The 57,671-nt window shown below is 38.1% G+C and carries 48 protein-coding genes (2 of these 48 cut by a window edge); 36 read left to right on the top strand and 12 right to left on the bottom strand.

Annotated elements, in window-relative coordinates; genetic code table 11:
- The 8 genes from KSU66_RS00510 to KSU66_RS00475 all read left to right on the top strand — a co-directional run.
- Positions 1–378 carry the final stretch of a glycosyltransferase family 2 protein gene (locus KSU66_RS00510; RefSeq protein WP_269049452.1) on the top strand. It extends 852 nt beyond the left edge of the window, so the window shows 378 of its 1,230 coding nt (coding positions 853–1,230); its start codon lies beyond the left edge, outside the window; the stop codon is at positions 376–378.
- A 53-nt stretch (positions 379–431) separates the two neighbouring features.
- On the top strand, positions 432–1,331 hold the full coding sequence (locus KSU66_RS00505; RefSeq protein ID WP_269049451.1) for a hypothetical protein: 900 nt from the start codon (positions 432–434) through the stop codon (positions 1,329–1,331).
- An 18-nt stretch (positions 1,332–1,349) separates the two neighbouring features.
- A complete protein-coding gene (locus KSU66_RS00500) occupies positions 1,350–2,930 on the top strand; it encodes a polysaccharide deacetylase family protein (RefSeq protein WP_269049450.1) in 1,581 nt (526 codons plus the stop codon).
- Positions 2,931–3,307: 377 nt separating this feature from the next.
- Entirely contained in the window at positions 3,308–3,814 is a 507-nt protein-coding gene (locus KSU66_RS00495) for a helix-turn-helix domain-containing protein (protein ID WP_269049449.1), read from the top strand.
- Between the two features lie 14 nt (positions 3,815–3,828).
- Entirely contained in the window at positions 3,829–4,023 is a 195-nt protein-coding gene (locus KSU66_RS00490; RefSeq protein WP_269049448.1) for a cysteine-rich CWC family protein, read from the top strand.
- A gap of 408 nt (positions 4,024–4,431) precedes the next feature.
- Positions 4,432–5,241 (top strand): Ltp family lipoprotein, encoded by an 810-nt coding sequence (locus tag KSU66_RS00485; RefSeq protein ID WP_269049447.1) that lies wholly within the window; start codon positions 4,432–4,434, stop codon positions 5,239–5,241.
- 231 nt (positions 5,242–5,472) lie between these two features.
- Positions 5,473–5,961 carry a nucleoside deaminase gene (locus KSU66_RS00480; RefSeq protein WP_269049446.1) on the top strand — a complete coding sequence of 163 codons (489 nt, stop codon included), beginning with the start codon at positions 5,473–5,475 and terminating at the stop codon, positions 5,959–5,961.
- Between the two features lie 126 nt (positions 5,962–6,087).
- On the top strand, positions 6,088–6,450 hold the full coding sequence (locus KSU66_RS00475) for a hypothetical protein (protein WP_269049445.1): 363 nt from the start codon (positions 6,088–6,090) through the stop codon (positions 6,448–6,450).
- Between the two features lie 237 nt (positions 6,451–6,687).
- On the opposite strand, the gene KSU66_RS00470 is transcribed toward KSU66_RS00475, so the two are convergent.
- The 3 genes from KSU66_RS00470 to KSU66_RS00460 all read right to left on the bottom strand — a co-directional run bounded on the left by KSU66_RS00470 (position 6,688) and on the right by KSU66_RS00460 (position 8,178).
- Positions 6,688–7,191, bottom strand: coding sequence for a conserved phage C-terminal domain-containing protein (locus KSU66_RS00470; protein ID WP_269049444.1), 504 nt, complete (start codon positions 7,189–7,191; stop codon positions 6,688–6,690).
- Positions 7,192–7,275: 84 nt separating this feature from the next.
- Positions 7,276–7,464, bottom strand: coding sequence for a hypothetical protein (locus tag KSU66_RS00465; RefSeq protein WP_269049443.1), 189 nt, complete (start codon positions 7,462–7,464; stop codon positions 7,276–7,278).
- 522 nt (positions 7,465–7,986) lie between these two features.
- Entirely contained in the window at positions 7,987–8,178 is a 192-nt protein-coding gene (locus KSU66_RS00460) for a hypothetical protein (protein ID WP_269049442.1), read from the bottom strand.
- 277 nt (positions 8,179–8,455) lie between these two features.
- Here KSU66_RS00460 and KSU66_RS00455 point away from each other — a divergent pair, with 277 nt between their 5' ends.
- The 5 genes from KSU66_RS00455 to KSU66_RS00435 all read left to right on the top strand — a co-directional run bounded on the left by KSU66_RS00455 (position 8,456) and on the right by KSU66_RS00435 (position 15,238).
- Positions 8,456–8,947, top strand: a complete 492-nt coding sequence (locus tag KSU66_RS00455) for a hypothetical protein (RefSeq protein ID WP_269049441.1) — start codon at positions 8,456–8,458, stop codon at positions 8,945–8,947.
- Between the two features lie 9 nt (positions 8,948–8,956).
- Complete coding sequence (locus KSU66_RS00450; RefSeq protein WP_269049440.1) at positions 8,957–9,295, top strand: PIN domain-containing protein; 339 nt, start codon at positions 8,957–8,959, stop codon at positions 9,293–9,295.
- 952 nt (positions 9,296–10,247) lie between these two features.
- Positions 10,248–13,862: a S8 family serine peptidase gene (locus KSU66_RS00445; protein ID WP_269049439.1), complete on the top strand. Its 3,615-nt coding sequence runs from the start codon at positions 10,248–10,250 to the stop codon at positions 13,860–13,862.
- Between the two features lie 90 nt (positions 13,863–13,952).
- On the top strand, positions 13,953–14,525 hold the full coding sequence (locus tag KSU66_RS00440; protein ID WP_269049438.1) for a signal peptidase I: 573 nt from the start codon (positions 13,953–13,955) through the stop codon (positions 14,523–14,525).
- A 20-nt stretch (positions 14,526–14,545) separates the two neighbouring features.
- Positions 14,546–15,238, top strand: a complete 693-nt coding sequence (locus tag KSU66_RS00435; RefSeq protein WP_269049437.1) for a hypothetical protein — start codon at positions 14,546–14,548, stop codon at positions 15,236–15,238.
- 276 nt (positions 15,239–15,514) lie between these two features.
- Here the strand turns inward: KSU66_RS00435 and KSU66_RS00430 are convergent, their stop codons facing one another.
- Positions 15,515–15,805, bottom strand: coding sequence for a YxcD family protein (locus KSU66_RS00430; RefSeq protein ID WP_269049436.1), 291 nt, complete (start codon positions 15,803–15,805; stop codon positions 15,515–15,517).
- A complete protein-coding gene (locus KSU66_RS00425; protein ID WP_269049435.1) occupies positions 15,793–16,230 on the bottom strand; it encodes a hypothetical protein in 438 nt (145 codons plus the stop codon). Before KSU66_RS00425 ends, KSU66_RS00430 begins: the two co-directional genes overlap by 13 nt.
- A 468-nt stretch (positions 16,231–16,698) precedes the next feature.
- On the opposite strand from KSU66_RS00425, the gene KSU66_RS00420 reads away from it, so the two are divergent.
- The 4 genes from KSU66_RS00420 to mnmH all read left to right on the top strand — a co-directional run bounded on the left by KSU66_RS00420 (position 16,699) and on the right by mnmH (position 23,194).
- Entirely contained in the window at positions 16,699–17,205 is a 507-nt protein-coding gene (locus tag KSU66_RS00420; RefSeq protein ID WP_269049434.1) for a hypothetical protein, read from the top strand.
- Between the two features lie 650 nt (positions 17,206–17,855).
- A complete protein-coding gene (locus KSU66_RS00415) occupies positions 17,856–20,861 on the top strand; it encodes an efflux RND transporter permease subunit (RefSeq protein ID WP_269049433.1) in 3,006 nt (1,001 codons plus the stop codon).
- Between the two features lie 216 nt (positions 20,862–21,077).
- Positions 21,078–22,127, top strand: coding sequence for a selenide, water dikinase SelD (gene selD / locus KSU66_RS00410; protein WP_269049432.1), 1,050 nt, complete (start codon positions 21,078–21,080; stop codon positions 22,125–22,127).
- Between the two features lie 26 nt (positions 22,128–22,153).
- Positions 22,154–23,194 (top strand): tRNA 2-selenouridine(34) synthase MnmH, encoded by a 1,041-nt coding sequence (gene mnmH / locus KSU66_RS00405; RefSeq protein ID WP_269049431.1) that lies wholly within the window; start codon positions 22,154–22,156, stop codon positions 23,192–23,194.
- Positions 23,195–23,436: 242 nt separating this feature from the next.
- Here the strand turns inward: mnmH and KSU66_RS00400 are convergent, their stop codons facing one another.
- Positions 23,437–23,802 carry a hypothetical protein gene (locus tag KSU66_RS00400; RefSeq protein ID WP_269049430.1) on the bottom strand — a complete coding sequence of 122 codons (366 nt, stop codon included), beginning with the start codon at positions 23,800–23,802 and terminating at the stop codon, positions 23,437–23,439.
- Positions 23,803–24,525: 723 nt separating this feature from the next.
- Here KSU66_RS00400 and KSU66_RS00395 point away from each other — a divergent pair.
- Together KSU66_RS00395 and KSU66_RS00390 are read left to right on the top strand one after the other, a co-directional pair.
- The gene (locus KSU66_RS00395) at positions 24,526–25,158 is read left to right on the top strand and encodes a hypothetical protein (RefSeq protein WP_269049429.1); all 633 of its coding nucleotides are present in this window, start codon (positions 24,526–24,528) and stop codon (positions 25,156–25,158) included.
- Between the two features lie 351 nt (positions 25,159–25,509).
- Positions 25,510–26,343: a restriction endonuclease gene (locus KSU66_RS00390; RefSeq protein ID WP_269049428.1), complete on the top strand. Its 834-nt coding sequence runs from the start codon at positions 25,510–25,512 to the stop codon at positions 26,341–26,343.
- Positions 26,344–26,440: 97 nt separating this feature from the next.
- On the opposite strand, the gene KSU66_RS00385 is transcribed toward KSU66_RS00390, so the two are convergent.
- Positions 26,441–27,133, bottom strand: a complete 693-nt coding sequence (locus tag KSU66_RS00385) for a hypothetical protein (protein WP_269049427.1) — start codon at positions 27,131–27,133, stop codon at positions 26,441–26,443.
- 364 nt (positions 27,134–27,497) lie between these two features.
- Between KSU66_RS00385 and KSU66_RS00380 the strand changes: the two genes are divergently transcribed.
- The gene (locus KSU66_RS00380) at positions 27,498–29,621 is read left to right on the top strand and encodes an ATP-dependent Clp protease ATP-binding subunit (RefSeq protein ID WP_269049426.1); all 2,124 of its coding nucleotides are present in this window, start codon (positions 27,498–27,500) and stop codon (positions 29,619–29,621) included.
- A gap of 191 nt (positions 29,622–29,812) precedes the next feature.
- On the opposite strand, the gene pulA is transcribed toward KSU66_RS00380, so the two are convergent.
- Entirely contained in the window at positions 29,813–31,942 is a 2,130-nt protein-coding gene (gene pulA / locus KSU66_RS00375) for a type I pullulanase (RefSeq protein ID WP_269049425.1), read from the bottom strand.
- 398 nt (positions 31,943–32,340) lie between these two features.
- Here pulA and glgB point away from each other — a divergent pair, with 398 nt between their 5' ends.
- From glgB to KSU66_RS00345, 6 genes are all read left to right on the top strand, one after another.
- On the top strand, positions 32,341–34,296 hold the full coding sequence (gene glgB / locus KSU66_RS00370) for a 1,4-alpha-glucan branching protein GlgB (RefSeq protein WP_269049424.1): 1,956 nt from the start codon (positions 32,341–32,343) through the stop codon (positions 34,294–34,296).
- On the top strand, positions 34,293–35,441 hold the full coding sequence (locus KSU66_RS00365) for a glucose-1-phosphate adenylyltransferase (RefSeq protein ID WP_269049423.1): 1,149 nt from the start codon (positions 34,293–34,295) through the stop codon (positions 35,439–35,441). Before glgB ends, KSU66_RS00365 begins: the two co-directional genes overlap by 4 nt.
- A gap of 12 nt (positions 35,442–35,453) precedes the next feature.
- Complete coding sequence (glgD, locus tag KSU66_RS00360) at positions 35,454–36,560, top strand: glucose-1-phosphate adenylyltransferase subunit GlgD (protein ID WP_269049422.1); 1,107 nt, start codon at positions 35,454–35,456, stop codon at positions 36,558–36,560.
- Positions 36,561–36,596: 36 nt separating this feature from the next.
- Complete coding sequence (glgA, locus tag KSU66_RS00355) at positions 36,597–38,036, top strand: glycogen synthase GlgA (protein WP_269049421.1); 1,440 nt, start codon at positions 36,597–36,599, stop codon at positions 38,034–38,036.
- A 13-nt stretch (positions 38,037–38,049) separates the two neighbouring features.
- Positions 38,050–40,473, top strand: a complete 2,424-nt coding sequence (locus tag KSU66_RS00350) for a glycogen/starch/alpha-glucan phosphorylase (RefSeq protein WP_269049420.1) — start codon at positions 38,050–38,052, stop codon at positions 40,471–40,473.
- A gap of 304 nt (positions 40,474–40,777) precedes the next feature.
- Complete coding sequence (locus KSU66_RS00345) at positions 40,778–41,296, top strand: YcxB family protein (RefSeq protein ID WP_269049419.1); 519 nt, start codon at positions 40,778–40,780, stop codon at positions 41,294–41,296.
- Between the two features lie 131 nt (positions 41,297–41,427).
- On the opposite strand, the gene KSU66_RS00340 is transcribed toward KSU66_RS00345, so the two are convergent.
- Both KSU66_RS00340 and KSU66_RS00335 read right to left on the bottom strand, forming a co-directional pair.
- Complete coding sequence (locus KSU66_RS00340; protein ID WP_269049418.1) at positions 41,428–41,931, bottom strand: ferritin; 504 nt, start codon at positions 41,929–41,931, stop codon at positions 41,428–41,430.
- Positions 41,932–42,558: 627 nt separating this feature from the next.
- A complete protein-coding gene (locus tag KSU66_RS00335) occupies positions 42,559–43,482 on the bottom strand; it encodes a LysR family transcriptional regulator (protein WP_269049417.1) in 924 nt (307 codons plus the stop codon).
- A 297-nt stretch (positions 43,483–43,779) separates the two neighbouring features.
- Here KSU66_RS00335 and KSU66_RS00330 point away from each other — a divergent pair, with 297 nt between their 5' ends.
- The 7 genes from KSU66_RS00330 to KSU66_RS00300 all read left to right on the top strand — a co-directional run bounded on the left by KSU66_RS00330 (position 43,780) and on the right by KSU66_RS00300 (position 53,263).
- Positions 43,780–45,117 carry an ArgE/DapE family deacylase gene (locus tag KSU66_RS00330; RefSeq protein WP_269049416.1) on the top strand — a complete coding sequence of 446 codons (1,338 nt, stop codon included), beginning with the start codon at positions 43,780–43,782 and terminating at the stop codon, positions 45,115–45,117.
- A 360-nt stretch (positions 45,118–45,477) separates the two neighbouring features.
- Positions 45,478–47,613 carry a hydantoinase/oxoprolinase family protein gene (locus KSU66_RS00325; RefSeq protein WP_269049415.1) on the top strand — a complete coding sequence of 712 codons (2,136 nt, stop codon included), beginning with the start codon at positions 45,478–45,480 and terminating at the stop codon, positions 47,611–47,613.
- Positions 47,614–47,630: 17 nt separating this feature from the next.
- Positions 47,631–49,418 carry a hydantoinase B/oxoprolinase family protein gene (locus KSU66_RS00320; protein ID WP_269049414.1) on the top strand — a complete coding sequence of 596 codons (1,788 nt, stop codon included), beginning with the start codon at positions 47,631–47,633 and terminating at the stop codon, positions 49,416–49,418.
- 330 nt (positions 49,419–49,748) lie between these two features.
- Positions 49,749–51,245, top strand: a complete 1,497-nt coding sequence (locus KSU66_RS00315) for an NCS1 family transporter (protein ID WP_269049413.1) — start codon at positions 49,749–49,751, stop codon at positions 51,243–51,245.
- A gap of 257 nt (positions 51,246–51,502) precedes the next feature.
- A complete protein-coding gene (gene corA / locus KSU66_RS00310; protein WP_269049412.1) occupies positions 51,503–52,465 on the top strand; it encodes a magnesium/cobalt transporter CorA in 963 nt (320 codons plus the stop codon).
- A 156-nt stretch (positions 52,466–52,621) separates the two neighbouring features.
- Entirely contained in the window at positions 52,622–52,936 is a 315-nt protein-coding gene (locus tag KSU66_RS00305; protein WP_269049411.1) for a hypothetical protein, read from the top strand.
- A 99-nt stretch (positions 52,937–53,035) separates the two neighbouring features.
- A complete protein-coding gene (locus tag KSU66_RS00300) occupies positions 53,036–53,263 on the top strand; it encodes a hypothetical protein (protein ID WP_269049410.1) in 228 nt (75 codons plus the stop codon).
- A 41-nt stretch (positions 53,264–53,304) separates the two neighbouring features.
- Here KSU66_RS00300 and KSU66_RS00295 read toward each other — a convergent pair whose 3' ends face one another.
- Complete coding sequence (locus KSU66_RS00295) at positions 53,305–53,982, bottom strand: ABC transporter ATP-binding protein (RefSeq protein ID WP_269049409.1); 678 nt, start codon at positions 53,980–53,982, stop codon at positions 53,305–53,307.
- A 1-nt stretch (position 53,983) separates the two neighbouring features.
- Positions 53,984–55,018 (bottom strand): ABC transporter permease, encoded by a 1,035-nt coding sequence (locus tag KSU66_RS00290; protein WP_269049408.1) that lies wholly within the window; start codon positions 55,016–55,018, stop codon positions 53,984–53,986.
- Between the two features lie 214 nt (positions 55,019–55,232).
- Between KSU66_RS00290 and cysK the strand changes: the two genes are divergently transcribed.
- From cysK to KSU66_RS00275, 3 genes are all read left to right on the top strand, one after another.
- The gene (gene cysK, locus KSU66_RS00285) at positions 55,233–56,162 is read left to right on the top strand and encodes a cysteine synthase A (RefSeq protein WP_269049407.1); all 930 of its coding nucleotides are present in this window, start codon (positions 55,233–55,235) and stop codon (positions 56,160–56,162) included.
- 183 nt (positions 56,163–56,345) lie between these two features.
- Positions 56,346–57,188 (top strand): ABC transporter ATP-binding protein, encoded by an 843-nt coding sequence (locus KSU66_RS00280; RefSeq protein ID WP_269049406.1) that lies wholly within the window; start codon positions 56,346–56,348, stop codon positions 57,186–57,188.
- A protein-coding gene (locus tag KSU66_RS00275) for an ABC transporter permease (RefSeq protein WP_269049405.1) crosses the window boundary here: on the top strand, positions 57,121–57,671 show its 5' portion. The gene runs 202 nt beyond the window's last position; the window shows 551 of its 753 coding nt (coding positions 1–551); its start codon is at positions 57,121–57,123; its stop codon lies off the right edge, out of view. The genes KSU66_RS00280 and KSU66_RS00275 overlap by 68 nt, the downstream gene beginning before the upstream one ends.

Below are 57,671 nucleotides of genomic sequence, written 5' to 3'. Positions count from 1 at the left end.
CATTGGAAAGGGAAGACCTTTGTGTTAAGCCTGCAACATGTGCTGACGTATTTATTCTTTGTCATATTGTTATTGTTCTCGGATATATTCTTTGTCATGAGTTTGTCGGGATATGAATTACCCGCTATGGGGGCACCACTACTGATTTTGTGGTTCATGAGTTACATAGTTTATACCGCACAGTTATTGAGTGCGCTTGTCGTAGATCGAAATGTGTCGTTGAAAAACGTCATCTTTGTGCTCATAATGTATTTCACCTACGCCCAATTATTTATCATCTTGTTAGTTCGTAGCTTTTCAATCTATTTGTGGAGCCGCATACGGGGGAAAACAATTGGTTGGGATAAAACACAAAGATTCAAAGGGACAAAACAATGAAAATCAATTATATAATGTTACTGATTTTGCTACTAACTATCGGAGGGTGCGGAGTGAAGACTGTGCAACAAACCGTTGAGGAGAAATACACAAATTCAGATGGTAATCTACATGCTTATCCATTAGATCAGAATTCCCAGTATCTATCAGAAAGTATAGGTTTGTACATGCAATACCTAGTGCTAGTAGAGGACGAAAAAAACTTCGAAATTCAGGTTGACCGATTGGTAAGCGATTATCTCGTTGAACAAAACGAATTGGTATTCGTACGTTGGGTATTGTATGAAGATGCGACAGTGAATGCGCTAATTGATGATGTTCGTATCATTGCATCTCTAAACGAAGCAAGCGAATTGTTTAACCAACCGGCGTATGAAAAATTGTCAAGTCGATTGGAAGAAACAATTTCAAGAGTGCAACAGTCAGATGGAATACATGTAGATTTTTACGATTGGACATTTAGGATGCCAGCGGAAAGAATTACACTGAGCTATCTGATCAATGATTATTCAGCTACGAATAAAACCAAGCAACTTCTAATAAGTCTAGATGATACTGCTGTTTTCTTTCCAGAATACTACGATGTTAAATACCAGAAGTATATTGAAAGCAAAGAGGTTCATCTTATCGATCAACTGTTAATAGCGATTAACAGACAAGACATGGGACATGGCTCAAGCACTTTTGAAAACTGGGTCACCCGCGAATGGAAAAGTAATGGGAAGCTATTAGGTAGGTATGATAGGCAGACACAGGAGGCAACGGTCAATTACGAATCATTAGCTGTCTATTATTATCTTAGTTTGTATTTCAATAAAATTAATGAACCTGCCTTTGCGAAAGAAGTTATGGAACAGGCCGAAAAGATAGCAACTGCAAAGACGTTAGCGGATACACACTTTTTTGATTATATTCAGTATCAAATGTTATTAGAGAAGAATACAAAAAAATAGCAAAGTGGTGAGTTATATATGAAACGAATTATTGTAGCCTTGATAGTGATCATTGTAACGATCGCCTCTTACGCGAATATGTCTTCATCAGCTACTATAAGTAAACAGCCCAAAGCATTAATTATGTATCATAGTGATAGCGATGAACAAATAGAAGAAGTTCGAAAGTTGGATTTACTAATTGGACATTTCACATCGGATATTACGATAACCCAAACAAATGATGTCATTGAAAATCAAAATATAGATGATTATTCTCATGTGTTTTACTTTGGACAACGGAGTGAAGATTTAGGAGAATATGAAATTCCTGAAATAAGCGATTATAATGGCGCATTATTCTATTTAGGGAAAGACATTGAAAGCTTTGAAGTGACTTCATTAGCAGGCAAGGATTACAGAGAAGAGGCCGAGGTTTTATATTCAGATCCGACCGCAGAAAGTCCATATCCATTAATCTATAAAAAAGGGACAACTTATTATTTGAATTCTGAAAATATATATGATCAAATAGGTGAAAACTTAGGGGAAGTACTATTTGACTTCTTTGATGCGGAGCGTGGCACTCCAAAGAAATCGCTACGTTTAGAGGATGTGCACCCAAAAAGTGATCCGGAAAAACTAAATGAAATTGCGGAATATTTAAAGGAAGAAAAGATACCCTATATGATTACGGTAATTCCTGTCTACTACAATCCGCAAACAGGTGAAGAAATACACTTGTCGGATTCAAGAAAATTAGTTAAAGTGTTGCGGAAAATGCAAGATAACGGGGCAAGCATTGTCATGCATGGTTACTATCATCAATACCGTGATGCAGAAACTGGGGAGGGATTTGAATATTGGGATGTAAACAATGATCGCCCGATTTATCAGGCAAAAGATGAAAAGGTGTTATTCAGAAGTGATTTTGAAACGAATGAGGAATACGATGCACATATAAAGAATGGGCTAGAATTTGAAAGTGGTTATATTAAGTCCACTATAACAAAAGGTGTATCTGAATTAGTTGAAGAAAGATTGTACCCACTGGCATTTGAAGCACCTCATTATACAATGTCTCAATCAGGCTATAAAGAGCTGTCTACATATTTTACAACCTATATTGGGCAAATCCAAATTTCAGATCGGACATATAAGACGACTTTTACCCCTTATTATGACAGTAGACCTGCCATGCTGCACGGCATGAAATTATACCCTGAATCTCTGGGGTATATCGAACCGGAAAATAACCAAGCGGTTGATGAGATTCTGGGAGCAGTTAACCATATTTCAGGATTCTCGGACAGTCATTTATCATTTTTCTATCATCCATATTTAGGGCTAGATCGTCTAAAAGAAGTAGTTGAAGAGATGAATAAGTATGAAGACTATGAGTGGTTTAGTTTAAAGGAAGAAAGTAATGAAGTTATTGTGGACGGAATTACGGTAGCTTCATTAAATGGAGAGGTCACAGTGGATCGCTCATTGGTGATGGAGCTTATTGATAAAGCAAAAAAAATGTGGTGGATCGCTTTTCCGTTGGGTATTTACGCGATAATTGTTGGCTACTCATTTAAGAATAGGAAAAATAGTGGAGAAAATAGGGCATCCTGAAAATAGTAAGAGAAGCTATAACGAAGGGTTAGAATGTGGTATAAAAAAATCTTTAGAAACAGTGCGCAGTAGAAGGGTGCAACTAAAATTGATAATCTTCGTTTTGCACGGTATGAACAGAAAGATGTAATCTAATCTTTAAAATATAAACTTCAATCAGAGAAGTTGGCCCAAATAAACAGCAATTCACTTTCGATAAATTCGGAAATGAATTGCTGTTTTTTGTATAATAAGCGCAAAACTGCGGGCGGTAAATGTATAAATTTAACTTCTTGCTGTATCAAAAATAATAACCTTCCTTTAAAGTAATTCATGTTGACTTTAATTACTTATTAGTAAATAATGGGGTTACTAATAAATAAAAAGAGGTGTTGGGTATGGATTGGAATCCTGAGAAGTTTGGGAATAGATTAAGGGCATTGCGTGAAAGGGTCGGTTTTACGATGATGGCATTTGGTAAAGAAATAGGGACATCGGCTAGCCGCATTAAAAACTGGGAAGAGGGCAAGAGTGTGCCTTCAGCAAGTTGGATTGTTGAAATTAGTAATCGATTTGATGTTTCTGTAGAAGAATTATTAAAAGGGAATATCGATAAAACATATCCCTTAGTATCAGAAGATTCCATTTCAACACTGTTTGATCAAATTGCCGAAGAGAAGCCTTACTATAATGTAGGTCATCGTGAAGAAATTGAAGAACTGGTAAAGCGAATTAGTAGTTTAAAGGATCGGAAATATGCGGGACCTGATGGGCGTGAGCAAGTTGTTTCAGAAATCACAACACATCTCGATCAGTTGAAAGACCAAGACCTTCTTGAAATTCGGACGCTTATTCAATTAAAGGTCAATCATAAATCCGGCGGGTCACGCTACAGTTTAACCTGAAAGGGGTGTGGGACATGGAAGCTAAAAAAGAGTACTGTCCACTTTGTAACATGGGTAATAACTGCTGTAACTCAAAAGAAAAAACTTTGGGTGAATGCTGGTGTACGAAAGAAGTATTTCCATCTGAAATTTTTGAGATACTTCCAGCCGAAGAAGTAAGGAAGACTTGTATTTGTAAGAGTTGTTTAGAAGAGTTTAAGGCATACTGACTGCAAATGAAGTAAAGTGCAATCGACTTCCATTAACTTTCAAGACTTTTCAGATAAAGGTCCTATGGATATGGTAGAATGGAAGTATCAATAGAAATTGGAAACATGCATCAACCAAGTGAGAGCTTTCCAAAGGGCGGCTAAAGTAATGGCCAAATCTGAGCGACAACTGGAAAACGAACTCATAAAGCATCTCGCGTGAAATGGGTACGAATGTGTGCTGATATCAAAAAAAAATTAATAAAATTAGTAAGCTCTATTTTTAACGCTTGCAAGAAAAATATGAATATATATTATCAAGAATGATTGAAGTTCAGTTACGGTTTTTCAGTTGAATATAGCTTTACTCCAAAGAAGAAATATTTTATGTATTAGCACTGTGTAACTATAATTAAAGGAGGAGAAGAGATGAACACTTTATTTTTCGTTTTATTATTTATATCTTTTTTTGCATTACTTATAGGTTTAATTAAACCGAATATTGTTTTAAGATGGCTTCCTGTAGTTAAAAAAAATAGGAAGTCAGTGGTGATTTATTTTGGGATAGCTACAGCAGTATTTTTCATTTTATTTGGAGCAACTGTACCTCCTACAAATGAAGGTGTTAATAGTGAGGTTCAAATGGTTCAAGAGCTAGAAGACGAAGAAGAAGCTAAGAAAGAGGAGGAGGCAAAGAAAGAGGAAGAGGCTAAGAAAGTAGAAGAAGCAAAGAAAGAGGAAGAGGCTAAGAAAGTAGAAGAAGCAAAGAAAGAGGAAGAGGCTAAGAAAGTAGAAGAAGCAAAGAAAGAGGAAGAGGCTAAGAAAGTAGAAGAAGCAAAGAAAGAGGAAGAGGCTAAGAAAGCAGAAGAAGCAAAGAAAGTAGAAGTAGCTAAGAAAGAGGAAGAAGCAAAGAAAGCAGAACAAGCTAAGAAAGAGTTAGAAGATGCAGAAACGAAGTCACAACAACAAGCAGTGAAGATGGCTCGAAGCTATTTAGATTATACAGCATTCTCAAAAAGTGGCTTAATAAATCAGTTAAATTTCGAAGGTTTCAATAACGAGGATGCAACCTACGCAGTAGAAAAAATCAATGTCGATTGGAAAGAGCAAGCAGTGAAAATGGCCGAAAACTACCTAGATTATACTGCATTTTCAAAGAGTGGCTTAATAGAGCAGTTAAAATTTGAAGGTTTCAATGATGAAGCTGCTACTTATGCTGTTAACCAAGTAGGCCTATAATAAAAATGACAAGCCAGTAAGCATATCCATAATATCAAAGTGTCATTAATTGAATCCATATGTAAGTATTAATTAACATTTGTCTTGCACAATAATTAAATATGAGTTGTTATATTAGGTCGATGTGCCTATATATAGAACTAACACGATTATTAAAGATACTTGATTGTTTTTTGCATTTCAACTTATGAATGTTAATCTGAAAATAAAAACAGTACGAGGAGAATAATTATGATAACTGATACAGATTTGAAGCATCTCCGACGTTGTATTGAATTAGCGAAGGTCGCACTGGAAAATGGTGACCAACCATTTGGTTCAGTTCTGGTTTCGGCCAAAGGGGACGTACTTGCGGAAGACCATAACCACGTTGCAGGTGGTGATCATACTCAACACCCGGAATTTGCTTTGGCTCGATGGGCAGCCGAGAATATGACGTTGGAAGAAAGAGAGACGGCGACAGTCTATACTTCGGGTGAACATTGCCCTATGTGCGCTGCAGCCCACGGTTGGGTAGGATTGGGTCGAATAGTTTATGTTAGTTCGTCCGAACAACTGGTGCAATGGTTGAGCGAAATCGGGGTTAACGTATCGCAATCACGTGTTCGTAATCTTCCTATCCAAGATGTAATTCGTAATACTATAGTAGACGGCCCTGTTCCTGATCTCGCGGAACAAGTTCGCGAACTCCACCGTCAGTTTTACGCGGGGAAAAGTTAGGCGGTAATAACTTAGATGTATCTATGAACCTATATCAGGCTGTGGTGTTAGGGTAACAGGAATATGTTGTTTCTGATTTTACCGTTGCCTGTACTATTCACTTTCAATATTCTAAAAACTAAACTGGTGATTGAAGACGGTGTATTGCGGTATGTGAAAATAATTGATGGCGAGGAAATTGCTTTGAAAAATGTAGCACAAATTGTAACGCGAGAAATTGAAGTAATTACTACGATTTCTCATGCTGATAACCACAACCACAACCACAACCACAACCACAACCACAACCACAATCAGAGTCAAGGGCTATCTTTTGGGAGTAATCAGCAACCTTTAAACCAGCAGCGTAGTACACAAAAAGGTATTTATGTATTGGATGATACAGGAAGAACCTTCTTTTTGTTTCCAGCCGTTTTTATAACACGAAAAGATCGTCAGCGATTTCAAGACGCAGTCACTGCTGTTAATCCAAATATACAAGTGTTTTGATGATGTTCTTTATCCTTCTTGTATATCGTTAAGAGACGATTGGACTCTAATTCCGCCTGAATTTGGTAGTCGTTTTTGGCATAAAATAAAAGGTGCCTGTGTCTGATGACATTATGACAATTCATGCCTTTTGATATTTAATCGAGAGAGTCGACATAGCGCTGAAATGATGGGGCTTCTTCTTTTGGATTGTGTAATTCTAGCGACACAGGTGCCTAAAATCTGACGCGCAATTATTTATTCCTCTCCTTCGCTGAAGTTTAGTTCGATTGGTTTTGGAGAACTGTTTTCTTGTGAATATCTAGTTCTGGATTCTAACAAATAGTTTTCAAAGTGTGTCGCATTGAACAGTGTTGAAGGTCGTAAGTATTTTTGCCAATGTAGATCATTCAGCCATTCTCTCGCTTTCAAATCAATGATCTTTTTGAAATCCCCAAGCTTGTATCCTTCATGTATACGTCCCTTCACCAATCGCTCAGTCGCTTTCGAAGACGCTTTAAATTGCTTGCTTGTTTTTTCGTTTAAATAATCAACGACAGACACAACGTCGAGATTGTTCTCGACATGTTCTTTTTTATTACTCTTAAGTTCTTTGGTTATTGCTAGGGGCAAATTGCCGTCACTAGAGGCGGCAATTTGCGTATCCTCTACAGCCGAATGTGCTAACGTCGAAGGGGCATTTTGCATTGTCAGCCCGTGAAGCTTCGAATAGTCGATTCGGTACCACTTTGTCTTGTCCATGTTCATGCGATTGTACACGGATGTCGAAATGATATACCCATTGTTTTCTAGCCTACGAATCGTTCTAATAATTGTATCGGTAGACTAGAACGGGAACTCTTGGTATTTCCACTCGTTATAGGTTTTGTAAACCCACTTATGTCCATCCCTCACATCCTTAGAGATAAGTGATCTAAAATGGAGTTGCTGAAGTAATATGGCCTCGTTTAATCCGACTTTCATCGCTAAAGATGGCTGGACCTGAAGCGGTGACTCGTTAATTAATAAATTCATTGTAAAATCCCCTTTTATTAATATAATTGTAAGCACCATAGCTTTTGCATATACCGTGGGCTTTTCATTGTCTACATAGGCATTTAATTCGCGAAAGGATACAAAGGACGTGTAATTATTTTGTTAAGTATTAAAATAGATGGAAAAATAACCACATCCGATTATTCTGCGGATGTGGTTATTTTAATTGCTATCAGTTTTTTTATTGGTGTAGTAGTCGAGAATAATTTATCTAGTCTTGGGGCCTTTGATATACGCTTGTCCGATGTAGAGCTCATGTCAGGCGTAAATTTGCTGAAGCATTGAAAGAAATTACCAGAATTATTGAAGTCAGCCTTGGTTGGGGAAGTGTAGGGAATGGATTACTATAACCAACCCTTTACCATCGATCAAGGTTTATAGGAAGTTGTAAACCGAGAACGTTATGAATCTTAGTTGAAGCGCTGTTAGCAAGTGCTGGATACTTTATTCAAATTGGTTCGACGAATAATCCCTGAAGATCTTTTCAAATCCACTTGGCTATTATATATCATCAATTCGATCAATGCTTTCCAAGAAGTGGTTGATTATTTCAAAAAACGAGTAATTTACATCGTCGATATTGTATTGAATAGATTTAGAATCGATGCTGCTAATTGTTGATACGGGCACAACGTTATTCTTTTGAATTAGTATCTTAGCTAGCTCTAATGCAGTTTCTTTGTTCTTGTCCATTAGAACACCCCCCTCATTATAGTTATTACATCCCGAGCTTTTTTATGAATGAGTATGATTTTCTGTCTAACTTATACTCTACTTTGTCTGTATCCAAGTTAGATAATTTCTACCTAGTGTGTGATCTCTCTACTACTGCTATTCTTGAACTCCGTAATAAGTCCTTATCTCAATGCATATGGTGTAAACAGTCTACTAGAGCTATATTTAGTGATGCTTAAATTCATTAAGTCGTCATAAAAACTACATAATTAAAAAGATATGGAGAAGGAAGAAAATGGGTATAAATTTATTATTAAAAGTAATTAAAGAGGATTTAAGCTTTTTTGGAAATTATGCAGGTACGTGGTTTGCAATGATTAGTCTGCACATATTAGGTATATTATACTTTGGATTTATTCATGGGTTTATTTTTAGAGAAGGTCCAAGAAGAGGGCGCATTGCTGGATTGATGAGCGTGATAGGGGTTGGATTCGGGCAAGCGTATAATCGTCAAGTTAAGAAGGCGATTGTTTATTTAAGTGTTTACCTTTTCGGTATGTTCATTCTTCAGCAGGAACTATTTGATGAAATCCTAATCGGTTTGATAATTTTAGGAATAGTTATTATTAGTATGCTTGATGCTGGATTTTGGGCTGCGAAATTGGAGGAACAAAGGCAAATTAAATCACGCTGGAACGAAATAAAGTCAAATGCTCCGCCAGATTACAGAGGAATCAATTTTGACTTAGCAATAGATACAAATATATTTATGGATGAACCGGACTAATTAGTGTATTTGTTGGAAGAAGAGACGATGGATTTGTATGTGAGTATGGTCGTTTTTAACGAACTAGAGGAGTTAAAGAATAATGAGGATCCTCATACTAGACAAAGGGCCCAAGATGCATTTGCTATCATTGAGGACTATCAGAAAGAAGAGAGTTTACATTTCCTAAAAACGCCAAACACACACGCGATTAGAACATACAAATTGGGCAGATCTGCTGAAGAGGAGAAAATTGGCTCATATATTCAGGAATTAGAAACAGCACGCAATAAATTACTCTTTTTATCAAATGATAAAAGCGCTAGAATTATTGCACGAAGTGTTGACATGCCTACTGCCGAAATGTAATTATCATCATTTCGAAATTCCAATTTGATACATGTAAACAGTTCATTACGTGTTTACTCCCTACTTGAGTAAAGCCTAATTGCATAAACCTAGGAGATATCGTCTGCATAACGCTATGCATGTCGATATCTTTTTCTGTTCTAAGTGGTGATTGTATCGCTCTATCAAACAAAGCCTGTAATTAATGGAACTGTGAAGGACAGTATTCAGACAATGCACTGAAATCGTATAAAAAAGGGATATCGACTTTGTCGGTATCCTTTTTAGTTTTTACTCCTTCGTGATGAATTATCATATCTGCGCCTTGCACAATGTACTTCAAATATTTTGTATTTTAAAGCAGGCCGGAGAAGTCTGCTCTTGTGCTCATATCCTATTCCATTCCTATGTTAATCGTCACTGACTCAATATTCGAAGAGGACATTATGAAGGCTTTTACACTTAAGAGGTATGCTTTCGATTTGGAAAGTACTGGAGTACTCTCGCTTTACTTAACAAATGAAATGCTGAAAGAATATGGGGGATTCTCAATGAAAAAATAATGAGTAGGTACTTAGATACATTTATTGGTAGGTTAATAAAAATGTGGTGTTTCGGTTCTAAAGTCACTCGCCCTAGGAATCGTAATCATGCCGGGGTTGCGTTGAATTTTCCATAAAGTGTCATAAGTCTGAGTGCCTAAATGAATAAGGGGATTTAACGGAACCTTCCTATCAATCTGGCTAATCAGGTTTTGTTTCAACATCATTCGACAACACTCTCATATCTAGTCAGCTACACTTGTACTTGATACAACGTGTGACAGAAGTTTCCATTGTTGCCTAATTATCCACACGGAGGCTTTTAGAAATGGAGGTGTCTTTTAAATATCATTGAAATCCTAAAGGAATATTTAGGATGTGCAGTCAGAAAGCAGGAAGCTGTTCGAAAAACAAGAATGGGGGGATGGAACATGAAACGTTTTAAATTATGGATAGGCGCAGGTATATTTGTCGCAGTTATGGCGCTAATACTGGTGTTAGGCAGTACATTATCCGGTTCAGCGGAATTATCGGATGATGCTAAAAATTCTTCAACTGTACAGGGTGAAACTCAAACGATTACACTGATTACCGGTGATCAATTGACTGTAGAAAAAACCGAAGACGACCGGATGTCCGTAGAAATGAAAACGGCAGATGGAAAAGATGAAAACTATGAAATTATTGAAATGGATGAAGATGTATATGTAATTCCGAGAAGCGTAAAAGAATTTATCCCCGAGAAGATTGATCGGGAGTTATTCAATATCACAACGCTCCTTGATATGGGATATGATGATGCAAATTCGGAAAGCATTCCTATTATCATAATGTTTGAAGAGACAAAATCATCGCTATCTAGCTCAACTGCTACGTTGTCTGAAACAGCATCAGATAGCCATGTGTTTGATAGTATTAACGCAATGGCAGCTGATATCGATAAAAATAACACAGACGATTTTATCAATACTTTGTTTACAAAGAAAAACAATATGTTACAAAGTCGTGCAACCCTAAAGAATACGATTAAACATATCCGACTCGATCGTAAAGTAGCGGTTAATTTGGAAGATAGTATCCCACAAATGGGTGTGCCAGAAGTCTGGGAATCCGGATATGATGGTTCAGGGATAAACATTGCCGTTATAGACACGGGAATCGACAAGGAACATCCTGATTTAAAAGGTAGAGTGGCAAAGGAAAAAAACTTTACAGAGGATGACGGGCCTAATGATTACCTTGGTCACGGCACACATGTTGCCTCGATTATTGGAGGAAGTGGAGAGGCTTCGGATGGCCTACGTAAAGGTGTCGCACCAGGATCTACTTTGATAAACGTCAAAGTGTTGGATGCATATGGATATGGCTACGAATCTGACATTATTAGAGGAATGGAATGGGCTACCGAAGAAGGGGCAGATATCCTAAACATGAGTTTGGGTTCTATCCCGACAGATGGCACCGATCCAATTAGTCAGGTTATTAATAGTCTTACTGATCAATACGGCGTGCTGTTTGTTGTATCGGCAGGTAATGATGGACCTGGTGACAGAACAATAACTGCGCCTGGAACAGCTGATTTAGCACTGACTGTTGGTGCAGTAGATAGGAATGACGAGCTTGCCAATTTTTCGAGTAGAGGACCAAGAGCCGGGGAGTATATGATTAAACCAGAAGTTACTGCTCCAGGTGTTGATATTACTGCTGCTCGGGCAGGTGGAAAGTCTTACACAACAATGTCTGGTACATCGATGGCATCGCCACATGTAGCTGCGGTTGCTGCTCTTCTTATGAATAAGTGGGAAGATGCTGGGAAGGAAAATTCGCCTGAGGATTTAAAGGCTGCTTTGATTTCATCGTCAGTATCAAATGATGCTTTTACGATTTATGAACAAGGTGCTGGACGAGTGGATGCGTTGCGCGCTGTTAATCAAGACGTATACGCAAAACCAGGTGTTCTAAACATGGGATATTTCGAATATCCGCATAACGACGTAGATCCAATTACCAAAACACTCACGTACGAAAATACGTCTGATGAAGATATCGAGCTGAATTTATCATTAGTAATGGAAATGGAAAATGGAGAGTCTGTACCAGCTGGCATGGTGCAATTATCCGAAGAGTATCTGGAAATAGCAGCTGGAGAGACTGGGCAAGTAGATGTTATTCTAGATATTGAAAATGGAAAGAATGATGTGTATGGCGGATATATCAAGGCGGAATTAGTTGACAAAGAGCAGACGATTCAAACCCCAGTAGGTTTTTATAAAGAGCCTGAAATGTACGATCTTACGATAAAGGGGATTACTCGTAATGGTAAACCAGCGAGTTACATGGACGGCGTTGATATCTCAAGTGTGAAAGATCGTTTAGATTATAGCGTAGTAGGTTTAAATAGCTGGAATGAAAAAGGAGAAATGACTGTTAGATTGCTACCTGGTACCTATAATGTCATGGGAGCTTGGGATTATGCACGTGAATTGACATTTGTCGGTAATCCAGAAGTTGAGTTGACTGAAGATACAGTAATCATTCTAGATGGCCGTAAAGCAAATAAAGTCAATGTGATTACAGAGGAAAAAGTGAAGGTAAATTCACAGGAGATGACCTATCATCGTGGAACAGAGGCGGGAAATAGTGTCAGCCACACCTATATAACTGAGTATGGAGCAGAATATTTCGCTGCCCCTACGGAACCAGTCAGTAAAGGTACCTTTGAATTTCTGACCGACTGGAGAATGACTTCTCTTCCGAACGATTCGAGCGATCTTTCTTATTACAGGTTAGTTTATCCTGAGCCAGAAGCGATTCCTTCGAACTTGAATTATACAGTAGAGAAGGAAAATCTAGCTGAAGTAAAAACGGATTATCATGAGCAAAGACCAGGAGAGTATTACTTCGTTAGAGAAACGCAATGGCGTCCGTATGAGACAGTCAGTTTTTCTTCTGTTACAGACGTATTTTATGCAGGCGTAACGCGCATGGAATACTTTACGCCTGGTGATACGATATACAGAAAAGAATTAACATCAAGTTCCGGTGTTCAATTTGTTGAGAAACAGACATTTTATGAAAAAGGGAAACAAGAATCTTCATGGTTGAAACAACCTATACATCCAAGTGTATTAGTAGGTAATCCACCATATATTAATCATGCACCGGTTACCCGCTATGGCAATACGTTAAGTGTAAGGCTGCAAAATGTAGATGCAGACAATCATTGGAGTTTTGAATCCTATGATCAAAGTTTTAAACTGTTTGAAAATGATAAAATGATTGCGGAAGCAAGTAATCCAAACAGGAGTTTCATACTCACATCGGAAGAGGCGGAATATCGCATGGAACTGAAAACCAACGTGTCGGATCGCATATCGCGATTTTCCATGGAAACCAATTCCATTTGGACTTTTCACTCGCAAAAGCCTACTGCCGATGGAGCAGTCGTTCCAATGCTGACAGTGAATTATGACTTGGCGTTGGATGTCCTAAATAAAGCTAAAGTTAAGCCTGATGGAACGATTCCATTTACCTTTACGGTGCAGCAACAGCCAGAAACAGAGAATATACCAATTGCTGATGCGAAAGTGTGGCTCTCTTACAATGATGGACAAGACTGGGTGGAAGTCGAGAATATCCAAAACTCAGGTGACGGTGTATTCACGGCAGACATTGAAGAATTGAAAGACAATCGAAATGGCAATGGCTATGTATCTTTGAAGGTCTATGCAGAAGATGAAGATGGAAACAGTATCGATCAGGAAATCATTCGCACTTACGAATGGGAATTCGATGGCGACATCAACGGTGACAATATGGTTGACATCCACGACGTCATGCGCGCTGTTACTTTCTTTGGAAAAGAAAATAAAAAAGCAGATATCAATGGCGATGGAATTGTCGATGAAAAAGATCTGCGCATTCTTGAGGCAAACTTCATGAAAGTAGGCCAAAATGCAAAAGAAAAAGCGAAACCGAGAGAGAAGCTCGGAAACAAGGGATTAGAAGATATGCTCCGTTCTGTTGGGATGGAGCCAAGAAAATAAATCGTAAATGGCAAATATCATGGAAGTGGGCAATAGAACATCTTAACGTTCTTTTGCCCAATATCTAAACTGAGAACTGGAGGGAGATCGTTGGAGAAATCAAATGCGAAGAGAATAATCCAAAAAGGACTATCCTACACGAGTATTTTATTGATAGCAATAATTGGGCTGATATTTATTTTTATTGCTTATCAATCTTTCAAACATCCGGATGAAGTCCCTTCTATGTTTGGTTATCAGTCTTATGCGGTCCTGTCCAACAGTATGAGCCCCCATTTCGACACGGGGGATATGGTGATCATTGATAAGGTTGACCCTTATGAGATCAACATCCATGACGTAATTACCTTCCACCAGGATGGTAAATTGATTACACACCGAGTTACCGATATATACGAACAGGATGGAAAGGTAAGCTTTGCAACAAAGGGAGATAACAACAATGTGGGGGATGACGAAGCGGTCTCAGGAGACCGTGTAATTGGTCAGCAGGTATTTCAAATTCCCAAGATGGGCTATCTGATGCATTTTATAAAAAGTCCAATGGGCCTGTTTAGTCTCATAGCTCTTCCATTGATAGGATATCTGTTGCTTGAGCTCTATTCCCTAATAAAAAGGTATCGGATAAATGGTGATTTGAAGAAGCAGTCGACAAAAGAATAAACATAAAGGGGATGATGATTGTGATGAAAAAGGCGAAAATGACTTTATTATCTATCGCAGTAGTTGGCTTATTAGTTGCATTTTCAGGCGGCGCAACCTATTCCTGGTTTACATCACAAACGACAGCAGTAGGAGAAATGCAAAATGGGGCACTCGAGCTGAATAACGGACAGGATATCGAGATGAGCATTTTCGAAGGGGGTAAATTTACCCCATCCCAACTGGAATATGGCAACTGGATGACCATTTCGAATACAGGTGATTTAGATACGTATTTGAAAGCAACGTATAACCATTCCGTGGACAAGGCCTCTCTTGAAGAGTATGAAGTAGGCTATATGGCCATGAAATATACGGTACAACCTGGCCAAGATACCATGGAACAAGCGGAAATTGAATTGGCTAATCTATTTAATGGAACAACGAATGAACGCCCGCAATCCGTCAACTTATCAGGTGACGTAGAAGTATTTGGTGGCATGTTAACTAATGGAACCGTTAGTTTAATGAACGTCGACAATGGTGAAATTACGATTGGCGAAGGATCAGATGAGGATTCATTTTGGAAGCTGGATGAAGGTCAATACATTGACATCATGTTCGGTTTGAAACTGGATGAGAGTGCAGGCAACGAATACCAAGGTGCGATCTATAATGCCACTTTAACAGTAGATGGTAAACAAATTGATGAAGGTGCCGAGTTCGCAAAGTAATTGATTAGCGGTGCCAATTTTAGCGTACCTGTGCAAGAAACTAACACGATTGTTTAAACATTCATGAATGTTTGGTGCGCAGGTACGATTTTTCAAGAACTCTGATCAAGAGGTGGAAGAATGAAACAGGCAAACCGCCAATATAGAGGGTCTGCCTGTTTTGTAATTTTATTTCATTGTTCCCCGGCCAAATTCTCCAACTCAGCAATTAAAAAGGTGCTGGTACTTACACAATATCGAATTGAAACAGACTGAAGTACCTTCAATCAATCGAGCCTAATGAATGACTGCAATAATACCTTCTTCATTATTGAACTGTAATTTTATACTTGCAGCGAAAGGGTCTATGTTCAAGTATTCATCAATCCAAATTCGCAAAGCTGCAATTATGTCAGCAGTAATGAGAATTTGTTGCTGCCCGTTTACAAGAGCTTCCGCAGAAAATCCTTCATCATCGTCATAAATGAGTTCCACTTCAACATCTTCAGGGGTTACATACTTTTTGCGAGAATGATAAACGCAAATAGCATTAATAATATCTTGTTCTGAAATAATTAATTTGTCCATGGATTAGTATCTTCTCTTTTCTTTTTCAACATGCCGAAAATTTTACGAATGATAACGAATAAGAAGATGATTGCTAGTGCATTGATTGCGAAGCCTAAAATGGAACCTAAAATACCCATGTTCGCAAATAGACTACCAAACAGTATTCCAGCAAGTCCGCCGATAAATAAGCCCTTCATAAGACCGCCTGACATGAAGCCACCTTTTTTATCTGGGGTCGATTTTGAAGAGTTTGTTGTTTTAGGCTCTTCCTTTTTCTTTTGGATAGTTGAATTGTTAATCTTACTATCATTATTTGTATTGAAACTTTTCTTTCCTGACTTGTAACGTTTTGCCTCAGCTGTCGTATGGTCGTTGAAAACATAGTTTCCAATCGGCGAGACTAAGAGTGTGATCACAAGTAAAGCTGCTACTAATTTTTTCATGTTTTATTCCTCCATCTATTTGGTATGAGATTTGTTCAATTACGTACATACCACCTTATATATTTTAAACTATTTACGAATTAATACAATAAATATTTTTAAACTCATGTTCATGTGCGCGGTATAACCAACCGAGCTTGATTAGCTATGAATTTTGGGTACCCGCTAGTGACAAACTAAAAAACGACCCTATAACTAATGTTATAAAGTCGCTTCCATCTGTGTGCTTTCGAGGGATGAACAAAGCCTAGATTTGCAACGAAGTAGGGTAGGGCAATCAAAGAAAGATCGTTAGTTTTATTTTACGCAAAATGTTCTTTCCTGAGATTATGAAGTTGCAGTGGATTAATTGGATAATGTCTGGAATCTAACTCTAAATATAAGAATACTATGAATCTTAACCCATTCTTAACATTCGTTTGTTATATTCTATCCAATGGGTTAATAACAATAGGAAGGATGAGATGTTTGAATCAACAAGTTTTCAAACAAAGTCTCGTTGGTGGGGTAGTGCTATCGGTCGCTATACTTGGGGTGTTTATATTTTTCTACTTTGGGCAAGGAAACATATCGCCTATGTTATTTCTAATTTTACTGCTGCCTGTACTTTTCATTTTTGGTCTTCTAAAAACTAAATTGGTTATTGAAGACGGCGTATTGCGGTATGTAAAAATAATTGGTGACGAGGAAATAGCTTTAATAAATGTAGCACAAATTGTAACGCGAGAAATTGAAGTAATTACTACGACTTCACGTGCTGATAATCATAACCAAAATCAGAATCAAGGGCTATCTTTTCGGAGTGGTCAGCAAGCTGTAAACCAGGAGCGTAGTACACAAAAAGTCATTTATGTAATGGACGATGCAGGGGGAACTTTCTTTTCTTTTCCTGCCAGTTTTATAACACGAAAAGATCGCCAGCGATTTCAAGAAGCAGTCACTGCTGTTAATCCTAATATTGAAGTGTTCTTATGATGTTCTTCATCTTTCTTGAACACCATTTCAGGGCTATTAGACTTAAATACCTCCTTGAGTTCGGTCGCTTATTTTGCATATGTGGACTTCCATAGAACTTCATTCGAAAAAATGCCCTACCGATTGCAAACTTGAAGGACATTTCACTTTTACACAAGACGCACTAAATTTGTAATGGGTTCACTTCAGAGGTGCAAAACGTAAAAACATATGAAAAAGGGAGACGAAGCCGTAATGGTTTTGGCTCCTCTTTTTGTTGTTATAACAGGGATTAAGTTGTAAATGCTCTTTTTAGGGTAAGGCTTTTAACAAGCTATTTGATGACCTTAAAATAGGTAGTGTAAGGATACTGTAATAAATTTCAGGTACGAGAGGATTTTCAGTATATTAAAGTCCGGTCGAGTGAAGCAGGAATGTAAACTGCACGCCAATTGTTAGAGATAATCTACCAATTGGCGTGCAGTTTTTTATGATGAAATCTACAAATTAAATAAATTTCGAAGCCTAACAACTAGCATTTACGAACGAAGTGTACTATTCTGAATCTTTGGACCAATTAAGGTTAAACCCTTAGACTGTTCTATAGATGTCCATTATAGACTAAGCTTTAAGAGAGAAATATTTATTAAATCAGATGGGGAGTGGGATGTATGAGTAGACTTACGGAATGGGCGTTAAAAAACCGAGCTGCTGTTATTCTCATGGTTGTTTTAACATTGGGATTAGGGACACTTAGTTATTTTATTTTACCGAAGGAGCTTTTACCAGCAGCAAATAATCCAATGATTACGGTTATTGTAATTGGGCAGGGGACAGATGCGCAGACAATAAATGAGGATGTTACAAAACCAATCGAAAAATCAATCGGTTCTGTAAAAGGAAAGAAGCATGTCTTTGCAACTTCAGCTGATGGCTATGCATCTATCGATATTTATCTTGATGAAACGGTAAATATGAAAGAAGCTAAGCTAGAGGTAGAAGAGGCGATAAATCGTTTGCAGTTACCAGAAAGTTATTCTCCGCCAATAGTTTCACAATTAAATATAGATATGATTCCGTTATGGCAAATTGGACTTTCATTTCCAAATGGCATTGAGCGGGAAGGTACGGAGAAGATTGAGAATGAAGTACTTCCGAGGTTTCAAGGGATAACGGGTATCGCAGATGTCACGGTTTATGGAAGTCAGCAAACACATGTGACAATAAAGCTCGACAATGAAAAAATGACTACGCATCAAATACCTATTCAGGCATTAATGGGAATCCTTCAAGGTGAAAATTTAGCAGTAGCCGTTGGAGAAGAAATAATAGATGAAAAGAAAACAAATATTAAAGTGATTGGCCAAGTCAAAGGTGTGGGAGAGTTAGAACAATTAGAAATTTCTCCGGGTGTTCAATTGAAAGATATTGCAACGATTAATATTAGCGATTCTAGTTCAACATTTTTTACGCGCGTTGATGGGGAAGAGGCTGTTGCCTTACTATTGTATAAAGAATCGAGCACAAATGCGGTTTCAATCGGGAAAAATGTCATTGAAACAATTGAACAATTGAATAAAGAATATAATCCGAGTATCCAAGTTTCAATGCTTATTTCCTTTTCAGATTTTATCGTTCAGTCCGTTGACAGTATGATGAAATCGGTATTACTTGGGGCATTATTTGCGACGGTTATTTTACTATTATTTTTACGTCATTTCCGAATGACTTTCATAACAGTCGTCAGTATTCCGCTATCACTCGGTTTAGCCCTGTTTTTATTATCTATATCTGGGGTCACGCTGAATTTATTAACGATTGGTGCCGTTGCAGTCGCAGTTGGACGGTTAGTAGATGACAGCATTGTCGTCATTGAAAATATTTTTCGAAAAGCGCAAAATGGCGATGTTTCTAAAGGGGTCATTATAGAAGCGACGAAAGAAGTATCCACTGCAATTACGTCGTCAACTTTAACAACAGTCGCGGTGTTTTTACCAATGGGACTTGTAAAATCTATGCAAGAGTTGCTATTACCATTTGCGTTAACGATATCGTATGCGCTTCTATCATCTCTACTTGTCGCATTAATTGTTGTGCCGCTCATGAGTTCAAAGTTGTTGCGAAAAGGTAAATTTCCTGTGTATAAAAAACCACTACGATACGTCCGAGTTTTGGACTGGTGTTTACGAAGAAAGTGGATTCCATTAAGTTTATCCATCATTATTTTTATTGGTTCAATTGTTATGTTTGCGGTTATGCCGAAAGGTGCGGAAGAGTCGGCGGATAATGATGTCGCAATCACAGTGCAGTATGCTGACGAAGTACCTTTTGACAAAGTGAAAAAAGAAGTGCTTGAATTAGAGACTTATATAGGTCAGCATGCAAGTGTCGAAAAAGTTATATTATTTTTAGGGTCAAATCCTGAAGATGCGCAGTTCAGTACAGTGAATTCCCAAAATACAGCGCAATTTCATATTGTCATGAAAGATCGTGCAAAAACGGATCAGTTCATTAAGGATGTTGAAAAGAAAGATGAAAGCTATCATGACGCGGAAATTGACATCACTACAGTATCATTTACTAATTTTAGCGATTCAACAATCACGTTAGATGTCGTTGGAAAAGACCCGGAGAAATTAATTCAAGCGTCTAATCAAGTCATTGAAAACGTAGAGAAAATTAAAGGCGTAGAACAAGTTACGAGTAATCAACAAGAACTAAAATCGGTCTATGGCATTGTCGTTGAGCAGGAGAAAGCGAATGCCGAGGAAGTAGCAAGGCAAATTCAACTGCTGTTAAACCCATTTCCGATTGGGGATATTCAAGTAGATGGGAAAGATACGATGGTTGTGCTCGACAGTTCAATTCATCCTAAATCTGAAGCGGATCTAAAAGAGATACTCGTTGCCGTGAATCAAGAAATGGTGCCACTCTCATCTATTGCAAAGCTTGAAAAGTCTACAAATCCTACGAGTGTGCTTCGAAAAGACGGCAATGAATATGTTCGAATTAGCGTTGAAGTAGACTCGAAAAATCTATCTGAGATCGCTAATGAAATATCGTTGGAAACGAAAGGCTTGGTATTACCAAAAGGGGTAGAGTTAGAAGCAGGCGGAGCAGCAGATGTGCAAGCAGATCAGTTTATGGAATTATTCCAGCTGATGGCTGTATCGATTGGTCTTGTTTACTTAATAATGGTACTGACTTTTAAAACGTTACGTGCTCCACTCGTTATTCTGTTTACGTTACCTCTCGCGATTATTGGTGCTATCCTTGGTCTTCTCATCACGGGAATGCCCATTGATATCGGTGCCATGATTGGTGCATTATTGTTAATTGGGATCGTTGTTACGAATGCGATTGTTTTATTGGATCGTGTGAGGAAAAATGAAGAAACGATGCCAATTCGGGAAGCGATACTTGAAGCCGGTGCAACCAGATTTCGTCCAATAATCATGACAGCACTCGCAACGATATTTGCAATGATTCCTCTATTAATGGGGAAAGAAGAAATGGGGAACCTTCTTGTTTCTAAAGGGTTAGCTGTAGTTGTTATCGGCGGATTATCCGTTGCAACGATACTCACATTAGTGGTTATCCCAGTTGTTTATGAATTATTTTATTTTAAAAAAGCGAAGAAACAACGATTAGAAGAGAAGACAACTATTTCATCATAAGTGATAACAAAATACGCATCGTATGGGTGTAATTACCATACGATGCGTATTTTTATTCGGAAAAGTTAGCGCATCTGTTCTAGAAACAATCACGAATGTTTGAACTTACATGTTTGTTTGATACATTGTGTTTTTGTCTGAGTGTGCATAGTAATGGTTGCGATTATTTATGTGTTAATATTAACAACAGTCAGGTAAGAGAGAGGACGATCGAGTATGATTAAGAAGAATCCAGTTAAACTTACGTCATTAACTACAAAAGGGGGTTGTGGTTGTAAAATAGGCCCATCAGATTTGGAAGCTGTTTTACGTATGTTGCCACAAACTAAGAAAGACCCCAATCTACTCGTTGGTTTAGATACAAGCGACGACGCAGGTGTCTACCGAATTAATGAAACGACAGCGATAGTTCAAACACTAGACTTTTTCACCCCAATTGTTGATGACCCATATGATTTTGGACAAATTGCCGCAACGAATGCCATTAGCGATGTATATGCAATGGGCGGAACACCGATAACTGCATTAAACATCGTCGCATTTCCAATTGCGACATTGGATAAAGAAATCCTTGCAGATATTTTACGAGGTGCTGGTGATAAGCTAATCGAGGCTGGAGTTACGCTGGTTGGTGGACATTCAATAGATGACAACGAGCCGAAATTTGGTCTTGCTGTAACGGGTGTTGTTCATCCCGATAAAATTAGAACCAATTCAGGTGCAAAACCAGGCGACAAATTAATTCTAACAAAACCGATTGGTGTAGGTATTTCTACTACATCACTTAAAAATAATTTATTAACTGAAGAAGAAGTACAACGTGTAACGAAAGTAATGACAACGCTCAATAAAACTGCTGCCGAAGTAATGGCGATGTATGAAGTTAATGCGGCTACTGATGTCACCGGTTTTGGGCTCCTTGGGCATGCCTCAGAAATGGCAAAAGGAAGCGGCGTCGGAATCCAAATTAATTACAATCAAGTCCCTGTTTTACCACGTGTGAAAGAGCTTGCTGAAGCAGGATCCGTACCTGGAGGAACGAAAAACAATTTTGCGCATATTGCGGATGTTGTCGATTACGGAGAAACATTAGACCAAATTGATAAATGGATTTTGTGTGATGCCGTCACTTCTGGAGGCTTGCTCATCTCCATTCCGAATCATGAAGCAGATGCATTCCTGAAGGAGTTGCAGGGCAAAGGTGTCGATGCACATATGATTGGTGAAGTTACCGAAGAACAAAAGGGAAGAATTCAAGTAAGATAGCCAAGACTAACCTAGAAGGTGAAAATGTGTTTCGAGATATCTCATTAACAGATTTACTGATAGCACAAACTAACGGGGAGCACACTTTTGTAGATGTGCGTTCACCTAGAGAATTTAACGAGTCAACAATTCCAGGAAGTATCAATATTCCGGTATTTAATGATGAAGAACGTGCCGAAGTGGGCACGCTTTATAAGCAAGTAGGTGCAGAGGAAGCAAAGGTAAGGGGACTAGCGATATTCTCTAAAAAGTTACCTGATTTCATAGCCACATTTAAAAACATTGAAACACCGATTACTGTTTTCTGTTGGCGCGGTGGAATGCGTAGTAAAACAGCTGCGACAGTACTCGATTTAATGGGCATTCATGCAAAACGTTTATATGGAGGAATTCGTTCTTATAGACAGTGGGTTGTTCACGAGCTTGAAGATAAGAAGTTCTTGCCTAAGTTATTTGTTTTGAATGGATTTACTGGATCAGGTAAGACATTGATTTTAAAGAAGCTTCATACAAAGGGTTATCCTGTTATAGATTTAGAAGGGATAGCTGGACATAGAGGCTCTATATTTGGTCAAATCGGTTTGGAGCCGAGCAATCAGAAAAAATTCGACTCCCTTCTATTGAAGGAAGTTTCGCATTATGAAAATGAGCCTTTTGTTTTTATTGAAGGCGAAAGTAGACGCATTGGTAAAGTAAGCTTACCAGAGTTTCTAAATGATAAGAAGGAGAAGGGGAAACAACTCTTCATTAATATCCCTATAGAAGTAAGAGTCCAAAATATATTGGACGATTATAAGCCGTGGGAGTCTTCTAAACCATTTAAAGAAGCTTTTCAACTGATAAAGAAACGTATTCACACACCTATTGCACGGCAAATCGAGTCAGATTTAGAGAATGGCGATTTTGCCTCTGCAACAAAACTATTGCTCGAGTTTTACTATGATCCGAAATATAAGCATGCTAGTGAGCAATATACGGATGAACAGAAAATCGAGATTGACGCAGTAGATGTTCAAGATGCATACGAAAAAGTGATTGACACAATCGGAAGTCTAGTTAAGAGCTAACCTATTGCTTGGTAGATAAAAACGTACCTATGTGTGAAACTATTTGTTTCACGCAAGGTACGTTTTTTATTTATCTAAAGAAATGCTTGTGTGCTTGAGGAAAGACATCAAAACGTTTTGGGAACTCATGGCAGCACCTTGTTCTTTAGTTTTAAAAATACCTACTCCGTTCAATTCCTCATTTCCAACCTCATTTATTTCAAATGTCCTTGAACTAGAACTATTTTTTATCTTCACTCAAGTTAACGACTAGAATGATTGTCAATCGCTTGGACAGCTAGTTCCAAAGCTTTAATTCTTCTTTCTAACAGTGTTCTTTGTGGACTACCTGCTTTTGACTTAGCATAACTGTTTTCAATTGTGGGCAATAAACCAGCAAGAACTTTGCGGGCTCCTACTAAATCTTCCAAGGTGTAATTATTGGTTTTTTGATTCCAAACATTATCTAACAAAGCTAAGCCAACGTAAATTGCTTTTAGTCTCTTCTTTACTAAAGTGGTATTTGCACCTTTCAGAGTCATCTGAGACAAAGCGCTTTCAAGTTTACCAATTGTGGATTGTAAGGATTTTATTGATTCTAATTTATCTTTAGTAGATACATATTCCAAGTTAGTGTGGTCCTTTCTTCGTTACTGAATTATTTAGCTTAATACCTAGGGCTAGGGCTCAATTACTCGCTTAATATGTGAATGCGACTAATCCATACTTTTGATATAAGAAGTATAACATTTTCAATTTAATAGTCGGATGATCATTTATATAAAAGATATGGGAGTGGCTATGGAGTCCGCGCTGGTCATCATTTTGAGGTGAAACTTCAGCCGTTTTTATGTCTCGAAACTTACAAACGCCAAGCAAGTATATCCAAAGAATACATCGAATGGTACGAAAGTACACTATCAGAATTACCCGAAAGTATAACGATAAAATGTTAAAAAGTACTCGTTAGAGGGGGGATGAGTTATTGGGAAATTTGTTTGTAGCTGATCGGATTGGATTGATGGTAGCTAGACATAATAGGCGGGTAAAGCTAGCCGGATGAACAATTATATATATCCCTTTAAAGTATCATCTAGTACAGTGTAAGTAATCTGTAATAGATGATACTTTTTTATTTTAATATTACCAACCATTATAAATAGCGTTGTGAACCCTCAGTTAATCTGTCCGCAGTTTTCAACTAAGCAGCTTTAATATAATCTTGTCGTGATCCTTATAATAATGAATTGTCCGACAATCGCACTAATTATATGGTAAAATTAAACTATTGAGATATTAAGAAGGCGATACTTGTTAGCTAATATTTAGTGCTATGGAAGGAGAAATTGAGAATGACATTAGATAATAGTAAACCAATAAAAACTGTTACTCACACCTGGCTACTCGTTATTATTCTTCTCATTATTTTTTGGCCGGTCGGTGTTTATTTTCTTGTAAGAAAACTAAGTGCTGATAAGAAGGCTTCACTGTCCTCAGGAAAAGGTATGATAATATGGGGATGGGTAATTGCCGGTATGGGAATAGTTTCATGGACAACTTTGATTGAAGATGGTTTTTTTAGTGGAACACTTGGAACGTTATTTTTCGTTGGAGCAGGTCTGTCTCTGGTTTATATCGGTAAAAGGACATCTCTAAATGCAGTCAAGTATAAAAAATACATTAATATGATTATCAATAAAAATATGAAGTCGATAGCAACGATTGCATCAGCAATCCCAGTATCACATGATATGGCAATTAAGGATATTCAAGAAATGATTGATAAAGGTTTTTTTGACAATGCGTATATTAATTATGATCTTGATGAAATTGCTTTATCAGATGCTGATGGATTTCATACCAAGGTTAAGAATCATAATGTGGCGATGGTAGTAGTATCTTGTAACGGTTGTGGGGCTAATAATAAAGTAGAAAAGCTGGAAATTGACAGTTGTCAATACTGTGGATCACCTATTAGCGGATGATTAAATATATGGTTGTAGATTATCGGTTTTGTTAATTGGGAGAAGGGGGTGTTCAGTATAATGTTTGACTTTTTCAGACCAAAACCAAGATGGGATATGTGTAAACGAAAAACGCGGGCCTTTCAGATGTACTTGGTGCCAACTGGTAAAAAGAAGAGATTTTGCTTGGCGTGTTCGGAATATGCTGAACGCCGTGCATACAAAAGAATATAGAGGCTACATAATTAAATTTAGTGAAGAATTTCATGACAAGATAATGCAAAGGGGAAGATTCAGTCGCGAAATCGTACGAAAAAAGAGCAAAAACTAATAGATTCGATAAACGGATTTTTATTATTAGTAGCTGGCTTGGTGGGATGGTATACGTTAGGTACGTTAAAAGGAGTCGGAATCGCGGTAGGTATTGGATTAGGTATCATTATTATATTTAGCCTACTAAGAGCTATGCGATTTAAGGAACGAATGAGGCAATCTGGCATTGCAGATGTTGATCAGATGACAGGTAGGCAATTCGAGGAGTATGTCGGAACACTTTTTGAAGGTAATGGCTACCGTGTAACATATACGCCAGCTACGGGCGACTTTGGAGCCGATTTGATATTGAAAAAAGGACGTGAAGTCGTTGTTGTTCAGGCAAAACGCTATAAGAATTCTGTTGGGGTTGCGGCTGTACAGGAAGTGATTCCAGCTATGAAAATGTATCATGCAAATGCTGCTTGGGTAGTTTCAAATAGTTATTATACAAAAGCTGCTGTGACATTAGCCAAAAGTAATCATGTTAAAATGATTGATCGTAATGAATTAATTCGAATTAGTATTAACTTGAAAAACAATGCCAATGAATCAATGTCATCTGTAGAAACTAGTGAAGAACCTATAAGGAAGCCTGTTATAAAAAGTTCGGATTTTCATGAAGAAATTCTAGTAGCGGCAACCCTTCAAGTAGATTCAATGAGTAATACCTCAAATAAACTAGAGACAATTTTAAAAGAATTTCGATTGAAAAAATCAAGACAGTCCGGAATGAAAGCATTCCATATTTTCACGAATAAAACCTTGGACGAACTTGTTGAAAAAAGGCCGATAACAATTGAAGAATTGCGAAAGGTAAAAGGAATCGGAGAGAAAAAGATTGAAGGATTTGGAGAAGAATTAGTTTGGATTATTAGAAGTTTGAAAGTTTAATGAAAGAATAAGTCTAGATTAATTCTTAAAAAAGCTATCCAGAAGTATATACCAAATTACTAAAGTTAATTTTATAATTTCCTAAATTAGTAATAGGTTAGTCAACCGATTGTAAAGTAGAAGTGACAATAAAATCATCGTTATTTTCAGTTATCATAATCGCTTCACGTTTGATTTCTCCGAAACCTTTGGCAAAGTATTTACGATTAATAAAATCATCCTCATCCATTTCATTGACAATTACATCATTAAAGGTTTTAAAAGGCGTTTCGGTTGTTGCGTCAGTCTCTATGATTGTCCACTTACCAAAGCTACTTCCTACTTCAAATGGTTTCTGCAAATATATTTCTAACGGTATCATTTTAGAAATCATATCAGACGTGGGCATTGGATCATCAAAATCAATCGGCTCGCTTGAAAGAATTGAAATCTTGTCCTCTTGAATTTGATAAATTGTTCGACTAGATACACCGCCGTTGTCTTCATCTACAACTACGTGCGACTCATCTAGGACTGTCACCTCAATATCCAGTTCCGCAAATTCATTTCCTTCCCCCTTATAGTGGGCATTTGTGCCACTAGGTAGAAAAAACTCAGACATTGGATTATCAAGTAAAGACTGTTCATCATCATACTTATTAGAGTCGGTTTCCCCTGAATCTAATACTTCTTCTGTGTTATTTTCCTTATCAACGTTGGCAGGAGAATCATCATGAAGGGTTTTTGGTGTACAGGCGAAAGCTATTAAAGTAATACCAATTAGAAATAATGATAGTTTAACCATTCGCATAAAATCACTCCTTTGTATCAATATACCACGTTATTGTAATGTTAATCAGAAACGTATTTTCCAAATAAAGGAGTCTTTTACGTTCTATGAATTAGGGGAAACGCGATGTTTAATTGCATAAAGAATGATTTTAATGTGACACAACAGTGAGAAGAGAAGCATCACAACGATGTTCTTATCTAATGTATCAACTATATCAGATGAGCAACGCGAAATTCGAAGCGTAGCGATTCATGAAAAAACTTTTATACTATAGGCAAGTTAATTGAATGTCAAAATAGATCAGTATACAATAAGGTTATAGGTCAAACATGGTCAAGGTCGGAATTGATAAAGATATATAACTTTCGAGGAGGAAACATATATGAAATGTCAACATTGTGGTAAAAACGAAGCAACGATGAATTTAAGATTTCGAATGAATAAGCAAAATGTGCAAGTGAATATGTGTCATACGTGTTTTCAGGAAATCCAAGGACAATTGAATGCTGGAAATATACCTTCATTTAACAATGCTGTTAATCAATTTTTCCAAGCAGGCGGAGGAAATCAAGCGCAAGCGCAAACGATACAACGTCAAGAAGATAGTGGAAATGGTTTATTAGACCAGCTGGGGACAAACCTATCAAAAGATGCCAAAGAAGGGCTCATTGATCCAGTTATCGGACGCGATCAAGAAGTGAGACGTGTCATTGAAACATTAAATAGAAGAAATAAAAACAATCCGGTGCTTATCGGTGAACCTGGTGTCGGTAAAACGGCAATCGCTGAAGGGCTCGCAGTAAAAATTCACGATGGTGACGTACCAGTGAAACTAATGAATAAACAAGTCTATTTGTTAGATGTCGCTTCACTTGTTACGAATACGGGTATTCGTGGTCAATTTGAAGAACGGATGCAACAGTTAATTGATGAACTTCAAGAGCGAAAAGATGTCATTTTATTCATCGATGAAATTCACATGATTGTTGGTGCAGGGAAGACTGAAGGATCGCAAATGGACGCTGGAAATATACTAAAACCGGCTTTAGCGAGAGGGAACTTACAACTCATCGGGGCAACGACACTAAAGGAATATCGTCAAATTGAAAAAGACGCTGCACTTGAACGTCGTTTCCAACCAATTATTGTTAAGGAACCTTCCGCAGAAGATACGGTTAAAATATTGAACGGAATTAAAGATCGTTACGAAAACTTCCATGAAGTGAGCTATTCAGATGAGGCGATACAAGCTTTTGTAACCTTGTCCGGGCGCTATATTCAAGACCGTTATTTACCAGACAAAGCAATTGATTTGATGGATGAAGTGGGATCACGATTAAATCTGATCCATGCCACAGCAGATCCGGATTCAATCGAAACTCGTCTGGCAGAAGTTGTTCAAGAAAAAGAACAAGCGGCAGAAGAGGAAGAGTATGAAAAAGCGGCAAACTTACGCCACGAGGAAATTAAATTACGTAAACAATTAGAAGAAGCGCAACATAGCGTGGAAACCGAAAGTGTAGAAGTGTCAATTGCAGATATTGAGTTAATTGTAGAAGAGAAAACAGGAATACCTGTAACTAAGTTGCAGGCAGCTGAACAAGTGAAGATGAAAGGCCTTCAGGAAAGTCTAGGGCAAAAAATCATTGGTCAGGAAGAAGCAGTCGATAAAATTGCAAAAGCAATTCGTCGAAGCCGTGCGGGACTCAAATCCAAAAATCGTCCAATCGGATCCTTCTTGTTTGTTGGTCCAACAGGTGTCGGTAAAACGGAAATAACAAAAGTCCTAGCCGAGGAATTATTCGGTTCACGCGATACGCTAGTTCGTCTAGACATGAGTGAATATATGGAGAAACATGCGGTGTCGAAAATTATCGGTTCACCTCCAGGTTATGTAGGTCATGAGGAAGCCGGTCAATTAACAGAACAAATTCGTCGTAATCCGTATTCAATCTTACTGCTTGACGAAATTGAAAAAGCGCATCCAGATGTTCAAAATATGTTCCTTCAAATTATGGATGATGGTATTTTAACAGATTCACATGGTCGTACAGTTAGTTTTAAAGACACAGTCATCATTATGACTAGTAACGCTGGTACGGGCGTAAAAGATATAACTGTAGGTTTCAACCAAACAGTACATGAATCTGTAACAATGCTGGATACATTAGGGGACTATTTCAAGCCTGAATTTCTCAATCGATTCGATTCGATTATGTCATTTAATGAACTGACAGAAGAAAATCTACTTGAAATTGTAGACTTGATGCTGGTAGATTTACAAGCTACAATTGAAGAAAATGAGATTGAAATCACGATATCCGAAGAAGCAAAACAAGCATTGGTCAAACTAGGCTACGATAAACGATTCGGAGCAAGACCACTTCGCAGAGTAATTCAAGAACAAATCGAAGATCCATTAACAGATCTTATTCTAGACGAAGAAAACATTGAAAAGGTCCATGTCAGTGTCGTTGATGAAGTAATTGTTGTTGAAAAAGTGTAATGAGATCTAACCAGTAAGTTTATAAAATATTTAAAAGGAGACAATTCGTTGAATTTAAACGAATTGTCTCCTTTTTTTTCATAGGTACGATCTTTTGGGCTTCAACAGATACGGGGGGAGTCCACTGAAAAAAATCCCTTTATATAACGATACCTAGTTGATTGAAAGAAATCCGACTTTTTCAGAGTGCTTTACAAAGCAATCGATGAGCCCCGTTGGTTCAAGGACCTTTTTAGAACGATAAATTCATACGGATAAATGCTTGCAAATTCTCCATCTATTTCTGTTTTATTGGGAAAGTAATTAGTTGCAATAATGTCCCACTTTGCAGATGAAGGTAAGTGAAGCTTGGCATATGTGCCAGTAGGATTGATATAAATAGCAAAATCTTCATCGTCCCCAAGAAGTGTAAAACCAAAAACCGGTGAGGGTGCATCTAAGATATGCAATCGCTTTTTAATCTCCAATTTAGTCGGAAGGCGAAATACATCATACTTCTTTCTTAAAGCAATGAGCGTTTTGGTAAATTGAATATGCTCATCCTCCGCTTCCCTTATCTTCCAGTCCAGTTGGTTGATTTTGTCGCCGGAAATATAGCTATTTTCGTCCCCTTGTTTGCTCCTAAACCATTCCTGACCTGCATGAAGAAATGGAACACCTTGGCTCAATAGGGTGATACCTGTAGCAAGTTGATGCATTTTCTTTCGATTCTCTACACTATCCAGGGAATTTGTGAGCTCTAGGCGATCCCAAAGAGTATGGTTATCGTGACATTCCACGAAATTAATCGTCTGGTTTACCTCGGAAACAAAAGGCGTGCCAAGATTGTCTAAAACAGAACCAGAAACAAGATGCGGCAGTCGTTCAATAAACCGACCTCTTCCATTTATATAACCTGTACCACCAGTATCAAATAAATTACCTTTCAGCGAATCTCGGAAATAATCATTGAAAAACCGAATATCTGTTAGTTGAGCTGAGTTAAAGGAAGTAGCCTTCTTTTCGTTAGCCAAAGCAGTAGGTAGTTCCCATCCCTCTCCCAGTAACATTATAGGCGTTGCTTCTTTTGCACAACGGTCACGAATTTTCCTCATGGTTTCAATGTCAATAGCACCCATTAGGTCAAAGCGAAAACCATCTAATTGATATGTCGTAAGCCACAAATCAATTGAATCCAAAATAAATTTCTGCATCATCTTGCGTTCCGTTGCCAAATCATTGCCGACACCGGTACCGTTACTGAGGTGCCCATCGGTATGATAGCGAAAATAATAGCCAGGCACTAAGTACTCAAAAGGAGATTCTTCCATCACGAACACATGATTATAAACGACATCCTGGATAACGGAAATCCCTGAATTATGAAAAGCCTGTATCATTTTCTTGCATTCTATTATTCTGGAAATGGGTTCTTCAGGGGCAGTAGAATAACTTCCTTCAGGCGCCTGAAAAAATAAAGGATCATAACCCCAATTATAATCTTCTTCTGGAGATATTTCGTTAACACGTGCGTAATCGTTAATAGGCAAAAGCTGCACATGAGTACAACCTAATTCTTTAATATAAGAAATCCCGGTCGAGTAGCCATTTTCAGTGGTTGTATCTGTTTCCGTCAAACCTAAAAATTTACCTTTGGTGAAAACGCCGCTTTCTTTATGAATTGTTGCATCTCTGACATGTAGTTCATAAATAATTGCGTCTTGCAAAGGATGTTGTGGTCTTATGGTTTCTGCATAGCCCTCGGGATTTGTCTTGGAAAGGTCAACAACAACACTTTTCTCACTATTGGCTAGTAATGCCTTTGAATATGGGTCATTGACAAGATTAGATTGTCCATTTACTGTAACTTCGTATTGATAAGGAACACCATGTAAGTCACCAACAATATCAGTCGACCAAACGCCGAAATCCCCACGGTTAAGTGCATGGATCTGTCCGTTAAGCACAAGGTTTACACATGTAGCAGTGGGAGCCCATACGGAAAAAGTAGTTGCAGCTGATTCATACTTGGCTCCTAATTCTATGTCAATGTGAGAATAATGCTCATCAAACCAATCTGTGCGAACGATTGCACCAGGGTAGACGGGTAACCTCTGCTCCCCCCAATGCAGAATTAAGTCCTCTCCCATTGGTAGTTCGTCGGTAAAGGTCATGCGGACAGTCGCATGATCAATGGCATGATCCAGCTTTACAGGAAAATATCTATCCATTGACTTCCAATAAATAACGGGTGAGTTTGCTACAGTCATCAATTCAGATCCATTTAGAACTTTTACAGTTAAAGTAAAAACATCATCTATCCAAGCTGCCTGATTTTTCACGACATAACCCCTTGTCTATTGATTTCTATTACTCAGTATATGGTAACTTCGTACATAGGGATAGTTGTCAGACTTGATATCTATTATTTGTGACATAATTCGACAATGTTTTCGACTATTGTCGGAAAAACACTTGATTTGTTTGAAAGATTCTGAAGATTTATTGGTTCAAGTGTTGTACAATATAGGTATATATATAGAATAAATGAATAGATTTTTACCAGTAACTTTAGAATACTTATGACCCAACTATCCTTTTAGGGTATTCCTTATCACTATACCCACTTAAAGTGGATTAAAGTCTTTATTCAAACTTACATAAAGCTAATACTTATTATATTTTCTTGGGCGAAAGGTATTAAAGGTAACTGGTTTCAACATAATGGGGGGCAAAATCAGTGGATTATTATTTATCTGAAGCAGACATATACTTATTTCATCAAGGAACGAATTATAAAAGCCAAAAATTTTTAGGGTGCCACGCTATTGAATGGGAAGGTACCAGCGGATTTCGCTTTGTAGTTTGGGCACCGAATGCGGAGGCGATTCAGGTTGTCGGAGACTTTAATGAGTGGGAAGGGAAGAAACACGGATTACAGAGAATAACAGAAGCCGGACTATGGGTCGGTTTTTTCACAGATATTAGTGACAGCATTGCTTATAAATACGAGATTCATGCACGTGACGGTACATTACTAATGAAAGCAGATCCTTATGCCTTTGCATCTGAGATTAGGCCGGCAACAGCATCATTAACCCCTACAGATTCAAACTTTGTATGGATGGATCAGGAATGGAAGGCGGCAAGAAAGACAATTGATCCTTTTACAACCCCGATATCTATCTACGAAGTACATTTAGGTTCATGGAAGACCAAACGAAATGAGAAGCTAGAAGATTGGGAAACAAAAGACGCAAACGATTTTTACACTTACCGTGAACTAGCTAAAACTCTAATCCCTTATGTCAAATCACTAGGATATACACATATAGAGCTTATGCCACTCGCTGAACATCCATTCGACCCTTCATGGGGATATCAAATAACTGGTTACTTTTCTGTAACTTCTCGGTACGGATCACCGGATGACTTTAAATACTTTGTTGATCAGTGCCACCAGCAGGGGTTGGGTGTGATTATGGACTGGGTGCCCGGGCATTTTTGTAAGGATGAATTTGCTCTTCGCCAGTTTGATGGGCAAGCATTATATGAATACAGTGACCCCCGTAAAGCAGAAAAAAGATTGTGGGGGACTTTAACCTTTGATTTCGGACGACCCGAAGTGCAAAGTTTTTTAATTTCTAACGCTCTTTTCTGGGCGGAGGAATACCATATCGATGGAATTCGTGTTGATGCAGTAGCCAGTATGCTTTACCTGAACTTCGACAAAGCAGACGGGGAAGATAAAATATATAACACTTATGGTGAAGAGGAAAACCTAGAAGCGTTCGCGTTTATCCGTAAATTAAATGAAGTCGTAGATACCTATGATCCAAGTGTGCTTATGATGGCTGAAGATAGCACCGATTTACCCTTAGTTACAGCACCGACACATAGTGGGGGGCTAGGTTTCGACTTTAAATGGAATATGGGTTGGATGAACGACATGTTGAAGTATATGGAGCTCGATCCCATTAGTCGGAAATGGCATCATAACTTACTCACGTTTTCATTTATGTACATTCATTCAGAGAAGTTTCTTCTACCTCTTTCACATGATGAGGTGGTCCATGGTAAAAAGTCATTGCTAAATAAAATGCCTGGGGATCAGTGGCAGAAATTCGCCAATTTAAGATTACTCTATGGCTATATGATGACGCACCCCGGTAAAAAGTTATTATTTATGGGGGGCGAACTAGGACAATACGCGGAATGGAAGGACCAGGAGGAAATCGACTGGCACTTATTGGAATATCCGCTTCACCGAGGAATAAATACGTATGTTGAAGTACTAAATCACTTTTACCAGGCATATCCTGAGCTTTATGAGCTAGACCACAATCCGGAAGGTTTTAAATGGATTGACCCTAACAATATGGAGCAGAGTATCATCGCGTTTGAAAGACGTGGATCGAGTGTTGAGGATTCATTAATTATCGTCTGTAATTTCACACCAATTGTCTATTATGATTATAAAATTGGAGTGCCAGAACCCGGAACTTATAAAGAAGTATTCAATTCAGACGCAGCAGATTTTGGGGGATCTAATCAGTTAAATGAGAAGCAACACTTCACGTTTCCAGATAAATGGCATCATGCAGACCAACATATCAAAATCAAAGTACCCCCTTTAGCAATTACTATTTTCAAGCGTGAGAAATCTATTATATCTAAGGAGGATGCTATTAAATGAAAAATTGTGTAGGTATGTTATTAGCGGGCGGAGAAGGCAAGAGGCTTGGTTTGTTAACAAAGGATTCAGCTAAACCAGCGGTGCCCTTTGGCGGAAAATATCGGATTATTGATTTTGCATTAAGTAATTGCGCCAATTCAAGCTTACAGACATTAGGCGTAATGACACAATATTCACCACTCGAATTAAATAAGCATCTTGGTAATGGAGCACCGTGGGGGATGAACAGACAAAATGGCGGGATGACAGTTCTTTCACCATATATAGCAAAGGGTGGTGGGGATTGGTATACCGGCACCGCAGATGCTATCTATCAAAACATTCATTATATTGATAGCTATGACCCAGAATATGTACTTGTAATTTCAGGAGATCATATTTATCAAATGGATTATACAAAGCTTCTAAAGCATCATAAGGAAACAGGGGCAGATGCGACGATTTCTGTTAAGCCAGTATCGTGGGAAGAAGCACCACGGTTTGGAATTCTTAATACAACAGAGGATATGAAAATCTATGAATTTGATGAAAAACCAGAAAACCCAAAAAGTAATTTAGCATCTATGGGAATTTATATTTTTAATTGGTCATCTTTAAAATCCTATTTATTGGCTGATGCGGCGAATAAGGATTCGAGTCATGATTTTGGAAATGATATTATTCCCGCTATGGTAAATGACGACCTAAAACTGTACGCCTATCGTTTTGAAGGATACTGGAAAGACGTAGGAACGACTCTGAGTTACTGGGAATCGAATATGGATTTGCTTGACGAGAATTTAGAGTTTTCGTTAAACAACAAAGACTGGAGAATTTATTCTAGCGAGTCGAACTTCCCACCGCAATATATAGGAGATACGGCAGCTGTGAAAAATTCACTTATTAATTCTGGCTGTTGGATCAGCGGAACAGTCGAAAATACAATCGTATTTGAAAATGTAGAAATTGAAGAAGGCAGTATTGTTTACCAGTCTATTTTACACCCAGGTGTAAAAGTGGGCCGAGACGCAGTGTTAGAACGAGTCATTGTGATGGAAAATACTCAAATACCAGATGGAATTCGTATCCGGATTGAAGCGGAAAAGGAACCACTTGTTATCGACCAAGAAACATTGTCAGAATTACTACTTACAGAGAAAGTTTAAGGGGGTCTACAGATGGAAACAATGATGGGTTTGATAAATTTAGAGCATGAACATCATTACTTTCACGAATTAACTTATTTTCGTAATGGTGCTTCTATCCCGTTTGCAGGTAGGTACCGATTAATAGATTTCCCTCTTTCTAATATGGGAAACTCGGGCGTTGAAGAAATAGCTATTTTCACATCTAGCAAATATCGTTCTTTGATGGATCATTTGGAGACAGGGGAAAACTGGGGGATGGGCAGACTAAATGGCGGCTTGTTTATTTTGCCACCGGACTGGAATGATCCGTCTGATATTTCAAAAGGGGACTTACGATTTTTTCATAATAACCGTGATTATTTTAATCGTGGAAAATCGTCCCATGTTCTAGTTAGCGGTGGACAGTTTATTTCCAATACCGATTATCAAGATGCTTTTAAGTTTCATCTTGAACGGGAAGCAGACGTCACGCTATTGTCGTCACGACAGGAGTCCCTATGTGCAGAACACGAATCATGCCTTCGTATTGGGAAGGACGAATCAGGCTGGGTCACGCAAATAACTAATGATTTAAACAACCCTGAACTTTTTACAGGTGTTTATATAATAAAAAAAGAATTATTAATGAGGCTTGTTGACGACTGTATTGCTCACAATAAAGAACACTTTTTCGTCAATGGGATTAAGGAAAACCTTTCCGATTTAAAAGTACAAACGTATGAGAATAAGGAGTACGGCGTCTTTATAAATTCAATTGAAAGTTATTATAAGCACAATATGAATCTACTAAATGAAGATAATTACCGGGCAATGTTTTATAAACGACCGTTCGTTCGGACGAAAATTGGTAGTCAGCCACCAGCTAAATACCTTGCTAATGCAAGTGTGAAGCAATCTATACTTGCAAATGGCTGTCTGATTGATGGAAATGTAGAAGGTAGTGTGCTATTTCGAGGGGTATCAGTAGCAGCGGGTGCTACTGTTAAAAACTCTATAATCATGCAGCGTTGTACAATTGAAGAAGGCGTTCACCTTGAAAATGTTATCTTGGATAAAGATGTGCATGTAAAAGCGAATCAGAATTTAATCGGGTCCCCGGAAAAGCCATATATCGTCGCAAAAAGGAATGTCTTGTGATTGATGATTGGGACATAGATAAAGGAGTAATCTTCCATGGAAAATATATTATTTGTAGCATCAGAATGTACGCCGTTTGTTAAAACGGGCGGACTTGCAGATGTAATCGGGTCTCTTCCTCAGGCATTGCAAACGAATGAGAAGGTCGATGTGCGTGTGATCTTGCCGCTATATGACGAAATAGGTGAAGAGTGGCAGAATCAAATGACGTACTACACTTCTTTTAACGTGGAATTTGGGTGGCGTAATCACGAAGTAAGCATCTATACATTAACTCGTCAAAGTATCGAATATTATTTTATCTCCAACGAGTATTATTTCACGCGAAAAGGGATATACGGATACTATGATGACGGAGAACGCTTTGTCTTTTTCAGTCATGCAGTTATCGAGGCATTACAGCATCTCGACTTTGTTCCAGATATCTTGCATGCGCATGACTGGCAGGCTGGGATTGCTGTGGCACTTGCCAAAATTAAACAACCTATTGCACATATGAAAACGGTATTTACCATCCACAATATCAGGTACCAAGGCGTCATGCCGTTAGATACCTTCGCCAACTTCTTCCAGCTACCAGATGAACACATTGCTGGTATGGAATGGGGTGGGATGCTAAATTGTCTGAAAAGCGGTCTGTTTCATGCAGATAAAATTACGACTGTCAGCCCTGGTTATGCAGAGGAAATTAAACATCCTCACTATAGTGAAGGGCTTGAATCCCTCCTTATAGAACGAGATGATGACTTGGTTGGAGTACTGAATGGGATTGATATAAGGGACTACAATCCTTTAACGGACCCTGCTATACCTGTGCACTATCGATCTTCAAGAGTTAAGAAAAGAGAGAACAAGGTTTTATTGCAGGAGAAAGTTGGATTGCCAATTGATGCGGACAAGCCATTATATACAATCATCACACGGCTTGTTGAACAAAAAGGATTACATCTAGTGCAACATATTATACATTCGTTTCTCGAAGAAGATGTTCAATTAATTATTTTGGGTACCGGTGATCCCGAATTTGAACATTTCTTTGCAGAAGCGGCCCGTATCCATCCGAATAAATTAGTAACAATGCTGACATTTGATGAGGATTTGGCCCGTCAATTATATGCGGCGGCTGACTTTTTCATTATGCCTTCACAGTTTGAACCTTGCGGATTAGCACAGCTTATTGCGCTACAGTATAAAACGGTACCGATTGTTCGTGAAACCGGGGGATTAAAAGATACGGTCCAGGCTTTCAACGAAGTAACAGGGGAAGGAAATGGATTTAGTTTTACGAATTATAATGCACACGATTTACTGACAGTTTTAGATTACTCGTTAACAATTTATCGACAACGAGAGCATTGGTTGAAGCTTAGTCAGAATGTAAATAAAAGTCGATTTAGCTGGGATGACTCAGCACATGAATACGCGACGCTATATCGCGAATTAGCAGAGAGTAATTTAACTACGGAGCACGTATAAGGGAGAGAAATATTTGTCTCAGTTTACAGTTGATTCGTTTATCGGAAAAATAGAACATGTGTTAAAAAAGGAAACAGGAAAAGACATACAAGACGCCCATAGTAATGATATCTATTACGTAATTGCTGCGATTGTCAATGAAGAATTGATTCCGCAATGGGAAGAGACGAAAAAGAAGTATGAGGAAAAAATGTGTAAACAGGTTTACTATTTATCAATGGAATTTTTAATAGGCAGTTTACTCGAAAGCAATCTACTTAACTGTGGGATGCTGGATATTTCAAATCAAGCGCTTGAAAAGCTGGGTTTCAAAGCGGAGGAAGTATACGGACAGGAACATGATGCAGGATTAGGAAATGGTGGATTAGGCCGTTTAGCAGCATGTTTCCTTGATTCGTTGGCTTCCCTTAAATATGCAGGACATGGCTTCGGTATAAGATACCGATATGGTTTATTTGAGCAGCGAATTATCCATGGGAATCAAATAGAACTGCCAGATAATTGGTTGAAGGACCCTTATCCATGGGAAACTAGGCGCGCGGACGAAGCCGTGAGTATTGATTTCCGCGGGGAAGTTAACATGTTTAAGAAACAGGATGGTAATCTTGAATTTAAACATGAAAACACAGACAAAGTAATGGCAGTTCCGTATGATATCCCTATTGTTGGTTACCAAAATGGGGTAACAAACACACTAAGGCTTTGGAGCGCAGAGCCGGTAACAACACATGAGGACTTCGCGGAAGAGGATACCAACTATTACCATGAACTAGATCATCAGCATTCGATTGAACAAATATCAGGTTTCCTCTATCCAGATGACTCCCAATATGAAGGGAAAGAGTTGCGCTTAAAGCAACAATACTTCCTAGTTTCTGCCAGTTTGCAGCAAATCATCAAAACCTACCAGCAAAATAACCAAAAATCGCTGAAGCATTTAGCGGAAAAGGTTGTTATCCAAATTAATGACACACACCCGACCTTGGCAATCCCAGAACTCATGAGAATTCTGCTTGATGAAGAGAAGTTCAGCTGGGATAATGCCTGGGAAGTAACAACAAAAGTAATTGCTTATACGAATCATACAACGTTAAGTGAAGCGTTTGAAACATGGCCTGTCGAGATGATGAAGCAGCAGTTACCAAGAATATATATGATTATCGATGAAATAAATGAACGGTTTTGTAAAGGAATTTGGTTTGATCATGAAGCACTACGGGATGATATTCCCGAGTTAGCCGTTATAGCCGATGGACAAATTCATATGGCGCGAATGGCGATTGTAGGTAGTTTTAGTGTAAATGGTGTAGCCAAGCTTCATACAGAAATATTAAAAAAACAGGAAATGAAGCATTTTTATGCACTTTTCCCTGAACGTTTTAATAATAAGACGAACGGGATCACCCATAGACGCTGGCTGTTGCAGGCAAACCCGAAATTATCCGCACTAATTACAGAATCCATTGGTCCCTCGTGGATTCAGCGACCTAACCAGCTCATCAATCTATTAAAGTATTCAAGTGATCAGCCATTTTTAGAAAAGGTTGATCAAGTGAAGCTTGAAAATAAGCAGGCGTTGGCTAAGCACATACATGAACGTACGGGTATTCTAGTGGACGATCAATCGATTTTTGATGTGCAGGTCAAGCGATTGCATGAGTATAAGCGGCAATTGCTGAAAGTTTTCCACATTATGTATTTATATGATCAGTTGAAAGTGAATCCAAATATGGATATCACACCCCGGACGTTTATCTTCGGTGCAAAGGCAGCACCCAGTTATCATTTGGCAAAAGAGGTCATTAAGTTAATTCATAAGGTCGCCTCGATTGTGAATAATGATCCGGTTATCCAGGACAAACTGAAAGTCGTTTTTATAGAGAATTACAATGTGAGCCTGGCGGAACGTATAATACCTGCTGCCGATATTAGTGAACAAATTTCAACGGCGGGTAAAGAGGCTTCAGGTACAGGGAATATGAAACTTATGATGAATGGCGCTTTAACTGTCGGTACATTGGATGGTGCGAATGTTGAAATTAAAAAAGAAGTTGGGGATCAAAATATTTTTATCTTTGGTCTAACAGCGGATGAAGTCATTGAGTATAATAACCATGGTGGCTACCGTGCCATGGATTTATATAATAGCGATGATCGTATAAGCAGGATTCTTGATCAATTGAATCAAGGATTTGGCTCGGATGAAATTGAATTTAAGGATATTTATTATAATATATTATATAATAATGATCCTTACTTTGTGTTAAAGGACTTCGAACCGTATCTGGAAACACAGGAGCATGTCGAACAAGTCTACAGAGATAAATTAAAGTGGCTTTCAATGAGTGTGACGAATATCGCTTATTCAGGAAAGTTTTCTAGCGATCGCACAATTAAGGAATATGCAACGGAGATATGGAAGATAAAGCCTGTTTAATGGAATCCATACAAGCAATCTAAGGATAAGGATTACTGGAGCCTATTATCGATTCCTGTCATGGGTTTTCACTAATTTCTAGGGAGCATATTGCTACCGTGATTTGTTTCGTAACAGGGAAGTTTACAATTTTATTCTAGATTATTTTAACCTATCTATTATAATATTGACCATCGATTTTGTATATCGGTGGTCTTTTTATTGTGATTAAAGCGCTGTATCTAATTGCAGTGGCGGATTATTATGGTAAATTTGTGTAAGGGGTATTTAAATGTTTCTATAATGAAATCGGAGGTCTTGTGTATTGAAGATTGACTATAGTTTAACTGAAGAAGATTATTTGGAATTTAATTTATTTCACGCAAAAAATTCTGAAGCTGTATCTAAATCTTTGATGTTGCAACGGTTTTTATCACCAATTGTCTTTATCATTGCTGCGTTTACTTTTTCATGGGTCGGAGATATTTCACTTCTAGCATCATTGATTGGGTTTTCGTTTATTTCCATTCTTTGGATAGTGTATTATCCTAAGTATTTTTATTATCTTTTGATGAAAAACTCAAAGAAGTTGCTAAAAGAGGGGAAAAATGATGGCTTAATAGGTGAACGATATATGACTTTATCGGAACAGGGAATAATTGATGTTAGTTCTAATGGTGAAACGAAAGTAAACTGGGCGGGCATTAAAAGTATCCAAGAGGATACCAACCATTATTACCTTTACAATAGCGCTGTAAGTGCCTACATAATTCCGAAAAGAGCACTACAAAACCTTGAAGAAACTAGGAGTTATTTAAAAAGCAAACAGGTAAACTATTTTTGATGAAATATTATTAATACTAAAAAAAAGTAAATGACCCACCCTAAAAGGGTTAGGTCATTTACTTGTACTTCACAAAATAAACTGTGATTGTTTTGCAATAAATCATTGTGCTTTAGGATTTTGACGATCTATTATTCTTCTGGTGAGAATACGCGCTGACCTAGTTCCTTCTCATAAAGAAACAGGGCGTTTTTGTCTTCTCCGATTCGTCTCAAATACTGGATATGCGTATCAAAAGTTGCTTCTTCTTCGACTTGTTCATCTAAAAACCATTTCAAAAATGAAATAGTTGCGTGTTCTTTTTCTTCTAAGGCCAAGTCAGCGAGTTCATAGAAGTTTCTTGTGACCGATTTTTCTTGTTCTAAAGCGACTTCAAACGTATCTAAGACTGATTCGAAATGAATCTGTGGCTCAGAGGTTGGCGTAAATTTTGCGTGAAAACCACGGTCGTTCAAATAGTTGTAAATTTTCATCCCGTGAAATCGTTCTTCTTCCACTTGTTGAAGATAAAAGTTTGCAAATCCACCGTAATTCTCATGTTCACAGTGCGCTGCCATAGCCATATAGGCTTGTGCTGCATCGAATTCATTATTCATTTGTCGGTTTAGTGCTTCAGCAAGATTATTACTAATCATGTTAGAATCCCCCTCTAATTACAATCGTTCTACCTCTATTATAGCGTAACAAGTTTGCGGAATCCCGTGAAGTGAATTACTTATGGTATTCAAACTTGAAGAAAAGCCACAATCCTCGCCAGGGTGATTAAATTGTAAGACTACACAAGCATCTCGTTTGGTAATTGAAAGTATTTCTTTATGTGATAACAAAGCTACTTTGTGCTACTTGAAGTGTTTGAACTGGCACCACTTCTAAAGAATGCGAAAGTGTTAGATTATCGGTATCACCAGTGCAACCAGGGGTTTGTATTAATTGGTCTATCTCCAGGGCCCTCACAATCGATCACAGGGCTTGCGAGTTATGTATTCGAGCTGATGTTGCAGACTCCACCGTATAGCGTCTGCAAGGTGGACACGCTATTCTCATTCGCTTCATTTATAGCCCTAAGCAATGTGTACTAAACTTTTTTCTATTAGCCAGCTCTTCTTGCTATCGACTAATTACCGCTGTTGATTATTATAAATATAAATACTAAGGATAAGAGAATCGTGATAGATTTCGTCAATCGGATTTGTTTCCATTGGAAGAACTAAAAAAACAACCGTGAACAGTTTAAACTGTCCACGGTTGTTTTGATTGCAGCATCAATTACCTATTAAAGAAATGTTTTCAGATAAGGTTTTTGGAATAATTATTTCATTTAAAAATGAAATAAAATTAAGCGTAGTAGGTGAATCCTCGGTTTTGTTCCAAGCGATTCCTGTTCTATAGCTTGAAGTATTGTTTTCTAATGGGAGATATACAATATCATCATTTTTAAAAAATTGAATTGATGAAGGTAAGATTGCAATTCCCATGCCAGATGCAACAAAGGAGACAACGTTATGCAATTCATCAGCTTCTTGTGTTTTCGTAGGGCTGAACCCTGCAGAATTACAAAGGCTAATGATTGAATCATAATAACCTTGACCAGAATCCCTTGATGTCATAATGAATTCTTCATTAACAAGACTAGCGATATTTATCGTTTCCCTGTCCTGGGCTAGGTGATGCTCTCTTGGTAATGCAACAATATATGGCTCTTCATGTAATAATTCGATATTTAAAGACTCACTAAGAACTGGCAAAACTATTAATCCAACATCAATCTCATTATTCCGAAAAGACACGATTTGGTCAGAAGTTGTCATTTGTTTTAGGATGATATTTACATCTGGATATTTATCATGATAGGCTCTTAAGATTGTAGGAAGAAGTTCAAATCCAATTGCCCCTGTAAAAGCTAATATTAATTGACCAGATTCACCACGACCTACACTTTTGGATTCCTCGCAAGCCTTCTCAATAAACCTAATTATTTTGTAGCTGTTCTTTAGAAAAGATTCACCGGCCGAAGTTAGTTCTACGCGTTGTCTCGTTCGTGAAAAAAGTGATACGCCCAAATTTGTCTCAAGTTGTTTAATCTGAAGACTTAATGGAGGTTGTGATATTTGTAGCCGTTCAGCCGCTCTTCCGAAGTGTAGTTCCTCTGCGACAGCAATAAAGTATCTTAAATGGCGTAATTCCATAAGGTTATTTTCCCCCTAGTTATTATCTTTATAATAATACTTCTTCGATTAGCCATAAATTCATCATGATCACTTGCACAAACAAAGTCTAACAAACACTGGAATGTTATTTAATAAAGTAAGTTAGAAGTCTTTGATACTTTTAAAGTATCAAGGTCTATTGAAACAAGTATTAGACTTATTTGAAACGAGGAGATATGCTTACCATACCAAATATTCAGAATACATTGTATGTTGAGTTGTGACAAATACATGACATCTGATATTGTTATATAAAATAATGGGGGGAATGTTAAAATGACAACAGCCGTATCTAGTAATGTAAAAGAAAAAGTTAGTGCTTATTTAAAGGAAAATCGAGAAAAACTTGTGAAAGATCTACAAGCTTTAATCCAAATTCCAAGTGAGTCAGGATATGAAGGTCCTGTTCAGGAACATATTCGAAAAAAAATGGTTTCACTAGGACTTGATGTTGATACATTTGAAGCAGACGATTCGGTTCGATCTCACCCAGAATATACAGAGTCGATAGTAGAGCGAGAGGTAGGCTTTAAAGGTCGACCAAACGTAGTTGGTAAGTGGGCTGGAGCTGGCGGTAAAGGTAAATCTTTATTAATGTTTACCCACGTAGATACAGTTCCAGTAGGTGATCTCGTTCATTGGACATATCCGCCACTTGAAGGTGTAATCGAAGGCGATATTATGTACGGTAGAGGAACTGCTGATAATAAGGGCGGGTTTGGATCTATACTTGCTGCATTAGAAATTATTCGTGAAATGGGTTTACAGCCGAAAGCAGACATCACAGCAATCTCAGTTGTTGATGAGGAAGTTGGCGGCGCTGCAGGTGCAGTCGCAATGACCCAACGCTTACAACAGGAAGGTTTTAAAGCGGATGCTTGTATTTATCCACATCCACTAACTCCAGGGTTAGCACCACAGATTGCCTGTGCAGGTGGACTTATATTTAAAGTAAAAGTAAAAGGACTAGCAGCACATAACTTAAACGCACAGGTTGGTGTTAACGCGATAGGAAAGGCTATCAAAATTTATGAAGCATTAATAGAGTTAGATGAAGAACGTGCTAAAACAATTAGCTATGCACCTTTTGAAAGATACTTTAAACAATCAAACATGCCAGTTCGGTCTACCAATTTAACTCCAGCAATTATGGACGCAGGAGATTGGGCATATAAAGTTCCAGCTGAATGTGAGCTAACAGGAACAGTTGGTTATCCACCAAATGAAAAACTAGAAGATGTAAAAGCACAAATTGTCGCAGCAATTAATAAAGTTGCAAGCGCGGACGAGTGGTTAACAGAACATCCGCCTGAAATTACTTGGGAATGGCAAACAAGTGCAGCTGAAATTAGTCCAGATCATCCACTAGTAACATTATCGAAGTCAAATATCGACAACGTTACTGGAAAAGACACTGAAATCCTAGGAATGCCTACATTTAGTGATATCCGTCTATCAATTTTGCACTTGGATATCCCAACAATTATTTATGGACCGACTGGTGGCAATCTACACGGTGCTGATGAGTGGGTTAACGTGGAAGAATGGCTACAATGTGTTGAGATCAACGTTCTAAATATTCTTGAATGGTGTGGCTTTGAAGAGGTAGGTTAATCTATTCATACGAATAAATTGTACAAAATAATGTGTCTTTATCCTAAACAAGTGCACCCTTCTAGTCTGTGAAAAGCCGAGAAATAATTCTCATTAATACGGATTTGAAAAGGTGCACTTTTCTTATGTAGAGGTAACTGATTATTGGGATTTGTGTCTCAAGTTGAAGACTTACAGGGTGTTATAAAAATAATTATGCAGGACTTTGTCTAGAAGTAGCGAATAGGAGTAATGGAACATATTGTAAGCGCTTGCAATATGGGTGGGAGAAAGTTTGATTTATGGGGGAAAGTCTCCACCCTACTAACGAATGATTTGGTATAACTTTAACTTACTTAAATTCTAAGGGGAGTGTGTATAATGGCCAAAGCTAAACTTGCAGTTGATGTTGGAGGTACATTTACGGATTTAATATTGATAAGTGAGGAAACTAATACATTCACGATTCATAAAGTGCCCAGTACAATCGAAGATCAATCGATTGGCGTAGTTAGGGGCATCGAGGAGATATGTGAAAATGCAAATGTTCCACTTATTGATGTAGATTATATTCTTCATGGAACGACAGTTGCAACCAATATCACAATTGAACGAGATGGTGCAACTGTTGGAATGTTAACGACAAAAAACTACAGGGACATTTTACACATTGCCCGTCACAAAAAGGTTGAAAACTTTTCGATCCAACAAGATATTCCGTGGCAATCACAGCCGTTAGTAAAACGTCGTCATAGATTGCCAATCACAGAGAAACTAGCTGCTCCTAGTGGAGAAGTTGCTATTCCTTTAGATGAAGGTGAAGTTAGAGAAGCTGTACAAAGGCTAAAGGATTCAGGTGTTGACGTTGTAATTGTTTGCTTCATGTTCTCGTTTCTAAATGATAGTCATGAACGTAGAGCAAAAGAAATTGTTAATGAATTGTGGCCAGAAGTACTATGCTTCACATCAAGTGAAGTCGTTCCACAAATTAGAGAATACGAACGGTTTAGTACGACAGCAATGAATGCTTATGTAGCGCCTAAGGTTAAACGTTACGTGGATCATTTAGTTAGTGCACTGGAACGAATAGGCAGTAAGGGGCAGCTTCACATCATGCAGTCATCAGGAGGAATGGCTTCTGTTGAGATGGCCACTGCAACACCAGTCACTTTACTAAAATCAGGACCAGCTGGGGGCGTCTTGGCCGCGGCTAGATGGGGAGAACTAGAAGACATCGAGAACTTGATTAGTGTCGATATCGGGGGCACTTCTGCAGACATCTCAGTAATTCCAAATAGGACGGCTAAACTTGTCAATTCACTTGATGCTACGGTTAATAGCTCACCAGTCCTAACGCCAATGGTAGATGTAGAAACGATTGGTGCTGGAGGTGGATCGGTTGCTTACGTAGATCCAGGTGGCGCTTTCAGAGTAGGGCCGAAAAGTGCAGGCGCTAATCCAGGACCAGCTTGTTACAACCAAGGTGGCAAAGATCCTTGCGTAACCGATGCGAATATTGTATTAGGTAGACTTGACCAAGAGCAGTTTCTTGGAGGGGATCTTAATATAGATCCAGCGTTAAGTTTTGAAGCAATGCGTAGACTTGCCAAACAATTAAATATGACGACCGAAGAGGCGGCTTTAGGAATACTCAAGATAATCAATAACCATATGGCATTATCAATCCGTGCAAGCTCTGTTAAAAAAGGGACAGATCCAAGAGAGTTTTCATTATTTGCTGCTGGTGGGGCTGGTCCATTACACGCTGTAGATTTGGCCGACACAGTTGACTCTCAGTCAGTAGTCGTTCCAACATATCCTGGAGTTGCTGCAGCAATTGGACTTTTAGTAGGAGACCTTAAATATGATTATATTAAATCACGTGTTGCGAGTTCAGAAGATATAACTAGTGAAGTTATTTCAACGATTAATAAAGATTTTGAATCTCTGATTGAACAAGCCGAAACTCAATTGATTAAAGACGGTATTGAATCAGAATGTATTGTAATCGAAAAAATTGCAGAATGCCGTTATGTTGGCCAGGGAATAGAATTGCGTGTACCACTGCCAGAAGGTGAACTTGGAGAAGAATCAATGAACGAGATTCGCGAAAACTTCCATAAGGTTCATAAACAAGAATATGGACACCATTTCCCAGATACACATGTACAGATTATCACTTTACGAGTTATAGGAACTGGAGAAATTCCAGCAATGAATCTACCAACATTAGAAAATGGAAATAGAGATAATCCAGAGGAAGCAATTGTGTATGTAAGAGATACTGTCTTTGAAATAGATGGAGAAATTAAGAGTTTACCAACACCACGATTCAAACGTGATAAATTACTTGCCCACGACATAGTAAGTGGACCAGCAATTGTCGTGCAACGTGATTCTACAACATTGATCCCACCTAACTGGGAAGGAACAGTTTCAATTTACGGAACACTATTGGTATCTGCTAAAAAAGTAACTCAAGATATTAAACGTAAGTTAGAAAAAACTAGTGTCTAAAGGGGGAAGTAACTATCATGGTCGTTAAAAGTGAAATCAAAGAGAAAATTGATCCAGTTACACTACAAATTATTGGTGGTGCGCTTCATACAATCGCTAAAGAAATGGCTCATGTCATTGAACGAATGTCGTACTCTTCGCTTATTCGAGAATCGGAAGACCTTGGAGCGGGTGTGTTTAACAAGTTTGGCCATACGTTAGCTGAGGCCGATTCAACACCAATGCAACTTGGATGTTTACCGGGCTATATTGCAGGATTTCAGAGCGTTCTGGGAGATAATCAGCATGAAGGTGATATTATTTGGAACAACGATCCATATGCAGGGGCTTCACACTCTCCGGATATAGCGCTCTGTCAACCAATCTTTTATGAAGGCGAATTAGTTGGATATGCAGGGACCGCGGCACATCACCTTGATATAGGTGGATCCCAGCCAGGATTAATTGTAGATGCCCCGGATATATATGCTGAAGGATTAATAATGAATGGCATCAAGTTTTATGATAAAGGCGTGCGAAATGAGACCGTTGTTGAGATTATTCGTCAAAATGTACGCACACCACGTGAAGTAATAGGTGACTTGGAAGCACAAGTAGCTGGCTGCCGTCTTGGTGTTAAACGTTTTGTAGAATTGATGGATAAATACGGAAAAGATACGGTGCTACAGGCGTCTGAAGAATTGATGGATTACTCAGAACGTGTCATGAGGCAAGAAATTGCAAAAGTTCCAGATGGGACATACGAAGCCGAATCTTGGTTAGACGATGATGGCCGTAATTTAGGGAAACGACTCAGAGTACATGTACAGATTAATGTTGAAGGAGACGAAATAGAGGTAGATGTATCCGGCTCAGCCGATCAGACACCTACGGCATTCAATGCGGCGTACTCAGGGGCACTTTGTGTAAGTGTTTATAGTGTATTACGTTCCATATTCTTGGACACTGCCGTACATGAAGAATTCATACCGCCAAACCACGGAACTTTCCGACCGATTACAGTAACAGCTCGAAAAGGTTGTATATTTAATCCAAATAAACCGGCTGCAACATTCAGTCGGGCTAACCAAGTAAATACAGCTGCTGACCTAATCATCAAAGCTTTGGCGCCGGTACTCCCGAACCAAACTTGTGCAGGTAGCTCTGCTAATATCCAATTTGCTTCATATGCAGGCTTGGATGAGAATAGCGATTACTGGGTCTATATTGAAGTTAATGAAGGTTCTTATGGAGGTCGACCGGGTCAAGACGGGATGGATGCGATGGACTTTAGTTCATGGAACACCCGTAATAATCCGATTGAAGATCTTGATATGCATAAGCCGATGGTCTGTGACAGATATGAGCTACGTGAAGATACAGGAGGTGCGGGTCGCTGGCGTGGAGGGCTTGGAATTGTTCGTCAGAACCGCATGTTAACAGATGGATTTATGACGATGGAGGGAGACAAACATACAGTACGTCCGTGGGGATTCAAAGGCGGATTACCGGGTACTCCTGCAAGTCTTATCAAGAATCCTGACACAAACCCAGAAGAGCTTAGTTCAAAATTAAATGGATACACACTTAAAGCTGGGGAATCAATTAAAGTTATGGTACCTTCGTCTGGTGGCTATGGTGATCCATTAGAAAGACCAGCAGAGCAAGTATATGAAGATGTATTAGATGATTATGTATCTAAAGAAACTGCACTTAGAGATTATGGAGTCGTCATAGAAAATGGAAAACTTGATGCACAGGCTTCTGAAAAAACTAGAGAGAAGATGCGTAATGAACGTGGCCCAGTAGAGTTATATTCACAATAATCTGGGTTGAATGAAAGAGTTATATCAAAAATGATCTGTTTCAATGACTGGTCTTCATGGGGTGAATACTCATCAATTATTCATCCTTTGAAGATCGTTTTTTTATTCTCAAAAATAGAGGAAATAGTTGATTCGAACTGTAATATAAAGATGAAAAGTGATAGTGAAAAGATTATTCTGAACTATTATAGCGCCTTGTATCGTTTACGGAAGACACCAAAATGTAAAGCATTCAACAAAATGGTGACAATGAAATTTACAGATGACCAAAACTTACTGTTTCAAAGTTACCTTTTCAAAAAAAGTAATTTACAGGAGGCTGAAGGGTTAATGACAGTGGAAAGTGATAATAATAATTTAATAGAAGAATCAATTCTGCCGATAACAAATAAAAATCGCACAGTTGGCATGTTTGGTTACTTTTCGATATGGGTCGGAATCGTTGTCATGATAGTTGCTTATCAATTTGGGGGGAATGCTGTTGCTTCTCATTCGCTAGCAGTAAGTATGGTCATAATACTGCTAGCCTATTTTACAATTGGTGTTGTCATGTTGATGTCAGCGGATATTGGAACTGAACATGGACTTTCATTTGCGGTCTATCTTCGGGCCCCTTTTGGAATAAATGGAACCCATTTACCAGTGGTATCTCGAGGAATTGTTGCGGCTGCATGGTTTGGAATTCAAACCTACTTAGGCGCACTTGCTCTAAATGGGATCTTCGAGTACTTATCTGGGTATAGTAATTGGTTTCTATGGTATATTCTGTTTGCCGCAGTACAGATAATTAACACGATGTTAGGTATTAAGGCAGTAGAGAGATTTGCGAACTTGGCTGCTCCAATACTAATTGGTATATCGGTTTGGATGTATTTTTATTTGGATGGACTTGCACAATTGGGTGGTCATAATATATGGACATTTGTTGGTACTGAAAATACTCCATTACTATTAATATTCATGGCTAATTTATCACTTTGGGCAGCATTAGCGGTTGATGTCCCAAACATTTCCCGATATATAAAAGTTACGTCAGGTAACAAAAAGTTTTTCAAGCGCAATAAGAATATATTTGCTGCTCAAATTATTGCACTGCCTGTACTTTCAGCGTTCATGGCGTTTATTGGAGCAATTGCATTTATAGCAACCGGAAATTGGAACCCAATTACCATAATTCAAGAAAATCAAGGTGGATTAGTTCTAATTGGGCTATTAGCTTTAGTTACAATCGCACAGTGGTCAACGAATACTGCTGCAAATTTAATACCGGCTACTCTTGCCTTTGTAAATGCACTTGCACCTAGAATGAGTTATAAAATGGGTGTTATTTTAGCAGGAGTTGTGGGTACGGCAACCATGCCATGGCTAATCCTAGATCACTTATTTACATTTCTTGGTTTCTATGGTGGGGCACTGTCGGCTGTAGCAGGGATAATGATTTGTGATTACTTCCTGATCAGGCGAAGAAGAATCAACATTCCAGAATTATTTCAACGGGATGGACAATATAGGTATATGAAGGGATATAATCCTGCTGGGCTAATCGCTTGGGTAGTGGCTGGTGCAATTGCAATTAAATTTTTATCGATTGCGTACCTGGTCGGACTTCCATTAGGTTTTATCATCTATTACCTCTTAATGAAGTTCTGGATTATTCCGAAATATCCTCAAGCAGAAATCGACTCAAACTATGATGATAGATATCTATCAACAAGTGTAAATCAAGATTGGGTATATACAGATAATGGATTTGTACGAGAAAAGTATGACCAGAAGGTTAAGGAAACTGATGAAGCATTAGCTCCCAATCCGGTTCAAATAGACTGAATTTTGGATACATTGATAAACCCCTCTTACTAACGAATTTATAGTCGTTAGTAAGAGGGGTTTTTTATTTGGAAAAGTAATGTTATCTTTTAGCGTTTACTGTAAGATGCTCTATTAAAATCAAACTAAGTTATTACTAATTTTGTCAGCAACCCTTTCTTGGTGTTACAATTATTTATAGCATTAAACAGTACAATGATTACTCTTGTATTGACAATCATAGGTTTTTTATTGCGAATAAAGAATGGGGTGAAATCATGATTCGTACAATTGGATTTACGAAAAAAAAAGAATTGGTTTTTGATTTTCCTTTGAGTGATATCAATGCCCAGAACTTCCTTTGGTATTGGATCGATTTTGATGACCCAAGCGAAGTGGAAGTGTCTTTACTGCATTCATTCTTTCATTTTCACCCCCTGGCAATTGAAGATTGCTTGCAAGGGCTACAACGCCCAAAGATCAATTACTATGAGGATTATGCCTTTTTTGTCCTCCACGCTATTTGTCATGAAAGTTTGCGCGCTGAAGAGCTTAATATGTTTTTTGGAGGAAATTATGTTGTAACTTTTCATTTCAACAAGCTAAGGGAATTGGACGTTGTACGGGAAAATATTATTAAGAATCCGACGCAATGGGATGGCGGTCATATCTTAATCGCATACCACTTAATGGATGAGATTGTGAGTAATTTATTTCCGATACTATATAAGATAGAAGATCATTTAAATGATATTGAAGAGAGGCTATTACCGACGACTGTTCACTTATCAAAGGATTTAGTATTTGATGTCCGTCGTGATTTACTACGATTAAGACGTAGCTTTATACCGATGCAAGAATTGGTAAATCAAATGCTTAACTCAGAACAATTGGGGTTACAAGCAAATGAACGTGCTTATTTTATAGATATCCATGATGATTTGTTGCGTTTAACAGATACGTTGGAATTAAATCGTGATTTAACCGCAGATATTCGAGATGTTCAGGCGGCTGTAAACTCTAATCAGATGAACCGGATTATGATGACACTTACAATAATTTCGTCGGTCTTTATCCCGCTCACATTTATTGCAGGAATTTATGGCATGAATTTTAAGCACATGCCTGAACTATATTGGCGTTTTGGTTATTTGGCAGTGCTAGGTATTATGATGATTATAGGGGTTGCTATGCTTCTTCTGTTTAGGCATAAAGGTTGGCTACGCATATTTAAGTCATAAAAAGATGAGTTATTTGGAATTGGTTATTCAGTAAAAAATTGGGGTCCTTGATAATGTCTTAAATGCTTACTGCCGTTTAATATGTTAAATTGTGATAGCATTTACGAATGGTAACCGTAATATATTAATGGGTTCATCTTTAAGGAGGGAAATTTTATGATCTATGCAAGTGGGGTTGTCTCTTTCCTGTTAAGGCCAAAGCCAAAAATAAAAATGAAGAGAAAATACATCACTTTAGAAGCCATAGAAGGATACTATTCCGAAGATAATGGCGATTCTGCTAGGAAAGTCGCATGCAAATTTACTGTGATACTTCCGAGAAATTTTGATTGTAGATCATTGGAAGATTACACGGGGCGAATTAAACCATTTATAGAAAAAGAAACAAATAATGTTATTGTACTTGTAGAAGTTTCACATTTAAACTACTTGAGCAACCGGGCAATGGATTCGCTAAATCGTAAACGATAAGTACTATGAATATCATTTATATGTAAGCTGAACATCCGTCCTTAAAGAGTGTTATGATTAAGGAGCAGTTTAAAATATCTCTAAAAAGGGGATTATTAAATGGGAACTTGTCAACTTGACCATTCACCAGAGGATGTTAAGAAGAAGTTAACGGAACAAAAACCATTTCTTCCTAGGGAATTATATGATGGAGGAATTCGGTTTTTGAAAAGTGAGCCTAGTCAACTTATTTTAAATGAACTGTTCCATGTACTAAAAAAATATGATTTGGCTTCAGAAGCGGAAAAGTTAGAACGCAATGAAAGTCTTAACAATTTAATAAAGTAAAAAGAAGACCTTCGATAGGTCTTCTTTTTGTTAGGTAATTCTTATGTCAACACCAATCCGTCTTTCATGGTGATAACATGATCGGCATAGGAAAGCATTTCTTCATCGTGAGTGACCATCAATGTTGTAATGTTTAACGTTTTCGTTAACTCACGAATTAAAGCCATGACGTCTTTTGATCTTTTTGAGTCTAAACTAGCAGTAGGTTCATCTGCGAACAGCATTTTGGGTTTGTGAATGATAGCGCGGGCAATTGCGACCCGCTGCTTTTCCCCACCAGACAAGGAAGCAGGATAGGCATCCTTGCGATGGTACATGTCTATTTGTTTTAAGATTTTGTCAGTTTCTTCTTTTTGTTCACGTTTACTCATTTTAGATTCTGAGACATCTAACATAAGTATCAATTGTTCTTCTACCGTTAGAAAGGGGACGAGGTGAGCGGATTGGAAAACAAACCCAAAGTCGGTAGCACGTATCTTTCTAATATCTTCCTGCTTCATAGAAGTCATGTTGTTTCCTTCAAATACTACTTGACCGTCCGATGCGGGTTGAAGTCCAGCTGCTATTGTTAGGATTGTACTTTTACCGGATCCGGAGGCTCCTACTAAAGCAGTAATCTCTCCTTCTTTTAGCGTAATATTAACTCCCTTTAAGACTTGTTCATCTACTTCTCCATTTGTAAAAGTTTTAGTAACTTCATCAATTGTAAAAATTGTCATATTAAACCTCTCCTTGTTGAATCGCTTGTAGTGGTTCGACTTTTTTGATTTGAATACCTGAAAGTGTTGCACCAATAAATCCGATTACGAGAAATACGATAGACAATTGAATCGTGGTTTCTGCAGTTAAGCTGAACGGCATTCCTTCGGGTGCAATCAGTGTGAAGACTTGACTCAACGCAACGGAAAAGCCGAGCGCGATAACCGTAATGAACAACATTTGCGTCCACATCATTTTGAACAGCGAACTTGTTTTTACACCTATGGCTTTTAAGATTCCGTACAATCCAATTTTTTGAACGTTCATCATATAGAAGAATATCGCAAACAGCATTCCACTAATGACGACTAAAAACCAAACAATCATATTTAGAGACATCTGTTCCGCACTATAACTCGGAATCGTGTTTAGAAAGTTTTTATTTGTAAAAGATTGTAATCCAGAAATAGTTTGTTCATTATCGTTTCCAGGAATGAACACCAATTGCATTTCCATTACACGATAAATTTCTTGGTAGTTTTCCATATTGATAAAACCGACTGCCGCATGACTATATTTAGCTTGATCAACAAAGCCTTTTACTTTGAATTCGCCGCTGAATTGATTATTAGTTAATATATCTCCGACTTTAATGCCGTCTTTTTCTAATGAACGGTCTAATACGATTTCACCTTTTCCGACGTTTTCAAATAAATTCGAATCAGTCGAAGTGACAAATGCGAGACTATGTTGTTTGTCGTCTGCATCGTTTACAAAGCCCATTTGAATAGAGAGTGCAACTGCGTCTTTTTCTTTAGTTAATAGTTTATCCTGTACGTTTTCATCTATTCTAGAAAGGTTGTAGGTTTCATTGGCCTCGGCTTCCATATAAAAATGACCATCCGGAAGATCTTTTATTAGCGCCGCATTATCTTGGGATAATCCATTTGCTAACCCAGAAATAATAAATGTTAGAAAACTGACTAAGAAGATGATTGAGCCTAAAATGATAAATCGTACTTTGTTTTTCTTTATTTCTTTCCACGCGATATTCATAATGATTCCTCCGTATTCTTTGATAACTTAAGTATAAACTTCGTATGTGAACGGAAGATTAACTTATGATTACATTTTTCGGTTGGAACCTTGAATAATAATATTATTTAATCTTGAACAGATTTCTTTTCTTTAATGTCTTGTAAAAAGGTAGGAATTAGGTGGATTAGTTTGTTATAATAGATTTAATATACAAAAGAGAAGGATGATTAAAATGAGAGTTGTAAATAACATCGCAGAACTAATCGGGAATACACCTTTAGTCCGACTGAATCGACTTCCCAATCCAGAAGGTGCGGCGGTCTTTGTGAAACTTGAATCTTTCAATCCCAGCGGTAGTGTCAAGGACAGGGCAGCATATAACATGATTATTGAAGCTGAGAAAAGTGGACTGCTAGTGCCTGGAGCAACAATTATTGAACCGACATCGGGAAATACGGGCATTGGATTGGCCATGAATGCCGCGGCCAGAGATTATCGATCAATATTTATTATGCCAGACAACGCAACAATCGAACGTATTAACTTAATGAAAGCATATGGTGCAGAAGTTGTTCTTACACCGAGTGAAGAGAGAATGCCGGGTGCGATTGCGAAGGCAAATGAATTGGCTGCACAAATTGAGAACAGTTTTATACCAATGCAATTTGAAAACATGGCGAATCCCGATATTCACCGAACAACAACCGCAGTAGAAATTATAGATGCATTGGACTCGATTGATCGAAAGCTGACTGCTTTTGTTTGTACTTCAGGCACAGGTGGAACGGTAACGGGGACTGGGGAAGCGCTTAAGGAATATGATGATACGGTTACTGTTCATGTCGTTGAGCCAGCGGGATCACCTGTTTTATCCGGAGGAAAACCTGGGAAACATAAACTCGTAGGGACAAGTCCAGGCTTTATTCCGCCGGTGTTAAATACGAATGTGTACGATGAAATATTTAGAATCAAAGACGAAGAAGCTTATGACACTGTACGAAGCATTGCGGCGAATGAAGGGATTTTAGTTGGTCCATCGGGAGGTGCGTCAATTTTTGCCGCATTGGAAGTAGCCAGCCGGTTGACGCCGAATGATACAGTCGTGTGTATTGCGCCCGATTCGGGTGAGCGATACTTATCAAGTGACTTGTTTACCATATAAAAACATTAATCTTTTGCCTAGTTTAAAATGGGCAAGAGATTTTTTTATGGCCAGTTATCATTACTTAGATTATTGAAACTATCATTAAGGATGCCTTGACAATCCTATTGATATGGTAGATTATATACTAACGCCACAAAGCTTATTGGTTTAGTCGGAATTAGATGTAAGGAGGGGATGAATTTGTATTTAACGATTGATAGAATTCAAAAAAGCTTTCCTAATAAGGAAAAAGGGCAAGTTAAAGTACTAGATAATATTTCTTTGGAAATTGACAAAGGTCAGTTTGTTTCAATTGTTGGCCCATCTGGTTGTGGTAAATCTACCTTGCTCTATCTGATTGCCGGACTCGATAAAGCTGATAAGGGCGAAATTCGAATCGCAGGAAAAACAGTAAATGGACCGGGTCCTGATCGTGTTGTCGTTTTTCAAGAAGACGGATTGTTTCCTTGGTTAACGGTTCTTGATAACGTTATGTATGGTCTGCTATTGAAAAAGATGGAGAAAAAGGAGGCCAAGATAAAAGCTTTGGAAATGTTGCGAATGGTGCATTTAAGCAATTATATTGATGCTTATCCTCACCAGTTATCAGGTGGTATGAAACAGCGCGTTGCCATCGCCCGAGCACTAGTAATGGAACCAGACATCTTATTAATGGATGAACCATTTGCTGCGCTAGATGAACAAACGAGAATGGTACTGCACAATGAACTACTGGATATTTGGAAGAAAACGAAAGTGACCATTCTTTTTATCACACATAACATCCGTGAAGCGGTAACTTTATCTGAAAAAATTGTAGTTTTTGAAACACGCCCGGGTAAAATAAAAACAATCTTTTTGGCAAATACAATGAAAGACGGCATTATGCCAAACGATCTTACATTTCAATTGGAAAAGAAGATAATGGAAGCCCTACAAGGTGAAATGGAAAAAGTGTTAAAGGAGGAAATGGGCGATGACTATATTTTTAAGGCGAACCATCTTCATCGGGATTCTAGCGGTGATATGGGAAGTCACATCTAGATTATCAAGTCTACCCGATTTTATGTTTCCTAGTTTAATACAAATATTTAGTACGCTATACTCTGGCATAGTGAACGGGCAAATCATAACTGCAATTATTGAAAGTATGAGTCGTCTATTAATTGGATTCACGGCCGCGACTGTACTTGGCCTCTTTTTAGGATATCTAATTTGGCGTTTTAAATATATGGAGGACACATTAGGATTTTTAGTTACTGCATTACAGTCGATTCCAAGCATTGTTTGGTTTCCGCTCGCAATTATTTGGTTTGGATTGAACGACTTTTCCATTTTGTTTATCGTTACGATTGGGGCAACTTGGACAATGACAATTAGTGCGACTAGTGGATTTAAAAATGTCCCTAAGCTTTATCAACAAGTTGCTAAAACCTTAGGCTCTAGCGGTTTCCATTTTTTAAGGACAGTTATCTTGCCGGCTTCTGTTCCACAAATTATATCTGGACTGCGAATCGCCTGGGCATT

Source organism: Sporosarcina sp. G11-34 (genome assembly GCF_026931025.1).
This window is presented reverse-complemented; position numbering and strand designations above follow the sequence as displayed.

What these genes read in the sequence shown, in the direction of transcription:
- corA (WP_269049412.1), top strand. Translation starts at nt 51,503, where the DNA reads ATGATTCGTACAATTGGATTTACGAAAAAAAAAGAATTGGTTTTTGAT.
- selD (WP_269049432.1), top strand. Translation starts at nt 21,078, where the DNA reads ATGATTAAGAAGAATCCAGTTAAACTTACGTCATTAACTACAAAAGGG.
- KSU66_RS00325 (WP_269049415.1), top strand. Translation starts at nt 45,478, where the DNA reads ATGGCCAAAGCTAAACTTGCAGTTGATGTTGGAGGTACATTTACGGAT.
- KSU66_RS00300 (WP_269049410.1), top strand. Translation starts at nt 53,036, where the DNA reads ATGGGAACTTGTCAACTTGACCATTCACCAGAGGATGTTAAGAAGAAG.
- KSU66_RS00395 (WP_269049429.1), top strand. Translation starts at nt 24,526, where the DNA reads ATGACATTAGATAATAGTAAACCAATAAAAACTGTTACTCACACCTGG.
- KSU66_RS00465 (WP_269049443.1), bottom strand. Translation starts at nt 7,464, where the DNA reads ATGAATTTATTAATTAACGAGTCACCGCTTCAGGTCCAGCCATCTTTA.
- glgD (WP_269049422.1), top strand. Translation starts at nt 35,454, where the DNA reads ATGGAAACAATGATGGGTTTGATAAATTTAGAGCATGAACATCATTAC.
- KSU66_RS00470 (WP_269049444.1), bottom strand. Translation starts at nt 7,191, where the DNA reads ATGGACAAGACAAAGTGGTACCGAATCGACTATTCGAAGCTTCACGGG.
- KSU66_RS00380 (WP_269049426.1), top strand. Translation starts at nt 27,498, where the DNA reads ATGAAATGTCAACATTGTGGTAAAAACGAAGCAACGATGAATTTAAGA.
- KSU66_RS00425 (WP_269049435.1), bottom strand. Translation starts at nt 16,230, where the DNA reads ATGAAAAAATTAGTAGCAGCTTTACTTGTGATCACACTCTTAGTCTCG.
- KSU66_RS00385 (WP_269049427.1), bottom strand. Translation starts at nt 27,133, where the DNA reads ATGCGAATGGTTAAACTATCATTATTTCTAATTGGTATTACTTTAATA.
- KSU66_RS00290 (WP_269049408.1), bottom strand. Translation starts at nt 55,018, where the DNA reads ATGAATATCGCGTGGAAAGAAATAAAGAAAAACAAAGTACGATTTATC.
- KSU66_RS00415 (WP_269049433.1), top strand. Translation starts at nt 17,856, where the DNA reads ATGAGTAGACTTACGGAATGGGCGTTAAAAAACCGAGCTGCTGTTATT.
- KSU66_RS00330 (WP_269049416.1), top strand. Translation starts at nt 43,780, where the DNA reads ATGACAACAGCCGTATCTAGTAATGTAAAAGAAAAAGTTAGTGCTTAT.
- cysK (WP_269049407.1), top strand. Translation starts at nt 55,233, where the DNA reads ATGAGAGTTGTAAATAACATCGCAGAACTAATCGGGAATACACCTTTA.
- KSU66_RS00430 (WP_269049436.1), bottom strand. Translation starts at nt 15,805, where the DNA reads ATGGACAAATTAATTATTTCAGAACAAGATATTATTAATGCTATTTGC.
- KSU66_RS00315 (WP_269049413.1), top strand. Translation starts at nt 49,749, where the DNA reads ATGACAGTGGAAAGTGATAATAATAATTTAATAGAAGAATCAATTCTG.
- glgA (WP_269049421.1), top strand. Translation starts at nt 36,597, where the DNA reads ATGGAAAATATATTATTTGTAGCATCAGAATGTACGCCGTTTGTTAAA.
- KSU66_RS00295 (WP_269049409.1), bottom strand. Translation starts at nt 53,982, where the DNA reads ATGACAATTTTTACAATTGATGAAGTTACTAAAACTTTTACAAATGGA.
- KSU66_RS00485 (WP_269049447.1), top strand. Translation starts at nt 4,432, where the DNA reads ATGAACACTTTATTTTTCGTTTTATTATTTATATCTTTTTTTGCATTA.
- KSU66_RS00455 (WP_269049441.1), top strand. Translation starts at nt 8,456, where the DNA reads ATGGGTATAAATTTATTATTAAAAGTAATTAAAGAGGATTTAAGCTTT.
- KSU66_RS00500 (WP_269049450.1), top strand. Translation starts at nt 1,350, where the DNA reads ATGAAACGAATTATTGTAGCCTTGATAGTGATCATTGTAACGATCGCC.
- KSU66_RS00305 (WP_269049411.1), top strand. Translation starts at nt 52,622, where the DNA reads ATGATCTATGCAAGTGGGGTTGTCTCTTTCCTGTTAAGGCCAAAGCCA.
- KSU66_RS00335 (WP_269049417.1), bottom strand. Translation starts at nt 43,482, where the DNA reads ATGGAATTACGCCATTTAAGATACTTTATTGCTGTCGCAGAGGAACTA.
- KSU66_RS00445 (WP_269049439.1), top strand. Translation starts at nt 10,248, where the DNA reads ATGAAACGTTTTAAATTATGGATAGGCGCAGGTATATTTGTCGCAGTT.
- KSU66_RS00365 (WP_269049423.1), top strand. Translation starts at nt 34,293, where the DNA reads ATGAAAAATTGTGTAGGTATGTTATTAGCGGGCGGAGAAGGCAAGAGG.
- KSU66_RS00480 (WP_269049446.1), top strand. Translation starts at nt 5,473, where the DNA reads ATGATAACTGATACAGATTTGAAGCATCTCCGACGTTGTATTGAATTA.
- KSU66_RS00495 (WP_269049449.1), top strand. Translation starts at nt 3,308, where the DNA reads ATGGATTGGAATCCTGAGAAGTTTGGGAATAGATTAAGGGCATTGCGT.
- KSU66_RS00460 (WP_269049442.1), bottom strand. Translation starts at nt 8,178, where the DNA reads ATGGACAAGAACAAAGAAACTGCATTAGAGCTAGCTAAGATACTAATT.
- KSU66_RS00340 (WP_269049418.1), bottom strand. Translation starts at nt 41,931, where the DNA reads ATGATTAGTAATAATCTTGCTGAAGCACTAAACCGACAAATGAATAAT.
- KSU66_RS00320 (WP_269049414.1), top strand. Translation starts at nt 47,631, where the DNA reads ATGGTCGTTAAAAGTGAAATCAAAGAGAAAATTGATCCAGTTACACTA.
- KSU66_RS00490 (WP_269049448.1), top strand. Translation starts at nt 3,829, where the DNA reads ATGGAAGCTAAAAAAGAGTACTGTCCACTTTGTAACATGGGTAATAAC.